General features: G+C 73.1%; 49 protein-coding genes and 1 pseudogene (2 of these 50 running past the window's edge). 28 read left to right on the top strand and 22 right to left on the bottom strand.

All coding sequences use genetic code 11. The features are described from left to right. The 11 genes from QQK22_RS17065 to QQK22_RS17020 form a co-directional block, all read left to right on the top strand. On the top strand, positions 1 to 623 hold the 3' portion of the coding sequence (locus QQK22_RS17065) for a hypothetical protein (protein ID WP_284252349.1). It extends 292 nt beyond the left edge of the window; the window shows 623 of its 915 coding nt (coding positions 293-915); its start codon lies beyond the left edge, outside the window; the stop codon is at positions 621 to 623. Further along, entirely contained in the window at positions 620 to 2,236 is a 1,617-nt protein-coding gene (locus QQK22_RS17060) for a hypothetical protein (protein ID WP_284252347.1), read from the top strand. Before QQK22_RS17065 ends, QQK22_RS17060 begins: the two co-directional genes overlap by 4 nt. Before the next feature lie 16 nt (positions 2,237 to 2,252). Then, complete coding sequence (locus tag QQK22_RS17055; RefSeq protein WP_284252345.1) at positions 2,253 to 5,048, top strand: hypothetical protein; 2,796 nt, start codon at positions 2,253 to 2,255, stop codon at positions 5,046 to 5,048. Further along, positions 5,048 to 5,851: a hypothetical protein gene (locus QQK22_RS17050; protein ID WP_284252343.1), complete on the top strand. Its 804-nt coding sequence runs from the start codon at positions 5,048 to 5,050 to the stop codon at positions 5,849 to 5,851. Before QQK22_RS17055 ends, QQK22_RS17050 begins: the two co-directional genes overlap by 1 nt. Before the next feature lie 6 nt (positions 5,852 to 5,857). Continuing rightward, positions 5,858 to 6,160 carry a hypothetical protein gene (locus QQK22_RS17045; RefSeq protein ID WP_284252341.1) on the top strand — a complete coding sequence of 101 codons (303 nt, stop codon included), beginning with the start codon at positions 5,858 to 5,860 and terminating at the stop codon, positions 6,158 to 6,160. An 825-nt stretch (positions 6,161 to 6,985) separates the two neighbouring features. Continuing rightward, positions 6,986 to 7,252, top strand: coding sequence for a hypothetical protein (locus tag QQK22_RS17040; RefSeq protein WP_284252339.1), 267 nt, complete (start codon positions 6,986 to 6,988; stop codon positions 7,250 to 7,252). A gap of 102 nt (positions 7,253 to 7,354) precedes the next feature. Next, positions 7,355 to 8,395 carry a M23 family metallopeptidase gene (locus QQK22_RS17035; RefSeq protein ID WP_284252337.1) on the top strand — a complete coding sequence of 347 codons (1,041 nt, stop codon included), beginning with the start codon at positions 7,355 to 7,357 and terminating at the stop codon, positions 8,393 to 8,395. A 683-nt stretch (positions 8,396 to 9,078) separates the two neighbouring features. Next, positions 9,079 to 9,396 carry a type II toxin-antitoxin system RelE/ParE family toxin gene (locus tag QQK22_RS17030; protein WP_284252335.1) on the top strand — a complete coding sequence of 106 codons (318 nt, stop codon included), beginning with the start codon at positions 9,079 to 9,081 and terminating at the stop codon, positions 9,394 to 9,396. Positions 9,397 to 9,410: 14 nt separating this feature from the next. Beyond that, positions 9,411 to 10,121 (top strand): helix-turn-helix transcriptional regulator, encoded by a 711-nt coding sequence (locus QQK22_RS17025; protein WP_284252332.1) that lies wholly within the window; start codon positions 9,411 to 9,413, stop codon positions 10,119 to 10,121. Beyond that, complete coding sequence (locus QQK22_RS19465) at positions 10,031 to 10,504, top strand: ImmA/IrrE family metallo-endopeptidase (protein ID WP_431310200.1); 474 nt, start codon at positions 10,031 to 10,033, stop codon at positions 10,502 to 10,504. Before QQK22_RS17025 ends, QQK22_RS19465 begins: the two co-directional genes overlap by 91 nt. A 465-nt stretch (positions 10,505 to 10,969) precedes the next feature. Beyond that, a complete protein-coding gene (locus tag QQK22_RS17020) occupies positions 10,970 to 11,668 on the top strand; it encodes a helix-turn-helix domain-containing protein (RefSeq protein WP_284252329.1) in 699 nt (232 codons plus the stop codon). On the opposite strand, the gene QQK22_RS17015 is transcribed toward QQK22_RS17020, so the two are convergent. Further along, complete coding sequence (locus tag QQK22_RS17015) at positions 11,631 to 12,962, bottom strand: tyrosine-type recombinase/integrase (RefSeq protein WP_284252327.1); 1,332 nt, start codon at positions 12,960 to 12,962, stop codon at positions 11,631 to 11,633. The two genes, QQK22_RS17020 and QQK22_RS17015, sit on opposite strands and share 38 nt — an antisense overlap. An 861-nt stretch (positions 12,963 to 13,823) precedes the next feature. Between QQK22_RS17015 and QQK22_RS17010 the strand changes: the two genes are divergently transcribed. From QQK22_RS17010 to QQK22_RS16995, 5 genes and pseudogenes are all read left to right on the top strand, one after another. Next, entirely contained in the window at positions 13,824 to 16,298 is a 2,475-nt protein-coding gene (locus QQK22_RS17010; protein ID WP_284248464.1) for a DUF7927 domain-containing protein, read from the top strand. Then, entirely contained in the window at positions 16,181 to 17,572 is a 1,392-nt protein-coding gene (locus QQK22_RS17005) for a DUF7927 domain-containing protein (RefSeq protein WP_431310174.1), read from the top strand. The genes QQK22_RS17010 and QQK22_RS17005 overlap by 118 nt, the downstream gene beginning before the upstream one ends. Further along, positions 17,512 to 17,736 (top strand): annotated as a pseudogene (locus QQK22_RS19460) (DUF7927 domain-containing protein); the annotation flags it as partial. The gene QQK22_RS17005 and the pseudogene QQK22_RS19460, both read left to right, overlap by 61 nt. A 133-nt stretch (positions 17,737 to 17,869) precedes the next feature. Continuing rightward, a complete protein-coding gene (locus QQK22_RS17000; protein ID WP_284248462.1) occupies positions 17,870 to 18,412 on the top strand; it encodes an isopeptide-forming domain-containing fimbrial protein in 543 nt (180 codons plus the stop codon). After that, complete coding sequence (locus tag QQK22_RS16995; protein WP_284252438.1) at positions 18,337 to 19,809, top strand: isopeptide-forming domain-containing fimbrial protein; 1,473 nt, start codon at positions 18,337 to 18,339, stop codon at positions 19,807 to 19,809. Before QQK22_RS17000 ends, QQK22_RS16995 begins: the two co-directional genes overlap by 76 nt. A 78-nt stretch (positions 19,810 to 19,887) precedes the next feature. On the opposite strand, the gene QQK22_RS16990 is transcribed toward QQK22_RS16995, so the two are convergent. Next, the gene (locus QQK22_RS16990) at positions 19,888 to 20,283 is read right to left on the bottom strand and encodes an SRPBCC family protein (RefSeq protein ID WP_284248460.1); all 396 of its coding nucleotides are present in this window, start codon (positions 20,281 to 20,283) and stop codon (positions 19,888 to 19,890) included. Positions 20,284 to 20,398: 115 nt separating this feature from the next. On the opposite strand from QQK22_RS16990, the gene QQK22_RS16985 reads away from it, so the two are divergent. Both QQK22_RS16985 and QQK22_RS16980 read left to right on the top strand, forming a co-directional pair. Next, positions 20,399 to 21,376: an LLM class F420-dependent oxidoreductase gene (locus QQK22_RS16985; protein WP_284252436.1), complete on the top strand. Its 978-nt coding sequence runs from the start codon at positions 20,399 to 20,401 to the stop codon at positions 21,374 to 21,376. Positions 21,377 to 21,432: 56 nt separating this feature from the next. Continuing rightward, positions 21,433 to 21,939, top strand: a complete 507-nt coding sequence (locus QQK22_RS16980) for a LapA family protein (RefSeq protein ID WP_284248458.1) — start codon at positions 21,433 to 21,435, stop codon at positions 21,937 to 21,939. A gap of 19 nt (positions 21,940 to 21,958) precedes the next feature. Here the strand turns inward: QQK22_RS16980 and QQK22_RS16975 are convergent, their stop codons facing one another. From QQK22_RS16975 to QQK22_RS16925, 11 genes are all read right to left on the bottom strand, one after another. After that, positions 21,959 to 22,780, bottom strand: a complete 822-nt coding sequence (locus QQK22_RS16975; protein WP_284252324.1) for a carbohydrate ABC transporter permease — start codon at positions 22,778 to 22,780, stop codon at positions 21,959 to 21,961. Continuing rightward, positions 22,777 to 23,730 (bottom strand): carbohydrate ABC transporter permease, encoded by a 954-nt coding sequence (locus tag QQK22_RS16970; RefSeq protein ID WP_284248452.1) that lies wholly within the window; start codon positions 23,728 to 23,730, stop codon positions 22,777 to 22,779. The genes QQK22_RS16975 and QQK22_RS16970 overlap by 4 nt, the downstream gene beginning before the upstream one ends. After that, on the bottom strand, positions 23,723 to 25,027 hold the full coding sequence (locus QQK22_RS16965; protein ID WP_284248450.1) for an ABC transporter substrate-binding protein: 1,305 nt from the start codon (positions 25,025 to 25,027) through the stop codon (positions 23,723 to 23,725). Before QQK22_RS16965 ends, QQK22_RS16970 begins: the two co-directional genes overlap by 8 nt. A gap of 118 nt (positions 25,028 to 25,145) precedes the next feature. Further along, entirely contained in the window at positions 25,146 to 28,598 is a 3,453-nt protein-coding gene (locus tag QQK22_RS16960) for a GH92 family glycosyl hydrolase (protein ID WP_284248449.1), read from the bottom strand. Continuing rightward, positions 28,595 to 29,800 carry an S-layer homology domain-containing protein gene (locus tag QQK22_RS16955; RefSeq protein ID WP_284248448.1) on the bottom strand — a complete coding sequence of 402 codons (1,206 nt, stop codon included), beginning with the start codon at positions 29,798 to 29,800 and terminating at the stop codon, positions 28,595 to 28,597. The genes QQK22_RS16960 and QQK22_RS16955 overlap by 4 nt, the downstream gene beginning before the upstream one ends. Next, on the bottom strand, positions 29,755 to 32,013 hold the full coding sequence (locus QQK22_RS16950) for a GH92 family glycosyl hydrolase (protein WP_284248447.1): 2,259 nt from the start codon (positions 32,011 to 32,013) through the stop codon (positions 29,755 to 29,757). Before QQK22_RS16950 ends, QQK22_RS16955 begins: the two co-directional genes overlap by 46 nt. A gap of 85 nt (positions 32,014 to 32,098) precedes the next feature. Continuing rightward, the gene (locus QQK22_RS16945) at positions 32,099 to 33,115 is read right to left on the bottom strand and encodes a LacI family DNA-binding transcriptional regulator (RefSeq protein ID WP_284248445.1); all 1,017 of its coding nucleotides are present in this window, start codon (positions 33,113 to 33,115) and stop codon (positions 32,099 to 32,101) included. A gap of 4 nt (positions 33,116 to 33,119) precedes the next feature. Further along, positions 33,120 to 34,445 carry an AI-2E family transporter gene (locus QQK22_RS16940; RefSeq protein WP_284248443.1) on the bottom strand — a complete coding sequence of 442 codons (1,326 nt, stop codon included), beginning with the start codon at positions 34,443 to 34,445 and terminating at the stop codon, positions 33,120 to 33,122. Between the two features lie 124 nt (positions 34,446 to 34,569). Next, the gene (locus QQK22_RS16935) at positions 34,570 to 35,025 is read right to left on the bottom strand and encodes an arsenate-mycothiol transferase ArsC (RefSeq protein ID WP_284248441.1); all 456 of its coding nucleotides are present in this window, start codon (positions 35,023 to 35,025) and stop codon (positions 34,570 to 34,572) included. Then, positions 35,022 to 35,375 carry an Hpt domain-containing protein gene (locus QQK22_RS16930; protein ID WP_284252322.1) on the bottom strand — a complete coding sequence of 118 codons (354 nt, stop codon included), beginning with the start codon at positions 35,373 to 35,375 and terminating at the stop codon, positions 35,022 to 35,024. The genes QQK22_RS16935 and QQK22_RS16930 overlap by 4 nt, the downstream gene beginning before the upstream one ends. A 20-nt stretch (positions 35,376 to 35,395) precedes the next feature. Further along, complete coding sequence (locus QQK22_RS16925) at positions 35,396 to 35,791, bottom strand: response regulator (RefSeq protein ID WP_284248438.1); 396 nt, start codon at positions 35,789 to 35,791, stop codon at positions 35,396 to 35,398. A gap of 156 nt (positions 35,792 to 35,947) precedes the next feature. On the opposite strand from QQK22_RS16925, the gene QQK22_RS16920 reads away from it, so the two are divergent. The 7 genes from QQK22_RS16920 (at position 35,948) to QQK22_RS16890 (ending at position 44,461) form a co-directional block, all read left to right on the top strand. Beyond that, positions 35,948 to 38,068: a sensor histidine kinase gene (locus QQK22_RS16920; RefSeq protein WP_284252319.1), complete on the top strand. Its 2,121-nt coding sequence runs from the start codon at positions 35,948 to 35,950 to the stop codon at positions 38,066 to 38,068. Between the two features lie 73 nt (positions 38,069 to 38,141). Next, the gene (locus QQK22_RS16915; protein ID WP_284248431.1) at positions 38,142 to 38,615 is read left to right on the top strand and encodes a pyruvoyl-dependent arginine decarboxylase; all 474 of its coding nucleotides are present in this window, start codon (positions 38,142 to 38,144) and stop codon (positions 38,613 to 38,615) included. Beyond that, positions 38,612 to 39,169: a hypothetical protein gene (locus QQK22_RS16910; RefSeq protein WP_284252317.1), complete on the top strand. Its 558-nt coding sequence runs from the start codon at positions 38,612 to 38,614 to the stop codon at positions 39,167 to 39,169. Before QQK22_RS16915 ends, QQK22_RS16910 begins: the two co-directional genes overlap by 4 nt. Before the next feature lie 109 nt (positions 39,170 to 39,278). Further along, the gene (locus tag QQK22_RS16905) at positions 39,279 to 39,980 is read left to right on the top strand and encodes an ABC transporter ATP-binding protein (protein WP_284248427.1); all 702 of its coding nucleotides are present in this window, start codon (positions 39,279 to 39,281) and stop codon (positions 39,978 to 39,980) included. Continuing rightward, complete coding sequence (locus tag QQK22_RS16900; protein ID WP_284252315.1) at positions 39,977 to 41,323, top strand: hypothetical protein; 1,347 nt, start codon at positions 39,977 to 39,979, stop codon at positions 41,321 to 41,323. The genes QQK22_RS16905 and QQK22_RS16900 overlap by 4 nt, the downstream gene beginning before the upstream one ends. A gap of 602 nt (positions 41,324 to 41,925) precedes the next feature. Beyond that, positions 41,926 to 43,023 (top strand): hypothetical protein, encoded by a 1,098-nt coding sequence (locus QQK22_RS16895; RefSeq protein WP_284248422.1) that lies wholly within the window; start codon positions 41,926 to 41,928, stop codon positions 43,021 to 43,023. 46 nt (positions 43,024 to 43,069) lie between these two features. Next, positions 43,070 to 44,461, top strand: a complete 1,392-nt coding sequence (locus QQK22_RS16890) for an MFS transporter (RefSeq protein WP_284248420.1) — start codon at positions 43,070 to 43,072, stop codon at positions 44,459 to 44,461. Between the two features lie 12 nt (positions 44,462 to 44,473). Here QQK22_RS16890 and QQK22_RS16885 read toward each other — a convergent pair whose 3' ends face one another. Both QQK22_RS16885 and QQK22_RS16880 read right to left on the bottom strand, forming a co-directional pair. Further along, entirely contained in the window at positions 44,474 to 44,872 is a 399-nt protein-coding gene (locus QQK22_RS16885; RefSeq protein WP_284248418.1) for a DUF418 domain-containing protein, read from the bottom strand. After that, a complete protein-coding gene (locus QQK22_RS16880; RefSeq protein ID WP_284248415.1) occupies positions 44,842 to 45,807 on the bottom strand; it encodes a DUF418 domain-containing protein in 966 nt (321 codons plus the stop codon). The genes QQK22_RS16885 and QQK22_RS16880 overlap by 31 nt, the downstream gene beginning before the upstream one ends. A gap of 97 nt (positions 45,808 to 45,904) precedes the next feature. On the opposite strand from QQK22_RS16880, the gene QQK22_RS16875 reads away from it, so the two are divergent. After that, the gene (locus tag QQK22_RS16875) at positions 45,905 to 46,375 is read left to right on the top strand and encodes a magnetosome magnetite crystal formation protein family (protein ID WP_284248413.1); all 471 of its coding nucleotides are present in this window, start codon (positions 45,905 to 45,907) and stop codon (positions 46,373 to 46,375) included. 85 nt (positions 46,376 to 46,460) lie between these two features. After that, the gene (locus tag QQK22_RS16870) at positions 46,461 to 47,489 is read left to right on the top strand and encodes a resuscitation-promoting factor (protein WP_284248411.1); all 1,029 of its coding nucleotides are present in this window, start codon (positions 46,461 to 46,463) and stop codon (positions 47,487 to 47,489) included. A gap of 12 nt (positions 47,490 to 47,501) precedes the next feature. On the opposite strand, the gene QQK22_RS19015 is transcribed toward QQK22_RS16870, so the two are convergent. The 6 genes from QQK22_RS19015 to QQK22_RS16835 all read right to left on the bottom strand — a co-directional run bounded on the left by QQK22_RS19015 (position 47,502) and on the right by QQK22_RS16835 (position 56,664). Continuing rightward, entirely contained in the window at positions 47,502 to 49,061 is a 1,560-nt protein-coding gene (locus tag QQK22_RS19015; protein ID WP_348525621.1) for a phosphotransferase, read from the bottom strand. A gap of 877 nt (positions 49,062 to 49,938) precedes the next feature. Next, positions 49,939 to 51,747 carry an ABC transporter ATP-binding protein gene (locus tag QQK22_RS16855; RefSeq protein ID WP_284252311.1) on the bottom strand — a complete coding sequence of 603 codons (1,809 nt, stop codon included), beginning with the start codon at positions 51,745 to 51,747 and terminating at the stop codon, positions 49,939 to 49,941. Next, on the bottom strand, positions 51,744 to 52,958 hold the full coding sequence (locus QQK22_RS16850; RefSeq protein WP_284252308.1) for a glycosyltransferase family 4 protein: 1,215 nt from the start codon (positions 52,956 to 52,958) through the stop codon (positions 51,744 to 51,746). The genes QQK22_RS16855 and QQK22_RS16850 overlap by 4 nt, the downstream gene beginning before the upstream one ends. A 146-nt stretch (positions 52,959 to 53,104) precedes the next feature. Continuing rightward, positions 53,105 to 54,349 (bottom strand): glycosyltransferase, encoded by a 1,245-nt coding sequence (locus QQK22_RS16845; protein ID WP_284252306.1) that lies wholly within the window; start codon positions 54,347 to 54,349, stop codon positions 53,105 to 53,107. Continuing rightward, positions 54,342 to 54,830, bottom strand: coding sequence for a glycosyltransferase (locus QQK22_RS19455; protein ID WP_431310199.1), 489 nt, complete (start codon positions 54,828 to 54,830; stop codon positions 54,342 to 54,344). The genes QQK22_RS16845 and QQK22_RS19455 overlap by 8 nt, the downstream gene beginning before the upstream one ends. A gap of 1,066 nt (positions 54,831 to 55,896) precedes the next feature. Next, positions 55,897 to 56,664 carry a hypothetical protein gene (locus QQK22_RS16835; RefSeq protein WP_284252302.1) on the bottom strand — a complete coding sequence of 256 codons (768 nt, stop codon included), beginning with the start codon at positions 56,662 to 56,664 and terminating at the stop codon, positions 55,897 to 55,899. Positions 56,665 to 56,825: 161 nt separating this feature from the next. Here QQK22_RS16835 and QQK22_RS16830 point away from each other — a divergent pair, with 161 nt between their 5' ends. Next, positions 56,826 to 57,350: a hypothetical protein gene (locus tag QQK22_RS16830; RefSeq protein WP_284252300.1), complete on the top strand. Its 525-nt coding sequence runs from the start codon at positions 56,826 to 56,828 to the stop codon at positions 57,348 to 57,350. A 6-nt stretch (positions 57,351 to 57,356) separates the two neighbouring features. On the opposite strand, the gene QQK22_RS16825 is transcribed toward QQK22_RS16830, so the two are convergent. After that, positions 57,357 to 57,671, bottom strand: the 3' end of a protein-coding gene (locus QQK22_RS16825; protein WP_284252298.1) for an ATP-binding protein. It continues 933 nt past the right edge of the window; only the last 315 of its 1,248 coding nucleotides appear in the window; its start codon lies beyond the right edge, outside the window; the stop codon is at positions 57,357 to 57,359.

The raw sequence follows: 57,671 nt of genomic DNA, 5'->3' as shown, positions 1-57,671 counted from the left end.
ACGACCCGACCAAGGGCGACCCGAACAACCAGGCGTTCTACGGCGTCGTCCAGGGCACCCCGAACAGCACCCCGACCGACCCGGCGCTGCCGGCCGGTGCGCTGCTGCTCGAGCGCATCCACGTCCCGGCGAACAGCACCCGGACCTCGTCGGCGTACCGGATCAACGACCGCCCGTACTCCATCCCCTACGGCGGGACGCTCGGCATCCTGCACCGCGCCGTCGACACCCACAACGGTCTCGCAGCGCGGCAGGACTGGCAGACGTGGGGCAACGGGGAGTTCTTCGTCCCCACGAACCGGCTGCTGGAGTTCTCGCTCCTCACGTGCGTCAGCACCGACGTCGGAGCGTCCCGCCGCGGCACGATGCGGTTCAACATCAACCTGGACGGCAACGGCGCGGGGAACGTGATCACGTCCTTCGAGCGGGCCTACGACCAGGACTGGACCGCGCACCACATGCCCCACGTCCAAGCCGTCAGCGCCGGCCGCCACACTGTCTCCTTCGGTCGCGCACGCGTGAACGGTGACCCGTTCTACCAGCGATATGGCGTCCGTGCCTCCGACGGTGGCCGTTACCCCGGCATCGTCCTCATGGTGCGTGATCTCGGGGTCGCGGGATGACGTGGTCGCTCCACGTCTTCGACGTCACCACGGGCGCGATCCTGCAGCAGCTCCCGCTCGTGCCGTTCACGTGGTCGCACAAGGTCCGCGACTCCTCGGCCGAGGGCCGCGAGACCGGGACCGGGGACGGGGAGTTCTCCTCGCTGTCCTTCCCGTGGGCCGCGCTCCCGACCCGGGTCGAGGACGTCAACGACCTCCTCATGCCCGGCAAGCGCGGCATCCTCGCCGCATTCCAGGAACGTGCCGTCGTGGCCGGGATCATCGGCCCCCGCGCCGACACCTACGCCGGCACGACGTTCCCGCTGCGCCCCCTGTCCTCGCTGCTCGAGCGCCGGTTCGCGGTCGCCGAGACCGACAGCCTGTCGACGTCGTGGTTCGGGTACTCGCGCCACTCGCTGGGGACCTACGCCAAGCGGCTGGTCGAGCACGCGATGAGCAAGCCCGGCGGCGCGCTCCCGATCCTCCTGCCGCCGGAGGAGCCGCTGCCGATGATGGTCGATGACCCGTCCTTCCGTCGCACCTACCGCGGGTTCGACCTGGCCAACCTCGCCATCAGCGACCTGCTGGACGAGCTCGCGAACGTCGAGGGCGGACCCGACATCGCCTTCCGCCCCGAGCTGGTCAGCCCGGACCGGATGGTGTGGCGCATGAGCGTAGGGACCCTGGCCGACCCCTACATCGGGCAGGACCGCGACCACTCCTGGGCCACGACCGCTCCGGGTGGTCACGCCTCCGGGTTCCGGCAGCTCGTCTCGGCCGACTTCCGCGCCGACCGGGTCTACGGGGCCGGCGCGGGCCAGGACGAGGGCACCGTGACCGCGAAGGCGGAGAACCTGTCGCTGACGGCGCGCGGGTGGCCGCTGGTGGAGCGGGTCATCGCGAACGGGTCGTGGGACGGTGAGCGCACCCCCGCGTTCGCTGCCGCGGTCGACGCGACGAAGGCGGCCAAGGGCGCGCTCGAGCGGGCCAAGGCTGCGGTCTCGCAGGCTGAGCGGTTCCTGGCGACTGCCCGGTCGCAGAGCCGCTCGGCCGCGCAGAAGGTCGCCTCGGCCACGAAGACGACCGGCGGCGCGGACTGGGTCATGGTCCAGTCCTCCCCGCCCCCGGTGAAGGACCAGAACGACGGCGTCACGTGGGTGGACACCTCCACCTCGCCAGCCGTCGCGAAGGTCTGGAAGGACGGGGCCTGGCGCGCGTCCGAGGCCGAGGGGATCGCCGACCTCGTCGCCACGCTCATGGGCTCGCTCGCCGTCATCCAGAACGGCGTGGACACCCTCGCGGCCCGTCAGGCCGACGTCGGCCCGGCCGAGACCGCCGTCGCGAACGCCGAGGCGCACGAGGACGCCGTCGCGGCCCGGGAGGGCAAGGCGATCGTGCAAGCGCACGTGAACGCCGCCGTGGCACCCGAGCCGATGGCGCAGTGGGAGCTCACGGTCCGCGCGGACGGCGACCCGCCCCTGGGGACGTTCTGGCCCGGCGACCTAGCCGAGGTCGCGATCAGCGACTTCCCCACCATCCCGGACGGGACCTACCCCGTCCGCATCCTGTCGATGAGCGGCTCGGAAGGGCTGGGCGTGACGTTGAAGTTCGACGTCGTCGACGCACGCTACTGACGAAGGGCGGTCCCCGGTGGTTCGCAGACTCGACCTGACCCGCACCCTCCCGGAGACCCTGCGCGGCCTGCAGCGCGCCGCGACGGCGTCCCTGACCCGTCCCGCGGGCACGATCGTGGCGCGGGGCGACGACGGTACCCGGACCGTGATCGGCGCGGACGGGGTGGCGCAGTGGGTCGGGGACACGACCCCGCCCCCGGTCCCGTCCGCGCCCTCGGTGACGGCGGGGCTGGGGTCGGTGACGGTCACGTGGGATGGGCTGTGGGCCGGTCCCGGTGAGGTGACGCCGTCGGACTTCTCTCACGTCGAGGTTCTGGTCGACGGGGCCACCCAGGGTCGCCTCGCGGGGCCTGGCGAGGCGGCCGTGGTGGCCGGCCTGGGCCTCGACGTCGTCGTGGCGGTCGCACTGGTGTCCGTCGACTCCGCTCGTGACCAGCGCGGCTTCCCGGCACCGAACCGGTCGCTGCCGTCGGCGACGGTGACGGCCCGGACCCTCGAGGGAGTCGATGCCGCCGAGGTGGGCCGGGTCCTGACCGCGGTGCGTGGCGAGATCGAGGAGACCGGTCGCGAGCTCGACCAGCGGTTCGCGGAGGCGATGACCGCTGCCGGTGACGCACTGTTCGCGGCGAACGGGAAGAACCGTATCCAGCGGTCGTTGTTCGAGCCGTCCGGTGTGGGCGGCCAGGTGGGCGACCTGTGGTGGCAGTACGCCGACGACACGTTCCGCGTGGTGATCGGCCAGTGGGTGTGGTCGGGGGCTGCCTGGACTCAGATGGCGCTCGGTCATCCGGCGATCGCGTCGGTCGACGTCGGTTCCCTCACGGTCGCCGGCCAGGCGGTACTGGCACAGGCTGTCGTCGACGCGCTGTGGGTGCAGGTCGTGCGCGCGCGGAAGATCACGACCGACATGCTGCTGGTCGGAGGCGGGCTCAACCTTGTCGAGGACAGCTCGCTCCAGGACCCGTCGAAGTGGAACGTCCCCGCGGGCTCGACCTGGGGGTCCCCGGGAACAGTCACCATCCCGAACTCCTCCGGGGCCCGAGGCATTTCGCCGCGGAACCGGTTCTACCTCGACACCTCTACGCGCGTGCGGGTCCGCATCGGCGTCGTGCCGTCGGTCGCGACCCCCGCGAACCGGCTGAAGGTCGTGACGTGGACAGGGCCCGCGACCCCGCCCCCGAGTGGGAACCCGACGATCGAGTTGGGGAACGAGCAGACGGACGTCACCCACGCAGCGATCGCCGCGAACGCGACCGGCTACCTCGAGGGCGTCATCACCCTGCAGCCGGGCCGGACCTCCGTCGAGCTGACCATCCCTGCCGCGCAGAACGGGACCCTCCGTGTCATCTCCTACGAGGTCGTCGAGGACATTCCCTCGCTGATCGTCGACGGCGGGATCACCGCTCGCCACATCCTCGCGTCGTCGGTCACTGCCGACAAGATCGCGGCGAACGCCATCACCACGGTGAAGATCGCGGCGGAGGCGATCACCGCAGGGAAGATTGCCGCGGACGCCGTGACGGCGTCGAAGATCGCTGCTGACGCGATCACGACGCGGGCGCTGGCGGCGAACTCGGTGACGGCCTCGGTGCTCTCGGGGACCGCTGTCGACGGCAAGACGGTGACCGGCGCGACCATCCAGTCCTCGGCCACCTGGAACCGTGGCGTCAAGGTCAACGACAACGGCATCCTCGCCTACAACGCCAACGGCGACCGGATGTTCTGGCTCGACTCCGCGACCGGGTTCACCGAGATGGTCGGCGGCTTCCGGACCGCGAACGACGGGCCGCGGCTGCGGGCCTACAACGGCGAGTGGGGCGGCTACATCCGCTTCTACACCGACCCCGTCGGCGCAGCGAACTACGACCTGAACTGGGCGCACATCTACGCCCAGCGCGGGTCGCAGTCCTCCTCCGGCCAGCGCGAGATGCGCATGGCCCTCGCTGGCTACAACCAGGGCTTCAACCACGGGTCGGTCGGGATCACCGAGGACGGCGCGGACATCGCCGCGAACCGTCCCGCCTCGAACTTCCACAACGCCCGGATGCGGGTGCGCCAGAACTCCTCCTGGGACATCTCCACCTGGAACAACAACGGCCTCGCGCTCACGAACACCTACGTGAACGCGGACGGCTCGTGGAACTTCGGCGGCACCGGGAACGGCCGGATCACCTACGAGGCGAACTCCGGCAACTCCGGGTACGGCTCGGTCGTGATCCGCAAGGACGGCGGCCACTTCATCCACCTCGACGCGAACGGGTGGACCTACCTGCGCGGCAACGCGAACGTGTCCGGCGCGTTCACGGTGAACGGGTCGAAGAACTTCGTCATGGACCACCCCGTCAAGAAGGGATGGTCGCTCAAGCACGCATCGACGGAGTCGCCGCACAACGGCGTGGAGTACTGGTCGGACGAGCCCGCCGTCGTCGGCCCCGACGGGACCGTGACGGTGGAGCTGCCGGACTACTTCGGGCCGCTGACTTCGATCGTCGGCCGCGCCGTCTTCCTCACCCCGCACGGGCCCGACGGTGGCCTGTGGTCGGAGGAGGTCGAGTCGGCCGGGTTCGTCGTGCACGGCACGCCCGGGACCCGGTTTTCGTGGCTGGTCAAGGCCCGCCGCGTGCAGTTCGACAGCCGAGGCCGCGACCGTCTCGCGTTCGAGGTCGAGTACCAGGGCACCCCCACCCCGACGCCGTCCTCCATCACGGAGCCGCCGCCACCGCCAGCCGCACCGGCGAAGGAAGTCCCCGCGATGGGCGGCGAGTTCGCCGGCCCCCAGCGCCCACGCAACGAAGAACAGGAGACCCCCTGATGGCCTGGTACCTGTCCCCGGCGCTGCAGCAACTGCGCGCGCAGATCAACGCGCTGTGTCCGGGACGTGACCGGCGGTCCGACGGCGCGGTGGGTGACACCTCCCACCAGGCCCGCCCGTCCGACCACAACCCCGCCCGGGACTCGACACCGCCGGGCATGGTCCGAGCGATCGACATCGACGAGGACCTCACCGGACCCGGCGGCCCGACCGACGGCCCCGCGGCGGCGCTCGTCGCGGCGATCATCACCGACCCGCGCGTGGCCTACGTGATCTACGAGGGCCGCATCTGGCAGAACCCCGCCGTGTTCAGCAACGGCGGCTGGCGCAGGTACTCGGGCGTCAACGCCCACCTGTCCCACGTGCACGTGTCCGTGCGCCGTGGTCGCCAGTGGGACTCCGACACGCGCCCGTGGCCCATGCCCGGCTCGAGCACCACCACTCCCACCCCGTCCGAGGAGGACACGATGACCCCTGCACAGATGGCCGAGCTCAAGGATCACCAGACCGAGCAGACCGAGCGCATGGCCCGGTTCCTGACCGGCGTCGACACGGGTAAGCCGCTCGTAGACAAGGACGGCAACCCGGCCACGCTGACGGGCCTACGGGAATCGCAGAGCGTCCTGTGGCGTCAGGGCAACGACTCGCACGCCCAGGTGGAGCGCTTCTACCGCCGGCAGGAGCAGATCCACGCGTGGGAGAAGGCGACCGCGTCCAAGGACCCGGCGGCGATCGCGGCGCTCATCCCGGCCGACCTCGCCAAGCAGGTCGTGGACCTCCTCGCCGCCCGCATCAAGGGCTGAGCCGCAGTGGCTGACGACGTCACTCTCGGCGAGCTCGGGAGGCGGATCAACGATGTCGGCGGTGACGTCAAGGAGCTGCGGAAAGAGGTCGTCGGCCGCCGTGAGTACGAGGAGTCCCAGCGGGGCACGAACCTGCGCCTGACGACGGTCGAGGCGAAGGTGATCGCGCTCGAGGCGGACGTGGAGACCGAGCGCAAGGAACGGGCCGCGGCCCGGGCGCAGAGGGGGATGCAGGTGGCGCTGATGATCGCTGGTCCGATCGTGGCGACGGTGGTCGCGTTCATCGTGGGTGGGGGGCTGATCCGATGAGGCGCATCTCGGGATGGACGTGGGCGACGATCGCGATCGGTGTCCTGACGGTGGCCGCGGTGGTGTTCGTGATCGCGGAACAGGCAGCGACGGTGCAGCGCAACCGTGCCCTGTACGACGACCTCATGGTCCGGTACACGGAGCTGTACGACGAGGCTGTCCGGAGTGGTGTGGAGCCGGTGGCCCCGGAGCCGAACGAGGTGGAGTCGACGTCGCCTGCCGGGTTGCCGGGGACGCAGGGTCCGCCGGGGCCTCAGGGCGCGCAGGGTTCCCCCGGTGCGCGCGGTGTGCCTGGTGAGGCCGGTGCGGATGGTTCGCCGGGTGAGCGGGGCGTGGATGGCCTGAACGGGTCGACGGGTCCTGCTGGCGGCGTCGGCCCGCCTGGTCCTGCTGGCGCGAACGGGGTGCCGGGTCTGCCTGGTCCTGCCGGTGAGGCGGGCGTCGAGGGCGGCCCAGGTCCTACTGGTGTGGCAGGTCAGGACGGCGCGACGGGTGCTGCTGGTCCTGCGGGCGCGACCGGTGCGGCGGGATCGACCGGTGCTGCTGGACCTGCTGGCCCGGCTGGTGCTGATGGCTCTCCCGGCGCTCCTGGCTCTCCCGGTGTGGATGGCCGCGGCCTCGCTTCCCTCACGTGCCAGGACGACGGGTCCTGGCTCATCACGTACACGGACGGTGCGACGTCGACCACGGCTGGCCCGTGCCGCGTCCCTGACCTTCCCCCACCTCCGGCTCCTGAGCCGCCCCCTATCGAGGAGACACCATGACCACTCCCCCATCCATTCTCTGCCGCTGTGGCGGCGTGTCCTCGCTCTCGAGCCCGCCGTGGTGCGCGGTGTGATCGGTGCGGTGGTCGCGCTCGGCCTGATCTGGGGCGTCGACCTGACCCCGTGGGGTGACCGCCTCACGCAGACGGCTGATGTCGTAGGGACGCTGGTCCTGCTGCTGACGCCGCTGTGGGTCCGACAGGGCGTCACCCCGGCTGCCGCGGTGGTCGCGAAGGTCGACCCGGACAGTGGCGCGGTCGTCGCCGGCCCTGCGAACCCCGATGACCGGACGAGGCGCGAGTACCGCGCGCAGCAGCACGGTCGCTAAAAGCGCCGTACTCAAGAGGCGATGGCAGTCGCGCGGATCACAGTTGCGTAACTCTTTCCTAACTTACCTTTGGGTCTCCTGAGAATCTGGCAGCCTGCTCCTGTGATCAAGAAACTCCGGTGGGCGCTGATCCCACTAGTCCTCGTCCTCTCCTCCCTCGTCGCTCCCGCCAACGCGGCGACGGTGACCTACGCGAAGTACACCTGGTCTGACACCGTCTACCGAGTCACCGACGGCCAGGCCCAAGCCATCGACTACAACACCTGGGTCGCAGCCGGCCGCCCCACCCCCACCACCAACAGCGTCATCCCGGGCTCCTACCTCTACAAGTGGGGCACGCATCAGAACATCGGCCTCATCGACCCCACCGGTGCCTACCACTGGCTCTCCAGCGCTGAATGGAACGCCCTCGGCACCCCCGGATACGCCAACCGGAGCAACGAGGGCTTCGTCAAGCTGTCCTGGGACAGCAACATCGCCCGCATGACCGACCTGAACGCCGGTCAGGGCTACCCCATCAACCTCGCCACATGGCGCGCCGAGAACTCCCCTGAGCCCCGGGTGGCCAACCGCTTCACGGGCGACCAGTTCTACAAGTACGAGGGCTCCGACGACATCTGGTACGCCGGCCCCACGGTCAACCGCGTCATTACCTTCGCGGAGTGGCAGGCAGCTGGATCCCCTGCTCCTCGGGTCATCGCCGCGCAGTGGGCGAACCCGATCACCGGGAGGGTCCAAGGCAACTACGGGCAGGACCGTGGCAGTTACACGCACTACGGCGAAGACATCGCGGCCCCGCGAGGGACCGCCGTCCGCGCTACCGGATCCGGCACAGTCGTGAGGACCAAGACGGGCGTCGCCGAAGGCAGCACCGCTTCCAACGGCGTGCTCTCCGGGCGCACCGGTAACGCGATCATGGTCCACCACGACGACGGCACGGCCAGCTACTACGGCCACCTGCAGAACGTGAACGTCAGCATCGGTCAGCGCGTCACCGCCAACCAGCAGATCGCGACGTCCGGCAACACCGGCAACTCGACCGGGCCCCACCTGCACTTCGAGATCCATCTCCGCCAGGACGGCAACTCGCCCACCAACCCGAGGACCTTCCTCCTCAACCGCGGGGTCACGCTCGGCTCCTAGCGGAGCCACCTAGCAGGTCAGCACGCGGCCAGCCGGTTCAACCGCCCGGGCCACTGGGCCCGTCGCTCCTCTACCCGGTCAGGTCGCGCTCCCCTACGCTCATCCGTGTCGCCGCAAGTCCGTCCCCTCGGTACGACGGCGATAGAGCCCGAAGCGCCCCGCTCACCCTTCACGGGTGGGCGGGGCGCTTTGGCGTCTAGGTGCCGTCGCAGGCCTAGGGGGGACAATGCCTACGACGGCACTTGCGAGCGTAGGTCCGCTCTTACCCGCGCGCCACCGGAATCGCTCCGCAAGCTCGGTGCCCGACGGGTGGTGGATGCTCTGGACCAGGGGCGAGCCCCGACATCGACCTTCGAACCATGACTGACGAGACGATCACACGCGCGAGTTCGGCACCGAGCTCCACCGCTGGCCGAAGACGATCCGGGCCTGGCTCCGCGCCACCTATCCCCGCAGCGGGGACTACCACCAGCAGCCCTAGCACCTCAGCCGCGAGCAGGCCGACGCCGTCCGCGCGTACTTCGGCACGCGATAGACCGTGCAGCGTCGCTGGGGCGTCGCTCGCACCTGGGCGGGCCTCCAGGTCGGCATGTGACTCGGGCAACGTTTAGATTGTTCACTGACGTGGAAGACAACGAGGTTCGAGTACGTTACCCTGTAACGAGATCGGTGACAGCGCCCAGATGCACGTGGAGTACGACAGCAACGATCTCGAGCGTCTGTGTACCGACGAGAAGGAGATGAAGCGCGAGCGCTCAGACCTAGTTAAGAAGCTGCCGCTACGCATCAAGGCGCTGGAGGAGGCGCAGTCAGTCTCCCACCTGAAGGAACACGACCCGCTCGGGCACTGGCATCAGCTAACCGGGGACTGGGAAGGGCACTGGGCAGGGAGTGTGTCCAAAAACCATCGAATCATCATTCGCCCCGAGGGTGTCGCACGCGACGCACTCGGGGAAGCAGTGTTTGTAACCGTCGTCGAAGCCGGCTATGACTATCATTAAGGGAGGGCCTAGCGATGAGTACTACTAACTACGCCGTTGCCCCTGGCGCTTACCTCGAAGAATGGCTCGAAGACGAGGGCCTCTCGCAGGGCCAGGCTGCCGCAATGCTTGGGTACAGCCGCAAGCAGGTCAACGAAATTGTGAATGGTCGTGCCCCGATTACCCCTGACGCGGCAACTCGACTCGGACGTGTAACTCCAATCCCGGCCGAGTCCTGGCTTCTCCACGAGGCGAAGTATCGCTCCGATCGAGCCCGAATTCTCGATGAAGAGCGCCTAGCGGAGCATGCGGGCGAGATTCACGCCAACGCTGCAGCATACTTGCGTGAAATTGGTTTCACGCAAGCTACAAAGCGCAGCCCTGGCAATCTGGTCTCCGATTTTCTCGCTTTTCACCGATTCGGCACGTGGGAGGCGTATCAGGAGTCACACGAGGTCGAGACCACGGGTGAGTGGGCCCTGGCCGCCCTGAAGGAGAGCAAGTCCCTGGTCGACCAGACACTACTCACTACCTGGCTGCGCGCCGGTGAGATGACCGAAGCATTCGAGCTCGGTCAGACTTGCACGTACGACTCCGAAAAGCTGGAATCCATGCTCCCGGAACTTCGGGAACGAGCGGCGCGTCCTGACGACACATTACTCAAAGACTTGAACTCGATGCTCTTGCAAGCCGGCGTCATCTATCTGATGGTGAAGCCACCGCAGCGCTTCCCCTTTATGGTGTAACGCGCTGGATCAATGGGCGGATCCCGGTCATTCAGCAAACCGGTCGTAGATGCGGTGACGGATTCGTAATCTGGACTTTCTTCCACGAAATCGGCCACCTCTTGCACGACCCGCGAGGTGAATTGCATCTAGAGTTTCAGAAGGAGTCTCAGCGAAACAGCGCGGCCGAGAAGCGCGCCAATGCGTTCGCCTTCGAGACTCTCTTTGGAGACGAAGGCCTTGCCCCCTTCAAGGGGCTCACGTACAGCAGCCAGATTGCGCGCGTGGCAAAGCAGGTAGGAGTTTCGCCTGGTACGGCAGTGCACCAGCTTCACCGCAAGCGACTTCTTCACTACACCTACTGCAACGACCTGACCGTGAATCTGGAAGGCACCTTCTCCTGAGGGTTATCTCGAACGATGTCGTACTCGCGTGACAGCCTCACCTCATGCCCGGCATCTTCATGGACGTCCCCACCTGGGACCACGAGCGGCAGCGCCTCCGCAACCGGGGCCGCCCTTCGCGGGCACACTGGGTTCATGGTGAGAGCACGCAAACCGACCCAGTTCTTGCATGAAGCGGAGCCGAACACAGTCTTCCGCCTCCCTGTCGTGGCGTACGACCTTCAAGGAGCGAGCGAGGCGAGCGGGCTGTCGAGGACCACCCTCCAGACCGCGATCCAGCGAGGCGATCTCGTTGCTCGCTACTACAACACGAAGCCGCTGATTCTCGCTGACGAGCTCTACTCGTTCGTCGCTCATCTGCCGACGGAGTCGTCTCGGCACCGTCCTACATCGATCTACGCCCGCGAGTACGACTAGCCGACTGGCCCCGGCGGTCTCTACCGTCGGCGTCATGAGCCGGCACCCTTGGCGATCGCACTGGAGCGCCACACCTACTCCCCGAGCGGTGAGCGACGCAGCAACGAGGTGACCATGGTCCGCGTCCCGATCAACGACGAACCTCGCATGCTGAGTGCGAAGGAGGTCGCCGATCGTCTCCAGGTCGAGACGACCTGGGTCACCAGGCAGGCATCCGACGGGCTCCTGCCGGGGTTCCGGCTGGGCAAGCGCTGGCGGTTCGATCCGATCGAGATCGCCGACTGGCTGGTTGCGCGGCAGAACCGTCTCGTCCCCGAAGCCCCGCCCATGCGTCGGCGCTTCGCCGACTACCCCATGAGGCCGGTCGACCTCGACCCACCAGCATCGATCGACCTGCGAGACCACCTCACATCGGACCAGGTCGCCGACGCCATCCGCGTCCCGGTCGGCGCAGTGCGCGGATGGATCCAGTCCGGTCTCCTGCCCGGATACCACGTCAGCCGCAAGTGGTTCGTAGCGCCAGCGGTGTACGACGAGATGGTCGAGATCCTGCGCGACGGAGAACGGCTTGCCCTACTAGCAGTTGGCGGCGCGCGCACGGGATGGGCCCGCGACTGCCTCGAGAGCGAGATGCTCGACCGCCGCAACGGCTTCCTGCACCTCACCCCCGAGAGTCACCGACGCGGCGGTGGACCCCCGATTCGGTGGGTCAACCGGCGTTCCCAGCGATCGCGGCCGTCCGAGTAGGAAGCGCGGCACCCCACGCCTTGGCGACAGCGTTCGCCGCAGCCGCGCGCTCCTCCTCGCGCACGTGGCGGTAGATCGCGGTGACCTCGGCGGACGAGTGCCCGACGATCTCACCCACGAGTTGCGCGTCGCCGTGGGTCGCCTCCATGAGGACCGTGACGGCGGTGTGCCGGGCCCAGTGGCCCGTCATGGTGGTCCCGCCGGGCACGGCGTGCTCCGCGGAGATGAGGCCCGCCGCGACCAGCAGTTCGCGCCACTCCTGACCATCGACCTTTGGGCTGATCGGCCGACCGTTGCCGTCGTGCCACACGAGGCCGTGGGGGTTCGGCTGGTCGGCGGTAAGCGCGAGGTGTGCCCGGATCATCTCGGCGAGCTGCGGGATCAGGGGCGTCACGCGTCCGGTCTTCGACTTCGGTCGCGTCAGGTGCCAGCGCCCGTCGACCTGGCGCATCTCGAAGTCGTCGGGGATGACCCACTGTGCGCTCGGGCAGAGGGCTGCTCGCACGCGCCCGCACATCCCGCCGCAGCCGTGACGGCGGGAGAGTTCCTCGAGCTTCCAGTTGACCGCGTAGTAGCCCATCAACGCCTCGTCGCCCGCAACCCCGAGGTCGAGGTCGGCGATCGAGGCTCCGAGCACCTCGGTCTGGCGCGCCCCGGTGAGCATCTTGAACCACCAGCGGGCACCTCTACCGTCGGGCAGCTCGGCGGCGACCTCGAGGAGGCGGATCGCTTGGGCGGTCGTGAACGCGCCGCGCTTCGCAGCGACGGCGGTCGACCGTCGAGCCTTGGGCGCGGGAGCGTCATCGGCGACGTTCGTCCGGCAGAGGCGATCCTTCCGCGCGGCGTCGAGCATGAGGCGAATGACGACGTGCGATTGCCGCGCGGTAGAGGTCGCGAGCCCCTTATCCATGATCGCCGTGCGCACCGCGGCGACGTCGGAAGGCTTGAGGGCCGCGACCTTGATCGAGCCGATTGCGGGGAGCACGTGTCGGCGCACGAGGCTGGCGTAGGTCGAATACGTCTTCGGGTCGATGTCGCGCTGCGCCAGGGCTAGCCAGCGTGGGGCCCACTGCTCGACCGTCACCTTCTTGTCGATCGGTGCGCCGTACTCCGCGATCTCCTCGCGGGCGGCGTCCATCTTGTCGCGAGCGCCCTTCTGCGTCCGTGACGTGGCGGACCAGACGAGCGGCTTGCCCGTCTCGGGGTCACGTCCGTAGGTGACGGTGGCTCGCCAGAGCTTGCCGTCGCGGATCCGGTACAGGCCGCCGTCGCCGTGGCTACGCTTCTTCGGCATCGCGTCTCCCCGCGTCTCCCTGAGTGCGGTGCACACAACGGTGCACACATGTTCGTGCGGGTGCGAGTCCCGACTATGCGGACACCCTACCGTCGCTAGGCCCGGAATACCGCCGATCTGACGGGCGTCTTGCGGGACGCCGACACTCTCATCCTACCTCGAGCATCTGACTACGGATCAGAAGGTTGGGGGTTCGAGTCCCTCCGGGCGCGCTCGTTGAGACAGCGACGCGGAAGCCCCGCCAGCCCACGGCTGGCGGGGCTTCTGCGTTCCCTGCACACGACCGGGCGAGGCACCCGTGAGGGGGATCACACGATCCTTAGGCGGAACCTCAGAGAACCCTGAGTGTCTCCGTCGGCGGCCGAACGCTCGATCGCCCGACACCACGCCCAACAGCGCTACCACGATCGCCGAGACGCTTCATCAGCTCATCGCGCCCTGTGCTGGAACAAGCGCGAGCCTGATATTCCCTTACGTTTAAACTCACGTCGATTCGAGATTAGCTCAGGAAGTGAACGCTCACTTCCACAGCACCTGCATGAATTCTTGAGGTTCGGTCGATCACCCGATTCCCTACCCGAGCGGGGTGCGAAAACCAGGCACTACTGTGCTGCCAACGCCGGGCTCGCACCCGGCGTCCGGCAGGGGGATCCACCGAGCCACGACCAGGCTCACGTCTCGACGCCATCGGCGGCGAGGCGGTGTTCCGACGCGCGGGTGCCGTCCCGCGCGACTGCTGTCGACGACGATGCGTCGGGCTCGGGGGCCCGGTCGGAAATGGTGGTGGGGAACGTGGGACGAGCAGTACGCCCGGTGCGCGACGACATTGTCAGGACGAGGAGGCGTCGCCTCGGCGGTGCGTTGTCCGCAGCGCTGATCGCATTCCCGCTCCTCGCGGGAGTGGCCCCCGCCGTCGCCGAGCCGCAGGTCGCCGGCACCACCACGGCACCGGCCGCCGCACCGACGGACGGTTCCTCGCCGACGCCCGCGTCGGCGTCCTCCCCGGACGCGGCCACCGCCCCCGGTGACGGCTCCACGGGTGCGCCCGCGGACGCACCGGCCACCGGCACCACATCGTCCGGCGCCGCCACGTCCGACACCGGCTCGGACGACACCGGCTCGGACGCCGTCGCGCCCGACGCGGCCGCGCCGTCGACGGATGCCGCCCGCTCCGGCGCGCCGACGCCCGCGGACGTTCCGGCCGCCACGAGCGCACCGTCCGACACCGACGGCGCGGTGAGCCCGATGTCCGTCCCGGTTCCGCCTGCCGGGAGCGCGGTCATCTCCGTCCGTGTGGGCGGCGACCGCCAGCCCGACACCTCGGTGGCCGGCCTACCCGGGGTGACGCTGGCTCTGTTCGGAGCCGGGACCCCCAACGCCGGCTCGCTGACGGCACCGACGCAGGGGACCCCCGGCCCGGCGTACGACCCGAGCTGGGCGTGGAGCCGCTGCACCTCGGACGCCGACGGTGACTGCAACTTCGTCATCCCGATCCGCCCCGGGGCACCGTCTGCCACCGGCGTGCCCCAGGACACGCGGTTCTGGGTGCAGCAGGTCGGGGCCTCGCCCGCGAACTACTACAGCAACCCGACCGTCCGTCTCGGCGGATTCCTCGCAACCCCGGAGTTCGCGTGGGGCTACCGCTTCCGGACCGGGACGGAGCTGCGTGCCGGTGCCACCTACCGCTCGACCGACCCTCTCCTGCCGGACGCGTCGTGGACCGACGCGAACGAGGGCGATCGCGGCTTCATGCGGAACCGGACCGATGCGAGCGCGGAGGGCCAGGAGCGCTCGAACATCGGCCGTACCACCGGCGTGTGGAGCCAGTCGCGCGTCAACCCGACGCCTGCGCGCCAGTGCGGCATCGACGTCGCCGTCGTGACCGACACCTCGGGCTCGCTCGGCCCGGGCGGGATCGCCGATGCGAAGGCCGCGATGGACGCCTTCGTCGACGGGTTCCGCGGGACGCCCACGCGGATGTCCTTCTTCTCCTTCTCGACCACCAGCCCGGGAACCCTCGCGAGCAACCACCCCGCCCCGCTCCGCGTCACCACCGAGGCGGAGGCCGCGACTGCCAAGGCCCAGTACGCGGGATGGCAGTCGCAGGGCGGGACGAACTGGGGACGTGGCTTCTTCGAGGCGGCGTCCGCGGCGACGGACTACGACCTGGTCGTGCTGCTGACGGACGGTAACCCGACCATGGTCGGACCCAACCCGCCCTCGAGCTCGAGCACGTACAACAGCTACCAGGACATCGACGGCGGCATCGCGTCCGCCAACGCGGTGAAGGCCACCGGCGCCATGGTGCTGGCCGTCGGCGTCGGGCCGGGTCTCACCGCCAACAGCGAGCTCAACCTGCGTGCCATCTCGGGCACGACCCGCGGCACCGACTACCTGCGTTTCTCGGACTTCGACCAGGCGGCCGCCGCGCTCGAGGCGCTCGCGCAGGGCGACTGCCAGGGCAGCATCGAGGTGCGCAAGATGATCGTCCCGCAGGGCGGCACGATCGACCAGGCGACCCCCGCCCCCGCCGGCTGGGAGTTCACGGGCTCCTCGACGGCGCCCGGTACGCAGGTCACCGACCCCACGACCGTGACGACGCAGGAGGGCGGTGACGGTCGCGTCACGTTCGGCCTCAACTTCGTCAGCCCGGCCGACTCCGGTGCCGTGCAGATCCTCGAGACCCAGCAGCCGGGCTACGAGCTCGTGCCGGTGGACGGGGCCAACGCCGTCTGCCTCGACGAGTCCGGTGCGCAGGTGCCGGTGACCAACGCCGGGACGGCGACCACCCCCGGCTTCTCGGTGGTCGGCGCCCGTGACGTGCAGGTGAGCTGCACGGTCTACAACCTCCTGACGCCCGCCCCGGGCTTCGAGGTCACCAAGACCGCCGACCCCGCCTCCGGCACCAGCGTCCGCGGCGGCGACACCATCACCTACACGGTGACGGGCAGCAACACGGGCAACACGACGCTCGACCCCGTCTCGCTCACGGACGACCTCTCGGGCGTGCTCGAGCACGCCACGATCACCGCCGGACCCACCGCGTCCGCCGGGGCCGCGCCCGTCCTCACGGGGACGTCCCTGGCCTGGAACGGCACGCTCGCCCCCGGCACGTCGGTCTCGCTCACCTACACCGTGACGCTGGACGACGACGTCGCCCCCGGCACGGTGGTCGCCAACGTGGCGCAGGGCTCCGGCACACCGCCGGTCGGCCCCCGATCACGCCGCCACCGGTCACGACCGAGCACCCGGTCCCCGGCTTCGAGCTCGCGAAGACCGCGAGCCCGCCGTCCGGCTCGACCGTCCAGGCGGGCGACACCATCACCTACACCGTGACCGGCACCAACACCGGCGCCACCGCGCTCGACCCGGTCACGATCACCGACGACCTGTCCGACGTGCTGGTCGGCGCGACGCCGACCGGCACCCCCGCCGCGACCGTCGGTGACGCACCGACCCTGGACGGGACGACCCTCAACTGGACGGGTGCGCTCGCCGTCGGCCAGTCCGTCACCCTGACGTACACGGTCACGGTGGACGACGACGTCGCGGCCGCCACGATCCTGACCAACACCGTCAACGGTTCGGCGCAGCCGCCGGGACCCGTCCCGCCGCTCACGCCGCCCCCGGTCTCGACGCAGCACCCCGTGCCCGGCTTCGAGCTGACGAAGACGGCCGACCCCGCCTCGGGGTCCACGGTGAACGGTGGCGACACGATCACGTACACCGTGACGGGCACCAACACCGGGGCGACCGTGCTCGACCCGGTCACCATCACGGACGACCTCTCCGCGGTGCTGTCCGACGCCGAGCTCACGGGTACCCCGACGGCGACGGTGGGCGACGCCCCCACGCTCGCGGGCACGACGCTGACCTGGACGGGCGCTCTCGCCGTCGGCGGGTCCGTCACGCTCACCTACACGGTCACGGTGGACGACGACGTCGCCGCCGGGACCGTCCTGACCAACACGGTCACCGGCTCCGCGCAGCCGCCGGTCGACCCGGAGGACCCGGACCGACCGGTTCCGCCCCTCACACCGCCGCCGGTCTCGACCGAGCACCCCGTGCCGGGCTTCGAGGTCACCAAGTCCTCGGACCCCACCACCGGTTCCACGGTCCGGGCGGGCGACACGATCACGTACACCGTGACCGGCACGAACACCGGCGCCACGGTCCTGGACCCGGTCACCCTCACCGACGACCTCTCCGCCGTGCTGACGGGTGCCACCCTCACGGGCGCACCGACCGCCTCGCTCGGCGACGCCCCGGTCCTGGCCGGGACGACGCTGACCTGGACCGGATCGCTCGCCGTCGACGAGTCCGTCACCCTGACCTACACGGTCACGGTGGACGACGACGTCGCGGCCGGCACGATCCTGACCAACACGGTCACCGGTGTGGCGCAGCCCCGGGGGACCCGGAGGACCCGGACAACCCGGTGCCCCCGATCACCCCGCCCCCGGTCTCGACCGAGCACCCGGTGCCCGGTTTCACCGTCGCGAAGGCGTCCGACCCCGCCTCCGGCACCCTCGTCGAGGGCGGTGACACGATCACCTACACCGTCACCGGCACCAACACCGGCGCCACGATCCTGGACCCGGTCACGCTGACCGACGACCTCTCCGACGTGCTCGACGCCGCCGCGTACAACGGCGACGTCGTCGCCCTCGTCGGCGACACCGAGGCCGGAACCGTCGAGCTCGACGGGACCACGCTGAGCTGGACCGGGTCGCTCGCGGTCGGCGAGTCCGTCACCCTGACCTACACGGTCACCGTGAACGAGGACGTCGCGGCCGGCACGATCCTGACCAACACGGTCACCGGTGTGGCGCAGCCCCGGGGGACCCGGAGGACCCGGACAACCCGGTGCCCCCGATCACCCCGCCCCCGTCACCACCGAGCACCCCGTGCCCGGCTTCGAGATCACCAAGGCCTCCAGCCCGGTCTCCGGCTCGACCGTCGACGCCGGCGACACCATCACGTACACGGTGACCGGCACCAACACCGGCGCCACCGCGCTCGACCCGGTCGTGATCACGGACGACCTGTCCGACGTGCTCACCGGCGCGACCCTCACGGGCGCACCGACGGCCTCGACCGGCGACGCCCCGGAGCTCACCGGCACCACGCTCACGTGGACCGGCGCCCTCGCCGTCGGCGAGTCCGTCACCCTGACCTACACGGTCACCGTGAACGAGGACGTCGCGGCCGGCACGATCCTGACCAACACGGTCCAGGGCTCCGCGCAGCCCCCGGCGACCCGGAGGACCCGGACAACCCGGTCCCGCCGATCACCCCGCCCCCCGTCACCACGCAGCACCCCGTGCCCGGCTTCGAGATCACCAAGACCTCGAACCCGACCACCGGCTCCACGGTGCAGGGTGGCGACACCATCACGTACACCGTCACCGGCACCAACACCGGCGCCACCGAGCTCGACCCGGTCGTGATCACGGACGACCTGTCCGACGTGCTCACCGGCGCGACCCTCACGGGCGCACCGACGGCCTCGACCGGCGACGCCCCGGAGCTCACCGGCACCACGCTCACGTGGACCGGCGCCCTCGCCGTCGGCGAGTCCGTCACCCTGACCTACACGGTCACCGTGAACGAGGACGTCGCGGCCGGCACGATCCTGGTGAACGCGGTCGAGGGCTCGGCCCAGCCCCCGGGTGACCCGGAGGACCCGGACAACCCGGTCCCGCCGATCACCCCGCCCCCGGTCAGCACCGAGCACCCCGTGCCCGGCTTCGAGATCACCAAGACCTCCAGCCCGGCCTCCGGCTCGACCGTCAACGGCGGCGACACCATCACCTACACCGTCACCGGCACCAACACCGGCGCCACGGTCCTGGACCCGGTCACGCTGACCGACGACATGGCCGCCGTGCTGGACGCCGCCGCCTACAACGGCGACGCCGTCGCCCTCGTCGGTGACACCGAGACCGGAACCGTCGCCCTCGACGGGACCACCCTCACCTGGACCGGCGCCCTCGCCGTCGACCAGAGCGTCACCCTGACCTACTCGGTCACCGTGAACGACGACGTCGCCGCCGGCACCGTCCTGACCAACAGCGTCACGGGAGAGGCGCAGCCCCCGGGCGACCCGGAGGACCCGGACAACCCGGTGCCGCCGATCACCCCGCCCCCGGTCACCACCGAGCACCCCGTGCCCGGCTTCGAGATCACCAAGACCTCCGACCCGGCCAGCGGCTCCACCGTCCGAGCCGGTGACACGATCACCTACACCGTCACGGGCACCAACACCGGCGCCACCGTGCTCGACCCGGTCACCCTGACCGACGACATGGCCGCCGTCCTGAACGCCGCCACCTACGACGGCGACGCCGTCGCCACCATCGGCGGCGCGGAGGCGGGCACCGTCACCCTCGACGGGACCACGCTCACCTGGACCGGCGCGCTCGCCGTCGACCAGGAGGTCACCCTGACCTACTCGGTCACCGTGAACGCGGACGTCGCCGCCGCCACCGTCCTGACCAACACGGTCACGGGCGTGGCCCAGCCCCCGATCGATCCGGAGAACCCGGACCGGCCGGTCCCGCCGCTCACCCCGCCCCCGGTCTCGACCGAGCACGAGGTGCCGCCGGCACCCGACGCTCCCCCGAGCCCGACGCCCACCCCCACCCCGACGCCGACGCCGACGCCGACGCCCACCCCGCCGTCGCCGTCGTCCCCGCCGGTGGCGCCCGCTCCCCCGCGACCGCCGCTCGCGATCACGGGTGCGGACGTGATGTGGGGCCTCGCCGCCGCGGCGCTCCTCGTGGCCGCGGGCACCGGCGTCGTCGTCACGCGACGCCGCCGGGCGGAGCAGTCGCAGGGCGACTGAGCACCACCCGCACGCGAGAGGCCCCGCCGGCAGCTAGCCGGCGGGGCCTCTCGCCGTCGCGCTCCGGTGGGGCGTCGCTCAGGCGCGCCGCTCCACGAGCGCGGCGAGCCGCTCGAGGTCCGCCGCGACGACTCCCGCGTCCCGCTCGAGCTCGGCGTCGGACATCGCGAGCTGGCGCACCGTGAACAGGACCTCGGCGCCGTCGGGGTGCGCCACGACCCGCATCGGGTTCGTGACGACCGTGCCGTCCGGCAGCGTCACGTCGTGGTCGAGCACCCCCAGGTCGTTGCGTGAAACGAAGCGCACCGTGACCTTTCCCATCGGGGAGGCCACATGCAGAAGGTCGCCCTCGCGCACGACGTCGGCGCTCGCCAGGCCCGACGCCCATGCCGGGAGGCGGTCCGGATCGGACGCGACCGCGTAGACCTCCTCGGCCGAGGCGGCGACGACCCTGCTGACGTGGATGCTGCGCATGCCCCAGTCTCTCCCCGCCCACGCGCTCCTGACCATCGCCGTCCTGGACATCCCCGCCGCCCCGCCGGAGGGTGGAGAATCAGGCCAGCCGGCACCACGACGTCAGGAGACGACGATGTCCGCACGATTCGGCTACACCCTCATGACCGAGCAGAGCGGTCCGCTCGACCTGGTCCGCTACGCCACCGCCGCCGAGCGGATCGGCTTCGACTTCGAGGTCTCCAGCGACCACTACTCCCCCTGGCTCACGAGCCAGGGCCACGCGCCCTACGCGTGGACGGTGCTCGGCGCCGTCGCGCAGGCGACCGAGCGCGTCGAGCTCATGACGTACGTGACGTGCCCGACGATCCGGTACCACCCCGCCGTCGTGGCGCAGAAGGCCGCGACCCTGCAGCTGCTGAGCGAGGGCCGCTTCACCCTCGGTCTCGGTTCGGGCGAGAGCCTGAACGAGCACGTGGTCGGCGACGGGTGGCCCTCGGTGCACGAGCGCCAGGACATGCTCGAGGAGGCCGTGACGATCATCCGCGAGCTGCACACCGGCGAGCTCGTGACCTGGGAGGGCGACCACTTCCGCGTCGACTCGGCCCGGGTCTGGGACGTGCCCGACGGCGGTGTCCCGATCGCCCTGGCGGTCTCGGGCGAGCAGTCCGTGGAGCGCTTCGCGCCCCTGGGCGACCACCTCGTGGCCGTCGAGCCCGACGCCGAGCTCGTCGCCGACTGGGACGCGCGCCACCCCGGCGGCGCCTCCCGCAAGATCGGCCAGGTGCCGATCAGCTGGGACCCCGACCGCGACGTCGCGATCGAGCGCGCGCACGAGCAGTTCCGCTGGTTCGCGGGCGGCTGGAGCGTGAACGCCGACCTGCCGACGCCGGCGGGCTTCGCGGGGGCGACCCAGTTCGTGCGACCCGAGGACGTCGCGCACAGCATCGCGTGCGGACCGGACCTCGACGAGCTCGCGGCGAGCGTGGTCCCGTTCCTCGAGGCGGGTTTCACCGACGTCGCGCTCGTCCAGATCGGCGACGTCGCCCAGCAGCGCTTCCTGGACGAGGCGGCCGGGCCACTCCTGGAGAAGGTCCGCGCGCTGGCGGGCTGACGCGCCCGCGAGCAGGAACCTGTACGGCGGTCGCGGGCAGGCGTAGGTTCGCCGGTATGACGACCCCCACCAGCCCGCAGCCGCAGCCCGACCGCACGCCGCTCCCGCCCACGGTCGCGGCACCCGACGTCGAACCGTCGCCGCGATCGACCGGGACCCCGGGCACCACGCCGTCGGGTACGACGTCCTCGCCCCGCACGGGCGCGGGCACGACCGCCCCGGGAGCCGGCAGCGACAAGACTTCGGCCAAGCCGACCGGCAAGGGCGGCCGGGACGGACGCCCCGCGGCCGGCAAGCGCACCGACGACGCCCTGCACACCCGGACCGCCTCGGTCTGGGTGGGCCTCATCGTCGGCGTGCTCGTGCTGATCGCCCTGGTGATCTTTCTGCTGCAGAACACCGAGATGGTCGAGGTCAACTTCCTGGGCGCGACCGGGACGGCGCCGCTCGCCGTCGTCTGCCTGATCGCCGGGATCGGCGTGGGTCTCGTGGTCCTCGTGGTCGGTGCGCTGCGGATCGGTCAGCTGCGCCGTCGGGTCAAGCACGACCGCCAGGGCCGCTGAGGCGCCCGCCGAACCATCCTCAGCGGATGCCGCTGCGCGCGAACCCCGCGATGAAGTAGCGCTGGAACAGCAGGAAGACCAGCGCGATCGGGACGATGTTGACCAGCGCGAACGCCATCGTGGCGCCGTAGTCGCTGTTCGCCTGCCCCTGCAGGTAGAGCAGTCCGATCGGCAGGGTGAACAGCCGGTTCTCGCGCAGCGCGATCAGCGGCCAGGCGAAGTCGTTCCACGAGGACAGCAGGCTCATGAACGCGAGCACCGCGATCAGCGGCCGGGCGAGCGGCAGCACGATCCGCACGAACGTCGTGAGGTGACCCGCGCCGTCGAGCCGCGCCGCCTCGATCAGCTCGCGCGGGATGCCCTGGAGGAACTGGCGGGCCAGGAACAGGCCGAACGCGTTCGCCGTCGTCGGCAGGATCACGGCCCAGTACGTGCCGTAGAGGTTCGTCTCGGTGATGATCCGGAACAGGCCGACCATGATCACCTGCACCGGGAGCACGATCGTGGCGAGCGCGACGAAGAACAGCGCCGTCGACCCGCGGAAGCGCAGGTGCGAGAACGCATACCCGGCGAGCAGGCTCGTGCTGACCGACAGCACCATCACCACGAGCGAGATCGCGACGGAGTTGCTGAACCAGGTCGCCACCGGGAACGAGGAGAAGACGCGCTCGAAGTTCTCCAGCGTCACCTCGCGCGGCCACAGCCGCAGCGCCCCGCCCCCCAGCAGCTCCGCCCGCGTGGAGAACGCGACCGCCAGCATCCAGTACAGCGGGGAGATCGTCACGAGTCCGACGACGGCGATCACCACCGTCCGCCACACGATCCCGCGCCGGGCGTTCACTCGGTCACCTCCCGGGTCCGGCTCGCGCGCCACTGCGCGGCGGCGAACATCATCGCGAACAGCAGCAGCACGAAGCCGATCGCCGCGGCGTAGCCCTGGTCGCGCGTGACGAACCCGGTCTCGTAGGCGTAGGTCACCAGGACCGACGTCGCCCCGGCCGGCCCGCCACCGGTGAGGACGAACACGATGTCGAACACCTGGAAGGAGTAGATGACGTTGAGGACGCCGAGGAAGAACGTGGTGGGCCCCAGCAGGGGAACGGTCACGTTGCGGAACCGCTGCACCGCGTTCGCGCCGTCGAGGCGCGCGGCCTCGTAAAGGTCGGGCCCGATGCCCTGCAGCCCCGCGAGGTAGATGAGCATGGTGAACCCCGTGCGCCACCACACGGTGGCCACCACGATCGTCACGAAGGCGGGCACGGCGTCGGACTGCCACGTGATCGGGTCGATCCCGACCGTGCCGAGCAGGCGGTTGAGGATGCCGGAGTTCTGGTCGAACACGAGGACCCCGATGAGGCCGGTCGCCACTCCCGAGACCGCCATCGGCAGGATGATGAGCGAGCGGAAGATCCCCCGTGCGGGCAGCGCCGTGTTGAGCAGCACCGCGATCAGCAGACCCAGCAGCATCGAGGCCGGGGTGACGATCGCGGTGAACAGCACGGTGTTGCCGAGCGAGCGCCAGAACAGCGCGTCCCCCAGCAGCCGCGAGTAGTTCGCGAGGCCGACGAACTCCCCCGTGCCGAACCCGTCGGTCCGCTGCAGGCTGACGAGCAGCGCACCGGCGAGCGGGAGCAGCACGAAGATGCCGAGCAGCACGTAGCTCGGCGTCAGGAAGCCGTAGGCCGCGAGCGCCTCGGCACGGGCGCCGGGGCGCCGGGCGCGGGATCGCACCGGCGCCGGTGCGGACGCGACGGCGGTGGTCGGCACGCCCGTCGCGGTCGCCTCAGGCACCGGTGGCGGCCGCGATCCCGCTGCTGAGGTTCGCCACCGTCGTCGCCGCGTCCTGCGACCCGGCGAAGGCGAGGTCGAGCTGCTCCTTGAGCACCGGGATGATGGCCGACATCGACGGGCTCGCGACCTGCGCCACGTCCTGCGCCTGCACGACCCCGGCCTGCGCCGCGAAGATCGGGGCGAGTTCACTGCGCACGTCGAACTCGAGATCGTCGTTGAGGAGATCGCCCCGCGTGGGCAGCAGCGACGCGGCGCGGCAGAAGTCGCGCATCGGGTCGGCGTCGGTGACGAACTCGAGGAACGCCGCGGCGAGCTCGGGCTGGGCGGTGTCCGCCGTCGCCACGAGCGCGTTGCCGCCGAAGTCGCCGCCGCCGCGCACGCCGCGGGGCGCGTAGGTGGCGGTCCAGTCGAACGAGGCGGTGTCCTGCGCGTCGGGCAGCTGGAACGCCCCCGACCAGACCATCGCGACCGACTGCGAGAACCACGACTCGCTCGCGTAGCTGGAGGAGGCGATCGTGTTGTTGGCGGGCACGTAGCCCGAGGAGAAGAACGAGGAGGAGAACTCGACGGCGGCGCGGCCGGCGTCGGAGTCGATCAGCGGCGTGACCTGGTCGGCGTCGAGGAACGCGCCGTCGGCCTGGAACAGCAGGCTGAGCCAGCGCGTGACGCCGTTGCCCTGCCAGTTGTAGGCCCACGGGCTCGTGCCGGCGGGCAGCCCCGCCTTCAGGCGGTCGCCGATGGCCGCCAGCTCCTCCCACGTCCACGCGTCCTCGATCCGCTCCGGGATCTCGGTGACGCCGGCGGCGGTCATGAGGTCGCGGTTGACGAGGATCGCGGAGGTGTCGGTGTGGTGCGGCAGACCGTAGGTGCCCTCCCCGTTCTGGACCGCCGCCCACGCCTGGGGCGTGAACGCGTCCTGGCGGCCGGAGGTGAGGTGCGGGGACAGGTCGAGCAGCTGACCGCGGCCGGCGTACGCGCCGAACGTGTAGTACGGCACGCGGAAGATGTCCGGCGGGTTCCCGGCCTGCAGCTGGGCGTCGATGTTGGTGAACATCTGCTCGTACGGGACGGCGTTGAGCTCGACGGTCGAGCCCGGGTTGGCCTCCTCGAACGCCGCGATCGCGGCGCGGAAGCCGGCGAGCTCGGCGTCGGTGCCCCAGGTGGTGAAGGTCAGGGTGTCGGTGCGGCCCGACGGCGAGGACTGCTGCGTGAACCCGCAGCCGGCCAGGACCACCGGGACGGCGACGGCGCCGAGCCCGAGGAGGAACCCGCGGCGCGAGGGGATGGTGAGGGACACGGTGGCTCCGATCGTCGAGCGGCACCGGGGCGGGCGGCGCCGTCGGAGCGGGGTCCCGATCCGGGACCCCGCTCCGAGCGCCACACTAGGTCGACAGTCCGACAAAACCTACGACGGGTCAGTCACGCTCCCGCTCGTCGAAACGGTGCAGGAACGCGGCCATCGCGTCGCGGGCGATCGGGCGCAGCGGCTCGTACCGCCGGGTGCCGTCGTTGCCCTCCCAGCCGGTCGCGATGCCGGTGTCGTGCAGCCAGATCATCTCGGTGGCGAACCGGTCCGTGACCGCGACGTCGACGAACGGCGAGACCCCTGCGGCGTCGCCCCCGCCGTCCCCGTCGTCCCCGCTCGAGCCGGCGAGCCGGTACAGGAACGCCGCCATCGCGTCGCGGGCGATCGGCTCGAGCGGCCGGAACTCGCGCGCGCCGTCGGCCCGCTCCCACCCGGTCGAGATCCCGCGCTCGGCGAGCCACGCGATCTCCCGGTAGAACTGGTCGGTCGTGGCGACGTCGACGAACGGCGACACCGCGGGCTCCACGTAGTCGCTCTCGTCCGCGAGGCGGAAGAGGAACGCGGCCATCACGTCGCGCGCGATCGGGGCGAGCGGCCGGTAGGTCGCCGTGCCGTCCGACTCCGCCCACCCGCGCGTGATGCCCCGGTCGTGCGCCCAGATGATGTCGCTCGCGAACTGGTCACCGGTGGCCACGTCGCTGAACGGCGAGACCAGCGAGACCGTGTACGCGAACGGTGTGCGAGCGATCTCACCGCCGTCGGCACGCGTCACCACGAGCTCGCCGCGCCGCTCCCCCGGCCCGGCGAGGACCGGCGTCGTGACCTCGAGCGGACGCGCGAGACCGTCGCCGATCGCGACGGCGGTGCTCGTCCCGTCCTCCCAGTCCAGCCGCGCCGTGGCATCGGCCGGCACGGCCGCCTCCGCACCGGTCAGGGTGCCGACCGCCCCGGTCAGCCCCTCGACGCCCACGACCCGGCCCTCGGCGGCCCGCAGCTGCGCCACGGTCGAGCAGCGAGACACGGGCGCGTCGCCCGGTCCCGTGCCCCACGGCGAGGTGGTCTCCGACGTGAGGTCGACGCGCACCTCACCGCCGGCGAGCACCTCCTCGATGGTCAGGTGGCTGCGCGTGACGGCGTCGCCCCCCAGCGAGACGCCGTCGACCATCTGCAGCTCGTCCCCCGAGGCGCCGTCGGCCACGATCACGAGGTCGGGGGCGTCCGGCAGCGTGATCTCGATGCGCTCGAACCGCGGGCTCGTCACGAGCAGCTCGCCCGTGCCGGGCAGCCCCGGGTAGAGGCCGAGCGACGTCAGCACGTACCAGGCCGACATCGTGCCGAGGTCGTCGTTGCCCGTGACCCCGGCCGGGCCGTTGGTGAACAGGCGCTGCGCGGTGCGCACCACGGCGGAGGCCTTCGCGGGCTCGCCGAGGTAGGAGTAGTACAGCGGCGCGTGCAGGTCGGGCTCGTTGTTGGGGTTGTACTTCGAGCCGGAGTAGTCCAGCGCCCCGGTCACCCAGCTCGAGCGCGCGTGCGTGAGCCAGCCGTCGCTGCCGTCGAGGATCCCGGGCGTCTCGAAGAACGTGTCGAGGCGCTCCAGCGCCTGCTCACGCCCGCCGACCTGCGCCGCGAACCCCTCGGGGTCCTGCATCGTGGAGAACTGGTACTGCCACGGCGTGCCCTCCTCGAAGCCGTTGGAGTCCGAGCCCGAGGCCTCCGGGGCGGACGGGCTCCACTGCGTCGGCGAGACCCGGGCGCGCGGGAAGCCGGTGAAGCCCCCGTGCGTGACGCTCGGGTCCCAGACGTTCCGCCAGTTCCCGGCCCGGTCGGCGTGCCGGCGCGCGTCCGCCTCGATCCCGAGGTCGTCGGCCACGACGGCGACGGCGCACTCGCCCACCGCGTACTCGAGGGTGGCCGACCCGGCGCGCTGCCGGTCGTCCGACATCCCCTTCTTGGCCACGCCCGGCTCGTGCCGGATGAACCCGTCGGCGATGAAGCTCGCGTTGCCCGAGCGGCCCGCGAACTGCGAGTCCGCCGGCGGCAGCTCGGTCGCGTTCCTCACCATCGCCGCGTAGGCGGTGGCGGCGTCGAGCGCCACGTCCTCACCGGCCAGCGTCTCGGCGGCGGGGAGCACGACGGCGCCCGGGTCGCCCTCGGCGTCGATCGCGCCGTAGCGCCACAGGTCCGCGAGGTAGGGCCCGGCCGGGTCACCCGTCATGGTGTTGGTCTCGTAGCTGGCGTAGGACCAGCGGGGCAGCCAGCCCGCCTGGGCGTCGATCGCCAGGACCGATCGCCCGAGGTCGCGCGCCCGCTCGGGCCAGAACGCCGCGAGCAGCTGGTTCTGCGTGCGGTAGGTGTCCCACAGCGAGAAGTACTGGTAGTACTCCCAGCCGTCGGCCACGTGCTCGCGACCGTCGAGGCCGACGTAACGGCCGTCGACGTCCGTGCCGATCGAGGGCTGCGTGAGCGCGTGGTAGAGCGCCGTGTAGAAGACGGTCCGGTCGTCGTCGGAGCCGCCGTGCACCCGGATGCGGCTCAGCTCCGCGTCCCAGTCGGCCTGCGTCCGCTCGCGGACCTCGTCGAACGGCACCAGCGCGCCGTCGGCGGTCTCACCCTCGGCCGCGAGGTTGCGCCGCGCCCCCTCGACCGAGGTGTAGGAGATCGCCGTCGAGACCTGGACCGTGCGGTCGGTCGTCGTGTCGAGCGTGAGCCAGGCGCCCGCCAGACCCTGCGCGTCGTTCGCGACGGCGGGGCGGCCGGCCTGTGCGCCCCGGGCGTCCCACGTGCCGGAGCCGGTGACGTCGCCGTCCACGCGCAGCGCGAAGTACTGCGTGTAGGTGTAGCCCTGGCCGGAGCAGAAGCCCTGCGCCTCCGCCTCGCCCGTGATCACGCCGTCGTCACCGATCTCGATGGAGGACGACCGGATCTTCATCTGCGCGTCGGCGCGGCCGGCGACGCCGTTGGCCTGCCCGACGTTGAGGAAGAGGTTCGCCTCGGGGGTGGCCGGGAACGTGTAGCGCTGCAGCCCGACGCGCGTCGTGGCGGTGGTCTCGACGTCGATCCCGCCGAACGAGGTCAGCATCGTCCGGTAGTACCCGGCCTCGCCGACCTCGCCCTCGTGCGTGTAGCCCGAGCCGTAGCTGCGGTAGTCGAAGGTCGCGGCGTCCCCGGTGTCGAACGTCGCGCCGGGGCCGACCGACCCGGTGGTCGGCTGGATCGGCAGCACGCCGCCCTGCTCCCAGCAGCCCGCGCCCGAGAGGTTCTGCGTGCTGAAGCCGTAGATCGTCGGGTCGTCGTAGGCGTAGCCGGAGAACCACGCCGTCGTCGGGCTGACCTGCGTCATCCCGAACGGGGCGGTCGCGCCCGGGAAGGTGTTGCCCTCCCCGCGGCTGCCGATGAAGGTGTTCACCAGCGCCGACGGGTTCTCGGGCGCCGGCTCCGCCGTCGCCGCCCCGGTCGGGACGAGCGCGAGCGTCGCCCCCACCGCGAGCGCCGCGATTGGGGCGACGGCGAGACGCGCCCGCCGCGCGCGCCGGACGGCTCGCGTCGCCACCGCCGCGCTCACCGCTGCTCCCGCTCGTCGAAGCGGTGCAGGAACGCCGCCATGGCGTCGCGGTTGATCGGCGACGTCGGACGGTACAGCGCGGTGCCGTCGTTGCCGACCCAGCCGGTCGCGATCTCCGTCCCGTGCAGCCACGTGATCTCCCGGTAGAACTGCGTCTGCGGCGTCACGTCCGTGAACGGTGAGACCGCCGGCGGCGTGGTGTCGGGCTCCTGCGCCATCCGGTACAGGAACGCCGCCATCGCGTCGCGGCCGATCGGCTCCAGCGGGCGGAACTCCGCCGTGCCGTCCCCGGATCCCCACCCGGTCGAGATGCCGGCCTGCGAGAGCCACACGATCTCCGTGTAGAACTGGTTCTCCGGCGTCACGTCGGTGAAGGGCGAGGCCGGGGGCAGCGCGACCTCCGGGCGCCCGGCGAGGCGGTACAGGAACGCCGCCATCGCGTCGCGCGCGATCGGTGTCAGCGGGCGGAACTCGCGGGTGCCGTCGGGGTTCTCCCACCCGGTGGTGATGCCACGCTCCGCGAGCCACGCGATGTCCGCGGCGAACTGCTGGTCGGGGGCGACGTCGACGAACTCGAGCGGCACCTGCCGCACCTGCACCGTCACCTCGGCGGTCACGGGCGCGAACGGCTCCGGCGCGAACCGGGGGCGCTCCCCGGCGGGTGCCACCGTCAGCGTCCCGGTGACGGTGCCGGTCTCCGGGAGATCGAGGACGGCGGCCAGCTCCCAGGCGGTGCCGTCGTCCGTCGCGGTCGCCTCGACCGGGACGGTGGCGCCGTCGATCTCGAGCGACGCCGAGACGGGGACGTCCCGCGCGAGCAGCTCGTCGACCGGCACGTCGCCCGGTGCGTCCGGGCGGTCGTCGGTCAGCGCGAGCGAGCCGAGGGTCACGGGGCTCGCGACGCCGGCGGTCGCGGCGACCTCCACCGTCGTGAGCTCGGGTGCGACGCGGTCCGGCCACGCCACGCTCGGCAGGCGGTCGGCCTCCGCCTTCCCCCAGGAGGTGGTGGTGCGGTCCTGCACGAGGTCGAAGGTCAGGTCGCCGGCCGCGCGCAGGTCCTCGACGTCGACCCAGGTGGCGGAGTGGTCCTCGCCGTCGAGCGCCACCGACGCGATGTAGCTCGGGGTCCGCTCCGTGGCACCCTCGGCCGCGATGGTCAGATGCCCGGAGTCGTCACCGAAGGAGACCACGGCCTCCTGCACGCGGGGGCGTTGAGCGCCATCATCCCGGAGCCCGGGACGACCGGCTGGACGCCGATCGCGGCCATGACGTACCAGGCCGAGAGCGTGCCGAGGTCGTCGTTGCCGACGCCGCCGCCCGGGGAGTCCGGGTAGAGGTTCATCGCGGCCGCCAGGACGTCGTTGACGTGCTCGGGCTCACCCGCGGCGCTGTAGAGCCAGGGGTTCATGATGGTCGGCTCGTTGCCCGGGTTGAAGCCGCGGCTCTGGTAGTACCGGCTGCCGCCGGGGTCCCACGACGACGGCCGGGCGCCCGGGCTGCTCTGCAGCGCGGGCAGGTTCACGTAGGTGTCGAGGCGGTCGAGGAAGGCCTCGGTGCCGCCCATCGCGCGCTGCAGGCCGGCGACGTCCTGGCCCGCCATCCACTGGTACTGCCACGGCACGGCCTCGTGGAAACCGGTCTGCTGGACGGGTGAGATCTCCGGCGTCGTGACGAAGGTGCCGTCGGGGCGCACGGCGTTGACCATGCCACGGAACCCACCCGTGAGCTCGACGTCGGGGTTCCACAGCCGCTGCCAGCTCTGGCCGCGGCGCAGGAACTCGCGGGCGGTCTCGTCCTCGCCCATCCGCTGCGCCGCCGCGCCGATCGCGGCGTCGGAGATGGCGAACTCCATGCTCGAGGAACCGCCGTGGCGGTACTCCTCGAACTGCTGCCCGAGACCTGGCTGCGTCTCCGGGTAGAAGGGGATGTGGCCGTTCTCGAGGTAGAACTCCGCACTCTGGCGCCCGACGCTCGCGACGCCCTCGGGCGGCGCGGTGGTCGCGTTCTCCACCAGGAAGTCCCACAGCTCGTCGTGGATGTCCTCGGGCACCGTGCCGAGCGTGAAGTTCTCGGCCAGCCACGCCGAGACGGGGTCGCCGGCCATGATGTTGGTCTCGACGTTCCCGAGGCTCCAGCGCGGCAGCCACCCGCCCTCGACGCGGTGGCGGTACATGGAGCGCACGACGTCCTGCGCCCGCTCGGGCTCGATCAGGGCGTGCAGCGTGGCCTGGGTGCGGTAGGTGTCCCAGAGCGAGAACGTCTGGTGGTAGGTCCAGCCGTCCGCGGTGTGGACCTCGCCGTCCATCCCCCGGTAGCGGCCGTCGACGTCGCTCCCGATGGTCGGGGACAGGAGCGTCTTGTAGAGCTGGGTGTAGAAGACCCGCTGCTCCTGCGGCGAGGCCGTGACGGCGATGCGGCCGAGCGCCTCGTTCCAGCGCTCGCGCGCGGCGTCGCGCACGACGTCGAAGGTGGTGCCGGCCGGGACCTCGGCCTCGCGGTTGGCGCGCGCCCCCTCGACGTCGACGAACGAGACGCCGATGCTGACCTCGAGCGTGGCGTCCTCGCGGGTGTCGAGCACGACGGCGGCGCCGTTCTGGCCGCCCGCGACCTCACCCTGCGCGCGGTCGGCCTCGTAGGTCGCCGAACCGCTCCACCCGCCGCGCGAGGTCGGGTCGCGGTCGAGCTCGAGGCTGAAGAAGTAGCGCTGCATCGCGCCGCCGCCGCAGAACCCGGAGTTGTCGATCCAGCCCTCGAGCGTGCGCGCGTCGGTCCACGCGTAGGAGCTGGCGCCCGCGTCCCGCAGCGTCTGCCCCAGGTTGAAGGAGAGGTTGGCGGTCTGCGTCGCCGGGAAGGTGTAGCGGTGGACGGCGGTGCGCTCGGACGCCGTCAGCTCGGCGGTGACCTGGTTGCCGAGCCCGACCGAGTAGTAGCCGGCCTCCGCGCTCTCCTCGCCCGTGATCGGGATGAACTGCCGCGCGGTGACCGGCTGCGGCGTCGTCGTCGGGGTCACCAGGAGCTCGCCGGCCGCCGGGCAGCCCGCGCTGTTCACGTGCCGCTGGCTGAAGCCCCACGTGCGGCGCGCGTCGAAGGAGTACGACGTCGAGGCGTAGCTGTTGGTGTTGTCCGGGCTCGGCTGCACCATCCCGAAGGGGACGGTGGCGCCCGGGTAGGCGTTGCCCTCGCTCTCGGTGCCGACGAACGGGTTCACGAGGGCGGCGAGGTTCTCCGGGGCGGGCTGCGCGGCGGCGGCGTCGGCCGGTGCGGCCGCCTGCGCGGGCTCGGCGGACGCGGCGGCGGGCAGCCCGGCGAGCAGGGCGCCGCCGAGACCGACCGAGGTGAGGACCGCGACGGCGCGGCGCGGGACGGGTCCCCGCCGGCGGCCCTCGGCGTGACGGATGTGCGGACGTGGCTGCATGGGTCCCCCTCGACATGACTGCGGTGGCATGGCTTGGAATCGATTCCAGAGCCACCGTAGAGGTGATCCAGATCTCACACAAGGGTCAGCTGCGCACGACGAGCCGGGCGTCGATCAGCTCCGCGCGGGCCGGTCCGTCCCACCCGCCGACGCGGTCCAGCAGCATGCGCGCCGCGCTGCGTCCGATCGCCGCGGGGTCCTGCGCGACGACCGTCAGCGGCGGGTCGAGGAGGTCGGCGAGCTCGAGGTCGTCGAATCCGACGTGGTCGAGCCGGGACCCGAGCCGCCGCAGGGCGCGCAGCGTGGCGACCGTGGTGCGGCTGTTGCCCGAGAACACCGCGGTGGGCGGGTGGGGCGAGGCGAGCTCGCCGCGCAGCCGGTCGAGCACGACGGCGTCGTCCGCACCGTCGTGGTAGGCCAGCAGCGCCGCGTCGTCCGCGGCGTCGACCGCGTCCTGCGCCCCGCGCCGCCGCTCGCGGGCCGTGAAGTGGCGGTCGTCGTCGAGCATCGCCACGACGCGCCGATGCCCGCGCGCGAGGAGGTGGGCGACGGCGGCGCGCGCCCCGGACCGGCTGTCCGTCATCACGCTGTCGGCCTCGAAGGTCAGCGCCGGCCGGTCGACCAGGACGACGTGCACGCCCTCGCGGGCGAGCGCCGCGATGCCGGACTCGTCCGCGTCCAGCGGCATCGTGACGACGAGCCCCTCGATCCGGCGGGAGGCGAACTCCTCCAGCAGGCGACGGCGCCGAGTCGCGGAGCCGCCCGCGGACGCGGCGAGGAGGGCCCGGTCACCGCCCTCGAGCGCGTGCTCGAGCGCCCGCTGGAGGTGGGAGTAGAACGGGTCGGCGACGTTCTCGACGAGGAGGCCGACGGTGCGCGAGCGCCCCGCGCGCAGATCGCGCGCCGCGTGGTCGCGCACGTAGCCCAGCGCCTCGATCGCGGCCCGCACCCGGTCCCGCGCCGCGTCGGAGACCGCCGTGTCGTCGTTGAGCACGCGCGAGACGGTCCCGATCCCGACGCCGGCGGCGCGGGCGACGTCCTTGACGGTGGCGCGCCGCGGGCGGGACGTCCCGGCGGCGGGACCGGTCCCGATCGCGCTCACGTCGTCACGGTCGCGGCGGGGCCTCGTCGCGGGTGGACGTCGGCGCGGCGAGGTCCTCGTGCACGGGGGCGGCGGCAGCGGGGTGGGCACGGTCGCGACCGTCGTGATCGCCGTACGACTCGTGCGACTCGCCGTCGTGCGCCTCGCCCTCGTGCGCCTCCTCGTCGGCGGCCGCGGCGCGCCGTCGCCGTCGCACCGGCACCACCTCCTCGCGCTTCTTCCGCGCGAACCGCGCCGGTGTCCCGGGCCCGTCCCAGACGGTGACGGCGCCCCAGATCGCGGCGGCGATCGGCACCGCGAGCACGGCACCGGTGATGCCGGCGGTCACGGTGCCCGCGGTCAGGGCCACGAGGATCACGAGCGGGTGCAGGCGCAGCGAGCGCGCCATGATGATCGGCTGCAGGAGGTTCCCCTCGAGCTGATTCACGCCGACCACGATGGCGACGACGATGATCGCCGCGCCCAGCCCGTCGGTGACGAGCGCGACCAGCGCCGCCAGCACCCCCGCGAGCGTCGCCCCGACGAGCGGGATGAACGCGAGCAGGAACGTGAGCACGGCCAGCGGGATCGCCAGCGGCACGCCGAGGATGGCGAGACCGATGCCGATGCCGATCGCGTCGACGGCGGCGACGGTCGCGGTCCCCCGCACGTAGCCGCCGAGGGTCTGCACCGTCTTGTCCCCGACGCGGCGGCCGCGCTCGTAGGCCTCACCCTCGAACGGGCGCAGCAGGAACTCCCAGATGCGCGGGCCGTCCTTGAGGAAGAAGAACAGCACGACAATCACGAGCACGAGGCCGGTGACGAAGTTGGCGGTGGCCGAGACGCCGGCCACGACGCCGGAGGAGAAGCCGCTCGAGGACAGCAGACCGGTGACGGTTGACTGAGCCTCCTGGATCTGCTGATCGGTGATCTCGAACGGGAGGCCGGAGAACTGGTCCTGGAGCTTCCCGATGCCCTCGACGGCGGAGTCCTGGAGGTCGCTCCACTGGCGCGCGACCGTCTCGACCACGCCCCAGACGATCCCGGCGAGCAGCGCGACCAGACCGAGCAGCGCGGTCCACGTCGCGAGGATCGAGGGCCAGCCGTGGTCGCGGAGCCACCGCACGACCGGTGAGATCGCGGACGCGAGCACCAGCGCGACCAGCACGGGGATGGCCACCAGGGTCAGCTGCGTCACGAGCAGGCCGAACACCGCGACGACCGCGAGGATCGCGAGCCACTGCAGCGCGCGCGTCCCGATCGTGCCCACGCCGTCGGACCACAGGCGCGCCACGCCCTCGCGCGGCGTCTCGGCCGTGGTGGGGCGTCGGCGGGTGGACGGGTTCGGCATCGCTACCTCCGGGACGTCTCCCGCTCGTCGGACGACGGCGGGCGGCGCCGCGGGGCGGCGCCGTCACACCTTCCCACGGAACGCGCGCACGACGGCGGATGCGCCGCCGTCCCGACGGCCGGAGTCAGCGCGGCGCGACGTCCGCCAGGAGGGCCTCGACGCGCGCGGCGATGTCGTCGCGCAGGAGCACGAGCCGCTCCAGCCCCTCGACGCCGCGCTCGGAGGGCTCGTCGAGCTCCCACCGCTCCACGGCCGGGCGCGACGCACCGGAGCGGTCGAGCTCCTCGAGGAGGGGCTCGACGTCGACCTCGCCGCCGAGCAGCACCACACGGCCGGCCTCGCCGAGGTCGGCCGCGAGCAGCTCCTTGGGGTACTCCCCGCGGCAGGTGGCGCCGACCTGCTCGACGACGGCCGCGGCCTCGGCGCTCACGTCGGGCGCCGGCGCCGTGCCCGCCGAGCGGATCTCGACGGCGGCGGGGGCGTCCCGGCGCGCCAGGGCGGCCGCGATCTGCGACTTCCCGCTGTTGCGCACGCACACGAACAGCACGACGGTGCGGTCCTGGTCACGGATGGTGGTCACGTCGCTCCTGGGGTCGGGGTGTCGTCGTCCTCGGTCGAGTCCGGGCCGAGGGTGAGGAGCTCGACGACGCGCAGCGCGGCGGGACGCACCGTGGCGGCAGCGCCCCCCGCCGCCAGGCCGTCCATGACGGTCCGGGCGAGAGCGGAGGCGGCCTCGTAGCCGAAGGTCCCCGCCGATCCCGCGATCTGATGGGCGAGGGTGGTGGCGTCCTCCCGCACCGCGTCGGCCAGGGGGTCGGCACCCGCGGCGAGGAGCGTCACGAGGCGGTCGGCGCGCTCCTGGTTGCGCTCGAGGGCGCGGGAGGCGATCGCCGCCAGGAGGGCGTCCCCGTCGGGACCGAGCTCGCTCACCCCTCCAAACTAGTGCAGCCTCAGCGGTCGGCACCCCGCGCGTCGAGGAGCTCCGCGACGCGGGCCGCCAGGGTCATCGGGTCGAACGGCTTGGCGATGACGCCCAGGATGTCGAGCCCCTGCCACTCGGGCTCCTCGCCCGTCGCGGCCTTCGCCGTCATGAGCACGACGGGGACCTCCGCCGCACCCGGCACCTCGCGCAGCCGCGCGAGCGTCGTGATCCCGTCCATCCCGGGCATCATCACGTCGAGGAGGACGACGTCGGGGCGCGCGTCGCGGACGGCGTCGATCGCCGCCGGGCCGTCGCCCGCCGTCGTGACGCGCCACCCACCCACGAGCTCGAGCGCGAGCGTGGCGACCTCGCGGATGGAGTCGTCGTCGTCCACGACCATGACGTGACCGCGGGTGTCGGTCATGTCGTCCTCCGTCACGGAGAATCGGGCGAGGGGCCGGCCCGTACCGGTCGGACCCGGGGTGGCCCGACGAGGGCAACGGTAGTGGGCACGCCACGGCGGCGCATCAACGACGTCGGTCACCGCTGCTGGAGCGCACCGAACATTAGGCTCGTGCTCGTGATCACCACACGCGGACTCAGGGAACCGCAGACGATCGCGACGATCGTCACCGTCGCATGGACGCTGGGCCTCCTCGCCGTCACGCTGTCGGGCCTCGACCGCGAGACCCGCTCCGCGATCTCCCAGGTGGCGATCATCGTCACCGCTCTCGTGTCCACCGTGCTGTGCTGCCTGCGCGCGAGGCGCAGCTCCGGGCGTCGCGCGCGCGCGTGGCTCCTGCTCGGAGCCGCGGGTTTCACAGGGCTGACCGGGAACGTGCTGGCGGCGTTCACGGGTGCGGAGAACGTCTCGGAGCTGGCCCTCCTGCTGGCGCTGGTCATCGGCGTGGCCGCCCTGCGGTCGTTCCCCGACCGGGAGCTGAAGCGACCGCAGGTGCTGCGCATGCTGCTCGACGGCGTGGTGGTCGGCGGGTCGGTGCTCTTCGTCTCGGCCCTGGTCATCTTCCCCGCACTGACCACCAGCAACGGCGGCTGGGACCTGACGCGGGTCATCACGATCGCCCTGCCCGTGATGGACGCCGTCCTGGCGACGTTCGCCGTGCTGCTCATCATGCGCAGCACCGGGACGGACCGCGTACCGCTCGCGCTCGTGGGTCTGAGCTTCACGATGTACGCCGTCGCCGACCTCACCTACGCCGTCGTCGACTCCTCCGTCGGCTTCCAGTTCGGCACGGTCGCGGACCTGGGGTGGGTGGTCGGGTACGCGCTCGGTGGCATCGCGGCGTGCCACCCCGCGGGAGCCGGTCCGGCGCAGGACGCCCCCGCCACCGACGGCACCGAGCGGGAGGGTTCGGCGGTGGCGGGCACCGTCGTCACGTTCTGCCTGTTCATCGCTGCCGCTGTCGTGCAGATCCAGGAGAGCCTCGGGGCGATCTCCGGGCTCGCCGTCGCGCTCTGGTTCATCGTGATCGGCGCGGTCGCGCTCCGCCAGATCTCCCTCGTCGTCACGAACGAGCGCCTGCGACGGCGGCTCGAGATCCGCGTGCAGGAGCGCACCCAGGAGCTCGCCGACCTCACGCGCACGACGCAGCTCACGCTGACCTCCGTCGGCGAGGGCATCTACGGCGTCGATCCCGACGGCATCGTGACCTTCGTGAACCCGGCGGGCGCCCGCACCCTGGGGATGCGCTCCGAGTCGCTCGTCGGGCGGCACGCCCACGACGAGCTGCACGCCGCCCGCGAGGACGGCACACCCTTCCCGTACTCGGGCTGCTACATCCACGAGGCCGTCACCCAGGGCGTGACGATCAACTCCGAGGAGGACTTCTACCGCCGGGCGGACGGGGCGCTGGTTCCCGTCGAGGTCACGGCCAGCCCCGTGATCGACGACGGTCACGTCACCGGGGCCGTGGTCGTCTTCCGCGACGTCACGCAGCGCCGCGAGATCGATCGCATGAAGAGCGAGTTTCTCTCGGTCATCAGCCACGAGCTGCGGACCCCGCTGACCTCGATCAAGGGGGCGATCGGCCTGGTGGCCGGCGGCGCCACGGGCGAGGTCGCCCCGGAGTCCGCACGACTGCTCGGCATCGCGGGCGGCAGCGTGGACCGGTTGACGCGCCTCATCAACGACATCCTCGAGGTCGAGCGTCTGGGGTCCGGTGCCGACCCCCTCGAGCTGGTCGACGTCCCCCTCGAGCAGGTCGTCCGGGCCGCGGTCGACCAGACCGAGGCGCTCGCGACCCAGTCCGGGATCGCACTCGTGGTCGGTGACGTCCCCGGCACCGTGAACGCCGACGTCGACCGGATCGTGCAGACGCTCGTGAACCTGCTCGGGAACGCCGTCAAGTTCACGGGCACCGGTGGGCGCGTGGACGTGTCCGCGAGACCCGCGGGGATGTTCTTCGAGGTCGCCGTCCGGGACACGGGGCGCGGCATCCCCGCCGACCGGCTCGAGTCGATCTTCGGGCGCTTCGAGCAGGTCGACTCCTCCGATGCGCGCGAGAAGGGTGGAACCGGACTCGGTCTCGCGATATCGCGCGGCATCGTCTCGCGGCACGGCGGGAGGATCTGGGCCGAGTCGGAACCGGGGGTGGGCTCCACGTTCCTCTTCACGCTCCGCAGCGCCGACGCGGGTGCGGACACCGCCGACAAGCCCCCGTCGTCGACCCGCGTGGGATGACGGCCCACCTCCCGGCGGGCCCTACGATCGCAGGGTGCCGAACGAAGATTTGACGACACCTTCACCTTTCCCTGTGATCCGTGTGAGCGCCGGTGCAGGGTCGGGTCGGACGCCGCTGTCGGCCTTCGACGCCGCGCTGCGCGAGGCGGGTGTCGCTGACTTCAACCTGGTGCGGCTCAGCTCGGTCATCCCCCCGAACTCGCTCGTGGAGACCGTCGCGGGGACCGACCAGATCGTCGGGGACCACGGCGACCTCCTCTTCTGCGTGTACGCGGAGGCCCACGCCGAGCTGCCCTCCCACGAGGCCTGGGCCGGTGTGGCCTGGGCACTGGCGGACGACGGTTCGGGCGGGGGCCTCTTCGTCGAGCACGAGGGCCCCTCGCGCGAGCAGGTGGAGCGCGACCTGCAGTCCAGCCTCGACGACCTGATCGTCGGGCGCGGGGGCGGCTACCACCCGGCGGGCACGCTGATGACCAGCGCCGTCTGCGAGACCGAGCCGGTCTGCGCCCTGGTGGTGGCCACCTACCGTGCGCAGGGCTGGTCGTGACGGGCCGCACCGCCGTCAGCACCGTCCGACACCTCGGGCCCGACGACGTCGAGGCGTGGTGGCCCGTGTACGAGGCAGCGTTCGCGCCGATGGCGACGCGGGCGGCGGCTCGCCACCTCCTCACCCGGGACGAGTTCGCCGAGGAGATGGGCGACGACCGCATCCTCAAGCTCCTCGCGCGGGACGACGAGGGGCGCGCCGTCGCCATGACCACGATCGCCACGGACGTCTCGGCCGTCCCGTGGATCAGCCCGGACTACTACCGTGCCAAGCATCCCGAGGCGCTCGCGAGGAACGCTCTCTGGTACGTCGGGTACACCCTCGCGCACCCGTCGGAACGTCGGACGACCGCGTTCGTCGACATGCTCGACGCACTCATCGACATGCTCGCGGACGGACGCGTCACGGTCGGGTACGACGTGTCCCGGTTCAACGACCTCTCGCACCACTTCGCCGACCACCTGTTCCGGCGGGCGCGGCGCGTGAGCGACCTCACCGCCGACGAGGTCGACGTGCAGACCTACTACACCGCCACGTTCTCCCGCCGTCGCTGAGGGTCCGACCCCGGGAGGAGGGGCCCGCCCGTCCGCGGGCGCACGCCGTCGCGCGGGACGCCGACCGTGGCCCGACGCGGCGGGGCCCCCGGGCGCGCAGGCTCGAGGCATGACCACTCCACGCACGCTCGAGGCGCGCGCCCTGCACCGGACCTACGGCACGCGCGAGTCCACCACCACCGCCCTCGCGGGCGTCGACCTGACGCTCGCGGCCGGGTCGTCGCTCGCCGTCACCGGCCCCTCCGGATCCGGCAAGACCACGCTGCTCCACCTGCTGGCCGGCGTCCTCGCGCCGACGTCGGGCGAGGTCGTCTGGGACGGCCGCCCGCTCAGCACGATGCGCGACCGCGAGCGCACGGCGCTGCGCCGCACCGCGTTCGGCTTCGTCTTCCAGCAGGGACAGCTGCTCCCGGAGCTCCCCGCGCAGGAGAACGTGGCGCTCCCGCTGCTGCTCGCGGGCCGCAGCCGCTCCGAGGCGGTCGGTCGCGCCCGCCAGTGGCTCACGCACCTCGGGCTGGCGGGGATGGAGGCGCGCCGCCCGGGTGAGCTGTCCGGCGGCCAGGCGCAGCGCGTCGCGATCGCGCGGGCGCTGGTGGGGGCTCCCGGCGTGATCTTCGCCGACGAGCCGACCGGCGCGCTCGACCGCGGCACCGGCTGGGAGGTCATGCGGGCGCTCACGACGGCGGCGCGCGCCCAGGGTGCGGCGCTCGTCGTCGTGACCCACGACCCCGAGGTGGCGCGGTGGTGCAGCCGCACGGTGGAGATGCGCGACGGCCGCATCGTGCGCGAGCTCGCTCAGGTGGCGTCGTGACCACGCTGCGGCTCTGGCTCCTCCTGCGCCGGCGGACGGCGTCGGGCCCGCGCGACCCCGCGCGCCTGACCAGCGCGCTCGCCGTCGTCGCGTTCGGCGTGACGACGGCGGTCGCGCTCGTCGTCGTCGGCGGCCTGACCGCGTTCGTGCAGCGGCAGCTGACCGGCACGGGCGGGGACGAGAGCGGTGCCTACGTCGTGCTCGCCGCGTTCGCCACCCTGCTGCTGCTCGTGCCGCTGTCGACCCTCGGCGGCGCCGCGGCACGACTGGCGGTCGCGCGGCGCGACGCCCGCCTGGCCACCCTGCGCCTCGTCGGTGCGAGCACCGGGCGGGTCGCCACGCTGACGGTGCTGGACGCGGCCGTCCAGGCGCTGACCGGTGCGCTGGCGGGGGTCGCGGGCTACCTCGCGCTGCTGCCGCTCGTCGCCCGCCTGCGGTTCCAGGGCCGCGCGTTCGAGGTGGGCGAGCTGTGGGTGGGGGTGCCCGGGCTGGCCGCGGCGATCGTCGCCGTCGTCCTCGTCGCACTCGCCTCGGCGACCTCGAGCCTCGGGCGCGTCGCGATCTCGCCGCTCGGGGTGGCCGCGCGCACCACCCCGCCGGGGATGCGCGCCGCCCGGCTGATCGCCCTCGTCCTCGCCGCCGTCGGTGCGGCATCGGTGAGCTCGGCGCTGGCGGGGGCGCCGGCCGCCGTCGGGATCGCCGTCACGATGCTCCTCGTGGCCGGCGGCATGGCGACGCTGAACCTCGTGGGTCCGTTCGTGCTCGGCCTCGTCGGGCGGGTGACGGCGGCGCGCGCCCGCAGCGCCGCGACGCTCCTGGCGGGGCGGCGGATCGCGGACGACCCCCGGACCGCGTGGCGCAGCGTCGGCGGCGTCGCGCTCGCGACGTTCATCGCGGGGATCACGGCCGTCGCGGCGCTGCTGACGCCCACCGACGGGGGCGATCCGGCGGCGGACGCGCTGGCGCACGACGTCGGGACCGGCGGCCTCCTCACGCTCGCGATCGCGGGCCTGCTCGCCGCCGTCTCGACCGGGGTGCTGCAGGCCGGGCGGGTCATCGACCAGCGGCGCACGTACCGCGACCTCGCGCTCGTGGGGACCGACGCCCGCACGCTCGACGCCGCGCGGTTCCGCGAGACGCTCGTGCCGCTGCTGGTCGCGACCGGGACGGCCGCCGGGTCGATGCTGCTGATCCTCGGGCCGCTGGTGGGGGTGGGGACGTTCGCGGACCCGACCGTGCTCGTGCGGTACGTCCTGAGCGTGGCGGCGGCCGCCGGGCTGGTGCTGCTGGGGGCCGCGGCGAGCACGCCGGTGGCGCGGGCGGTGGTGGCGGGGGCGCGCTGAGCACCGGCGCGGCGCACCGTCGGGACACCGGCGGACCCGGGGACCGGACAGCTCACCCGTCCCGGGTTGGCGACCGATAGCCTCGGACCACACCTCGACCAGGGACCAGACATGAGCAACGACGGCCGCACGCCGCACCCCCGAACGACGACGCGCAGCACGACCCCGCGTCCGGCGCGACCCCGGCACCCGGGACCGATGGCGGATCGCAGGGTCCCGGCACCGCCTACGACGGGTGGGGTGCGCCCGCGGGATCGTCGGGCGCGACACCACCCGCGGCTCCGGCGGGGTCGTGGGGTGCCCCGGCCGACCAGGGTGGCTGGTCGCAGGGCTCCGCACCGCAGCACGGTCAGCCCTCCGGCCAGGCCCGGCCCGGCGGTGAGCAGTGGGGCCAGGCGCAGGGCGGTCAGCAGTACGGCGGTCAGCAGCACGGGGGCCAGCAGTACGGCCAGTCGCAGCCCGGTCAGTACGGATCCCAGCCGCAGGCGGGTCAGTACGGCGGTCAGCCGACCTACGACCAGCAGCCCGCCACCCAGCAGTACGGCCAGCCCGCCTACGGCGCTGCGCAGCCGGGCGGGGACCCGGCCCAGCCGTACCGGACCTTGCCCTTCGGCGGACCCGGCGGCCCCGGTGGCCCGAACGGCCCCGGCGGGTCCGGCGGCTCCCGGAAGCTCCCGCTCGCGGCGATCATCGGCATCGTCGTCGGGGTCGTGGCGCTGATCGTCGTGGTCTCTCTGCTCCTCGTGCTCGGCGGAGGCTCGGACGACGACGACGCCGAGCCGACCTCGACCGGCACGGGCACGGAGGCCGAGGCCGCGGGTGACGTCCCCGAGGAGATCGTCCAGACCTTCCTCGACGCCATCGCCGCGGGCGACGCCCAGACGGCCCTCGATCTCGTCGACTCCTCCACCGGCCTCGACGAGACCCTGCTGACCGACGAGGTGCTCGCCGCGTCGGCCGCGATCGCGCCGATCACCGACATCGTCGTGACCCCGCCGACGGACGACAACCCCTACGGCGTGGAGGTGGAGGTCGCCTACCAGCTCGGCGACACCCCCGTCAGCACGACCGTGCGACTCACGGGCGACGGCGACGGCGCCTACACCCTCACCTCGGCGGGCGGGTCGGTGTACGTGCCCGGCAGCGTCTCCGGCGTCGACGTCACCGTGAACGGCGTGCCCGTGACCGCGGGCGAGGACTACGACGCCTTCATCGGCACCTACGAGATCGCCACGACCTCGACCGTCTTCGGCATCACCGGCGAGACGCAGGCCGCGATCACCGAGCGGTTCGAGTCCGCATCCTTCAGCGGTCTCACCGTGGACCTGACCGAGGAGTCCGTCGCGGCCTTCCACGAGTCGGTGCGCGCCGCCGTCGACGAGTGCCTCGCCTCGACCACGCTCGAGGCCGGGTGCGGCCTGGCGGTCCCGGCCACCCTCAGCGACGGCACCCAGCTCACCGACGGCACCCTGACCCGCACGCTCTCGGGCGACGCCGAGCTGCGGATCGGCGACCTCGACCCCACGGCCGGCTACGACAACCCGAACTTCGTGCGCGGCCGCTCGATCGGCGGGGTCTCGACGACCGCCGAGTGCACGAAGGACGGCCAGGTCGGGACGTGCGACGTCCTGTTCGGCCCGAGCCTCGGCGCCCCGACCGTCGACTTCTCCACGGAACCGAGGACCGTCGTCTGGAACTGACGCACCCGAGCACCCCCGCCGCGCCCCCGGCGGGGGTGGGGGCACGATGACGTCGCTGGTCCGCCGGATCGACGACGCCGCGCGGCGCAACCCGTGGGCCGTCTGGCTCGCTGGCTGCTCGGTGTACTTCCTCGCCCTCCTGCACCGCTCCTCGCTCGGGGTGGCCGGACCGGCCGCCGTCGAGCGCCTGGACATCTCCGCGGCGCAGCTCGGCACGTTCGTCACCGTCCAGCTCGGCATCTACGCCGCGATGCAGGTGCCGGCCGGCCTGCTCATCGACCGCCTCGGCCCGCGCCGCGTGCTGCTCGTCGCCGCTCTGGTGATGGCGAGCGGTCAGGTCGCGTTCGCCTTCGCCGACTCCTACGGCCTCGCGCTCGGGGCGAGGGCGCTGCTCGGCCTCGGGGACTCCGCCGTCTACCTCTCGTGCCTGCGGCTGGTCGCGGAGTGGTTCCCGCAGCGGCGCTACGCCGTCCTGACGATGTGGACCGGCCTGTTCGGGATGGCCGGCAACCTCGTGGCGACCGTGCCCCTGACCTGGGCCCTGGGCGAGCTCGGCTGGGTGCGGACGTTCCTCCTCACCGGCCTGACCTCGCTCGCCGCGACGGTGCTGCTGCTGCGCCCGGCCGTCACCGCGCCGTTCCGCAGCGCGGAGGCGCACCGCGCCGAGGTGGCCGACGACGTCGCGCACCACCGGCCGCGCCGCTTCGCCGGCGTGGTCGACGACGTGCGCTCCGCGTGGCGCGGCACCGAGCTCGGCCGCGGCACCCAGGTGGGGTTCTGGACGCACCAGGCGACGATGGCGGGCGGGACCGTCCTCGCGATGGTGTGGGGCTTCCCGTACCTCACCGACGCGCTCGGCTACACCCCCGACGCCGCCGCCGGCACCCTGTCGCTGTTCATCGTCGCCACCCTCGCCTTCAGCTTCCTCATCGGACCGCTCGCCGGGCGGCGCCGCGGCTGGCGCATGCCCATCGCGATCGTCACGTCGAGCGCGGGCATCGCGGCCCTGCTGACGCTGGTGGCCTGGCCGGGCGGGCCGCCGCGGTGGGCGGTGACCCTCGCGTTCCTCGTCCTGGCGGCCGGCGGTCCCGCCTCGCAGGTCGGTTTCCACCTGGCACGCGACTACAACCCGCGCCGCCGGATCTCGACGGCGACCGGCCTCGTCAACATCGGCGGGTTCTCCGCGGCGATGGTGGGCGCGGTCGTCGTCGGGCTGATCCTGGACGTGCTGGCGCCGGACGGCTCGCCGTCGCCGACGGACTACCGCTGGGCGCTGAGCGCGATCGTGGTCATCTCGACCTTCTCGACGTGCGCGATGGTGCTCTCGCTGCTGCGCCTGCGGCGGCTCGCCCTCGGGCGGATCGCCGCGGGCGAGGAGGTGGCGCTGCCCGTCGTCGCCCACTGGTGGGACGTGCGCGAGCGCCGCTCCCGGGGGTGACGACGGCGCGCGTCAGGCGGTAGCGCCCACCCGGGCGCGGGGGTAGGACAGGCGACGCAGCAGCACCTCCGCCGGACCGCGCCGACCGGCGCGCTCGAGCGCGCACGCGCCGACGAGGATGACGAGCCAGACGGCGACGGCGATCGCCGCCGCACCCGCCGACCCGAGGTGCGCGCCGAGCCCCAGACCCCACGCGCTGAGCAGCGGCGCGACGAGCACGGACTGCGCGAGGTAGCAGCTCAGGGATCGCTTGCCGACGGCCTGCAGCGCCCACACGACCCGCCCGGGCGCGCGACCCCTCCGTTGGATGCGCACGGTGAGCAGGCCGAACAGGGCGACGTACCCGAGCCCCGCGCACATGCCCGTGACCGTCTGCAGCATCACGAAGCCCAGGTCCGCCGTCTCGGGCACACCCCACAGGTCGAGGTGCTGCGCGGCGGTGGCGGCGCCCCCGTCCAGCCGATCGCGAGCCCGACCACGGCCGTGCGGCGCAGCAGCGGCAGGTGCCGCTCGGGCTCCTCGAGCACGCGGTGGCGCGCCGCCAGGATGCCGACCAGGATCACGACCGGGATGACGCCGGACAGGAACACCTGCGAGGGCACGGCGACCACCCACATGAGGGAGCGGTCGACGATCGAGGCGAGGTAGCCGGGTTCGGCGACCCCGGTCTCGATGGGGTCCTCGACGGATCCACCGGCCGCGAAGAGGTCGGTGTCGGCGAGGGCGATCGAGACGGCGAGCGTCAGCGCCGACACCACCGTCAGCAGGCCGGCGATCACGATCGCCCAGATGCGGAGCACGGCGCTCGCGCGGTCGATGAACAGGGCCACGAGGATGACGCCGGCCAGCCCGTAGGCACCCAGCACGTCGCCGGACCACAGCAGCACGGCGTGCACCGCCCCGAACGCCACGAGCCACCAGTTCCGGCGTCGTAGGAGTCGGCGGGCGGCGCGGTGCTCGGTGCCGGCCGCCGCCTGGCGCGTGTAGAGCTGCCAGATGCCGTAGCCGAACAGCGCGGCGAACATCGGGTAGGAGCGCGCGTCGACGGCCACCAGCATCACGGTCTGGACCACGCGGTCGATCACGGAACCGTCGACCGGGTGCTCCGAGATGTCGCGCTTCGTGGCCGCGTACAGGTACCAGGGGATGTTCGCCAGCACGATCAGCAGCAGCATCGTGCCGCGGGCGAGGTCGGGTGCCAGGCTCCGGCCCGTCATGGCGGTCGGGCCTGCGGCCCCGGTCGGGGGTGCGGCGGCCGGGGCGGCGACCGGCGGGGCGACCGGCGGCGTCGCCATCGGTGGCATCCGCGGCATCGGGGGCGTCTGCGGTGGCTGCGCGCTCGTCATTGCCACCACCCTAGGGAGGTTCGACCGCGCGTGGGGCCCGGGGACCGCCCAGCGACCTGACACCGCACCGCCCCGCGCGGCCTGGCAGGCTGTGGCCGTGACGCCCCACGACCCCGACCGTCCCGCCGAGCCGTTCGCCTCGCCGTACGGCCCGCCGCCCTCGTGGCAGCCGCCGCCCGCGCCGCCGAGCGGCGCCCCGTGGGCGCTCGGCGTCCTCGCGCTCGTGCCGATCCCGTTCCTCGCGCAGGTGGGTTCCGGGATCGTGATGGCCGGGGTCGGCCGGAGCCGGCGCCGCTACGGCGGCGTCGACGCGGTCAACGGCCGGCACGCCGCCAACTGGGGACTGACCTACGCGCTCCTGACCGTGCTGCTCGTGGCGGGGCACTTCGTGCTGCTGTTCCTCGCCACGCGCGAGGGACCCGTCGACGGCTTCTTCCCGCTCGGCATCCTCATGACGCTGTGGCTGCTGATCAGCCTGGCGCACGTCGTCGTCTGCATCGTCGGTGGCGTCCGCGCCGGGGCCGGCCGGGAGTTCCGCGTCCCCGCGCTGCCGTTCTTCCGGGACTGACGTCGCCCCCGAGGAGCGAACGACGGCGTGCGTGGCCGTCCTCACGCGCCCTCGCCCCGGGCCCGCGGCCTCGGCTACCGTTCGGGTGACCCCTCCCGAGACGGACGCCACCATGCCCTCGCCCTCCCCCACGCCTGACGCCGTGACACCGCTGCCGGCCGCACCGGACGTGCCCCGCCGTCGTCCCGTGCTGCGCGCGGTCGCGGGCGCGGGCGTGCTGGCCGTCCTCGTGGGCGGGACCGGCGCCGTCGTCGTGAGCGAGCTGGGCCGCACCCCGGCCGTGGCGGCAGCCGACACGGCCACCCACGTCGCGAGCGCCGACGTCCCCCTCGTGAACCTCGACCTCGCCGCCACCGACCTCGTGCACGTCACCCCGGCCTCGCGCAGCCAGGCCCGTGCGGCGCTGAGCGACGCGCCCGGGGTGAGCCTCGCCGTCGTGGTGGACGGCGGGACGCGCGAGATCACGACGGCGGCCCCCACCCTCGCCGACGCCCTCGCCGAGGCGGGGGTCGAGCTCGGGTGGGACGACACCGTCTCCGCCGACCTCGCGGCGGCACCCGAGGCGGGTGCCGTGGTCACCGTCGAGCGCGGCACCACGCGCTACGAGACGCGGGACGAGGCGGTCCCGCACGCCGTCGAGCAGCGCGAGACCGACGAGCTGCCGCTCGGCGAGACCCGGGTGGTCACCGAGGGTGTCGACGGCGTCGCCCGCACCACGAGCGAGGTCACGCTCGCGGGCGAGACCGAGGTCGCGCGGGCCACGCTGCTGTCCACGCAGGTCACCGCGCCCGTGACGGAGGTCGTGGAGGTCGGGACGAACGAGCTGCCGACCTCGGTGAAGCTGTACACGCTGCGCCAGTTCATGAGCGCCGGCGTCGTGAACTGGGGCGGCTACCGGTTCACGTACTACTCGCAAGCGGTGCTGCCGGGCGGGGGCCTGAGCATCCCCGGCCGGCACGTGAACGCGGACGGCTACGTGGCCGACGCCGACGGCTACATCGTGCTGGCGAACGACTCCCCTCGCGGCTCGGTCATCGACACGCCCTTCGGCCACCAGGGCAAGGTCTACGACCGGGGCACGAACGGCAACCACTACGACGTCTACACGCAGTAGGGGCGCCGCCGGCTACGCGCTCGCGAGCGCCGCGCGCAGCAGACCCACCGCCGTCGTGCGCCACCGCGGCCGCATCGCGTAGACGCCCGCGAGCCGCAGACGGGCCGCCACGAGGTGCGCCGGCACCCGTGCGAGCGTGCCGGGAGCCGGAGCCGCGGCGCCGAGCAGCGCCTCCTCCGCGCGGGCCCGACGACGCGGGGTCAGCAGTCCCTGGCGCTCGCGCAGGTCGAGGTGCGCGAGCAGGTTCGCGAGGTCGAGCGCGCTCTCGCCGCGCGCAAGGGTGTCGAGGTCGAGGAGGCCGAGCCCGCCGTCGGGGGCGACGAGCACCTGCGCCTCGTGCAGGTCGCGGTGCAGCACGCCACGCGGGCCGGGCGGGTCCGTCAGGAGCGGCGCGAGCGCGTCGCGGACGACGTCGTCGCCGACGGCGGGCAGCAGCCCCCAGGCACGCACCGGGTCGAGCCAGGCGAGGGTCGTGGCGTGCTCGGCTGCGGCGTCGTGGCCGGGAAGCTCGAGGAGCGCAGGGGTGCCGGGGTGCGGCGCCGGGCCGGTGCCGTCGGTGCCCTCGGCCTCGCCGCCCACGGTCCCGTGCGCCGCCAGCGTCGCAAGCACGCGCCCGACGCCGGACCACGCCGCCGCGAGCGCCTCCTCGTCGGCGGTCTCGTCCCGACCGAGTGCCAGCAGGGTCAGACCGGGCAGCGGCGCGGTGGCGAGCGCGTCGTCGGTCGACCACAGCAGTCGCGGGGTGCGCGCGGCGCCGTCGAGGAGGCCGGCGAGCGCGTGGTGCCGTCGCGCGGCGTCGGCGGCGCGACCGCGCCGCGTCACCTTGACGAACGGTGCGTCGGGACCGCTGCCGCGCAGCACGGCGCGGCGGCCTGGCCGGTGCACCACGACCTTCTCGCCGAGCGCCAGCCGGTCCGCGAGGGCAGGCAGGCGCGCGTCGACGCCGCGAGGGTGGACGGTGACACGGGCGGCGCCGTCGTCGAGCTGCACCTCGGCGCCCCGGCGCGAGCCGTCGGCGGCCGCGAGCTCGAGCAGGGCTCGACCCGGGCCGCGCGGCCAGCCGCGCAGCACCTCGTGCGCGACGCCGTCGACGACGACGTGGTCGGGGGGCACGCCGCACGTGGACGACGACGACGGCGACGACGACGGCGACGGTGGCAGCGGCGCCGGCCGCGCGGCGTGCGCGGGCGGCCGCGCCGCGGTCCGCGAGGGCGGCCCGAGGAGCAGCGCCGGCAGCAGCCGGGCGAGCGTGCGGCGCGCGCGGGCGTGCGCGGCGGCGTCGGGCACGCGGTGTCGCCACGGCTCCGCGATCCGGGTGGCGAGCGCGCGGGCGGCGGCCGTCACGACGTCGTCCTCCGCGACGACGCCCCCGGCGGACCGGTACCCCGCGAGCAGGGGGCGGAGGAGCCGCCACGCGCGGGGGGCGAGCTCGGCCGGATCCGCCGCGACGTCGGCGGCCGACAGCCGCGCGAGGACGTCCCCCGCGAAGCTGCCGAGGTCGCGCGCGGGCGGGGCGACCGTGAGCCGGTCGAGGTCGAGCAGCGCGAGCTCGCCGTCCGGGCGCCGGAGCACCTGGTCCGGCGAGAAGTCTCCGTGGGCGAGGACGCACCCCCGGGCGCGGGGATCGGAGCGTCGTCGCGGTCGAGCGCCGCGACGGGGATCGCGTGCAGCCGCGCCACGAGTCGTCCGCACATCTCCAGGTCCGGCTCGACGAGGCGTCCCTCGAGGGTGGTTCCCGGCCAGAAGTCCAGGCGCAGCAGGCCGCCGCCCGACTCGAGCACGGGCGGTGTCGGCACGCCGTGCGCGGCCAGGACCCGGGCACCGTGCGCCGCCGTCGCCTCGCGGCCCGGGGCGCTGACCTTCACCAGCTCGCCCGTGGCCGACCGGCCCACCCAGCGCCGGCCGGGGTTGTGGCGCAGCGTGACTACCCCGGTCCGCAGCACGGGTGCGAGCGCGGGCAGCGCGCGGTCCGCGGCGTGCCCGACGGCGATCGCGCGCGTCCCGTCCGCGCCCGCGGCCCGGGCGTCGTCGGTCCGGGCGGCCTCGGCACGGGCGTCGTCCGCCACGGCGTCCTCAATCCGGGCGTCGTCCGCCCCCGACACCGCCCAGGTCCCCCGCCGCGCGGCCGATCGCGCGAGCTTGGACCGCTTCGCGCCGCCGCCCGCGGCGGTGCCGAGCACGATCGCGTGGCGCACCGGGCCGCCGTCGGGTGCCGCGACCTCCACCCACGCCTGCACCGAGGTGCCCGGCTTGTGCCGGAGGTAGCGCACGCGCGCGCCGTCGCCCGCACCGCCGACATCCACACCGCCGTCGCCCGCACCGCCGTCACCCACCTCGAGCCCGGCTTCCCGCAGCCAGCGCGCGGTGGCCGCGTCGTCGAGCAGCATCGCGAGCGCCGGGACCCGCGGGTCGTGCGTCGGGGCGTCGCGCTCGCCGTCGCCCGCCGCGCTCACCGCTCGCCCCCGCCCGCGGGTGCGGCGTGCCGCGCGAGGATCTCCTGCGGCGTGCCGCGGTCCGCGATCCGGCCGCCCTCGATCCACAGCACCAGGTCACAGGTGGCGACGTCGTCGGGCTCGTGCGTGATGACGAAGGTGGTGCGGCCCGCGGTGAGGCGCAGGAGCGCCTCGCGCACGCCGTCGGCCGTGGCGCGGTCCAGCCCGGTGGTCGCCTCGTCGAGCACCACCACGGGGGCGTCGCGCAGGATGGCGCGCGCGACGGCGATGCGCTGGCGCTGCCCGCCGGACAGCGTGCCGCCGCGCTCCCCCACGACCGTGTCGTACCCCTGCGGCATCGAGACGACGAAGTCGTGCGCGCCGGCGTCGCGCGCCGCCCGCTCGATCTCCTCACGCGTGGCGCCGGGGCGGCCGTAGGAGATGTTCTCGGCGATGCTCGTGGCGAACAGGACGGAGTCCTGCAGCACGATCGCGACCTGGTCGCGCACGCCGTCGAGCGTGAGGTCGCGCAGGTCGACGCCGTCCAGGCGCACGCAGCCGGCCACGGGGTCCTGCAGCCGCGGCAGGAGCGAGACGAGCGTCGACTTCCCGGCGCCGGAGGGCCCGAGCAGCCCGACGCGGCGCCCCGCGGGCACGTGCACGCTGACGTCGCGCAGCGCGTACCGGCCGTCGCCGTAGGACGTCGAGACGCCCTCGAGCGTGACGGCCCCCTGCACGCGGCGCGGCTGCCGCGCCCACGAGGTGTCGCGCACGTCGACCTCGGCCTCCAGCAGGTCGCTGATCCGCTCGCCCGACGCCGCGGCCTTCGCGATCCGGCCCGTGTACTTGGCGAGGTCGCGCATGGGCTTGAACGCGCTCTTGAGGTAGGAGACGAACACGGTGAGCTCCCCCGGGGTGAGCGAGCCCGCGACCACCTGGCGCGCCCCGATGAGCAGCACGGCCCCGGCCGCGACGCCGACGAGCACGTCGGTGCCGCGCTCGAGCGCGGCCGACATCCGCGACGCCTTCACACCGTCGCGCAGCGCACCGTCGTTGGAGGAGGCGAAGCGGCCCGAGAGGTGGTCGCGCAGCCCGTACGCCTGCACGAGCACCATCGCCCCGAGCGTCTCGTTGGCGGCGCCGGCGAGGTCGCCCTCGCGGCTGCGCTGGCGGCGTGCGGCGCGCGTGATGCGCGGCCCCTGCCGGGCGACGCCGACGGCGAACAGCACCAGCGCGACCACCACGACGATCGCCAGCGTCGCGTCCAGCACCAGCATCACCACGAGCATCCCCACGAGCGTGACGACGTTGCCGAGGAGCGGCAGGCCGGCCGTCACGGCCACCTCCTGCACGCGCCCGACGTCGCCCACCAGCCGGTTCAGCAGGTCGCCCGAGCGCGTGCCGCGGTGGAAGCGCAGCGAGAGCCGCTGCAGGTGGTCGAACAGCGTGGCGCGCACCCCGGTCATCGCGCGGCTGCCGGCCAGCGAGAAGCACACCGTCATCGCGTAGGCCGCGAGCGCCCGCAGGCCCGCCAGGGCCACGACGGCGAGCGAGGCGATCAGCACCACGCGCAGCACGTCGGCGGTCGAGTCCCCCGAGGGCTCCATGTTCGTCACGGCGGCCACGGCGCCGGCGGCGATCACGGCGTCGAGCACCACCTTCAGCGGCCACGGCTCCAGCAGCCGGAACGCGACCTCGGCGAACAGCGCGGCGAACCCGCCGACCACGAGGCGGCGCTGCGGGCGCAGGTGCGGGCGCACGTGGCCCAGCGTGCGGCGCAGCCCGGGCAGCGCCCCGGCGAGCTGACCGGTCGGTGACGCGCTCACGCGGACTCCTCGGCGGTCAGCAGGTCGAGCACGGTGGGCGGCAGGGCCTCGATCGCGGTGGCGACCGTGCGCTCCCAGCCGTGGTGCTCGACGGCGTCCGCGCGTGCGGCGCGCCCCATCCGCTCCCGCGTGGGGGCGTGGGCGCACAGCAGCTCCAGCGCGTCGCGCAGCGCCACGACGTCGGAGGGCGGGAGCAGGACGCCGGTCACGCCGTCGCGCACCACCGCCGGGATCTGCCCGACGGCGCTCGCCACGACCGGGAGCCCGGCCGCGAGGTACTCGTAGACCTTGAGCGGGGAGAAGTACTCCTCAGCGACCGCGGGGTAGGGCGCGACGGCGACGTCGGTGCGCCGCAGCAGCGCCGGCACGTCGGCGGGGTCGGTGGCCCCGGTGCGCTCCACGCCGGCGGTGATCCCGAGCTCGACGGCGCGCGCGTCGAGGTCGGCCGCGAGCGGGCCGTCGCCCACGATCAGGAGGCGCGCGACCCCGTCGCGCACCAGAGGTGCCGCCGCCTCGAGCAGGACCTCGACGCCGTGCCACGGCTTGAGCGTGCCCACGAAGCCGATGGTGGGCACGTCGGGCGTCTCGCGGGGCTCGTGCGCCTCGCGCGGGCGGATCCGCTCGGTGTTGACGCCGTTGGCGGCCACGACGGTCCGGGCGCCCGGCACGTGCTCGCGCACCCAGGCGGCCACGGGCTCGGACACGCACGTGACGACGTCGGCCGCCGTGACCGCGCGCCGCAGCGACTCCCACGCCGCGTCCGCGTGCACGAGGCCGCGGTGGGCGGCCTGCTCGTCGACCAGGGGTGCGTTGACCTCGAGGACCGTGGGGATCCCGGCGGCGCGGGCGCGCTCCAGCGCGGCGGCGGAGAACAGCGAGTAGCGCTCGTAGAGGAGGTCGGTGCCGGCGAGGTCGACCGCGTCGGCGATCGCGTCGTCCTGCGCGATCAGCCACGCCTCGCGCTCGCGCACGTCGCCGCCGCGCGGGCGGGTCGGCAGGAGCTGGACGACGACGTCGGCCAGGTCGGCGGGCGGCTCACCGCCGGTCCGGGTCGCGTGGAGCACGACGTCGGCGCCCGCGGCGCGCAGCACGCGCACCACCTCCTGCACGTGGACCGAGGCCCCCTTGGTGCCGAACACCCCGATGCCGGGATCGGCGCAGACGTACGCGACGCGCGCCCCGCCGACCCGCCGCCGCAGCCCCTCCCCCACCTCCGCGAGAGACTTCTGGGCACTCGCGAGAGACTTCTGGGCGTCCGCGAGGGGTTTCCGGGCGTCGCCGAGAGACTTTGGGGCGTCCGCGAGGGGTTTCTGGGCGTCGCCGAGAGACTTCGGGGACTCGTGCCGGCTCGTGGCGCTCACGCGACGGCCTCCTTCTCGAACGGTTCGGACGGCAGCAGGGCCTGCAGCGCGGCGGCCTGACGGCGTGCGTCGAACCGCTCCTCGACCAACCGCCGCGCCTCGGCACGCAGCCGCCGCGCGAGGGCGGGATCGCGGTGCAGCCGCTCGAGCGCCGCGGCGAGGCCGGCGGCGTCGTGCTGCCCGACCACGAGCCCCGTCCGCTCGTGCGCGATCGCTTCGCCGAGCCCGGTGACGGCGGTCGTGACGCACGGCGTCCCCAGCGCCATCGCCTCGAGCACCACGGTCGGCAGCCCGTCGGCGTTGCCGTCCGCACCCACCACGCACGGTGCGGCGAGCACGTCGGCCCCGGCGACGACGTCGCGCACCGCCGCCTGCGGCAACGGCCCCGTGAAGGTCACGGCGTCGCCCAGCCCCAGGCCTGCCGCGCGCGCCCGCAGCTCGCCGTCGAGCTCGCCCCCACCCACGAGCGTCAGCCGCGCCGCGACGCCGTGCCCGCGCCGCAGGAGCGCGACGGCGTCGAGCAGGTGGGTGAACCCCTTCTTCTCCACGAGGCGCCCGACGGCGACGACGTGCAGCTCGCCGTCGCCCTCCCGCCCCGCATCCTCCCGCGGCGTGAACGCGTCGAGGTCGAGCCCGTTGTAGACGAGGTGCAGCCGCGAGGCGTCCACGCCGAGCCCGCGCAGGTGCGCCACGTTGTACTCGCTGATCGTGACCACGTGGTGGGCGTCGGCCGCCTTGCGGAGGACGTCGGCGTCGTCGACCTGCTCGTGGAACAGGTCCTTCGCGTGCGCCGTGAACGAGTAGGTGAGGCCGGCGGCCGCGGCGGCCAGGCGCGCCACGGTCGTGGCGAGCGAGGCGAAGTGCGCGTGCAGGTGCGTCAGCCCGCTGCGGCGCGCGGCGACGGCGACGGCGAGCGCCTGCGCCGCGTCCTCGGCCTCCGCGGCGAGCAGGTCGCGCACGAGCGCGTCGGGCAGCGGTCCGAGCACCTCGCGCGCCTCGGCGAGCGCGGACCAGAGGTCGTCGGCCCGCCGCACCCGCGGCACGTACCGCACGGGTGCCTGCACGCGCGCCAGCGAGTCGTGGAAGCGCGGGTCGACCGGCGCGCGCAGCGAGAAGATCTCGATGGCGGCGCCCGCGGCCTCGCGCGCCAGGATCTCGGTGACCACGAAGGTCTCCGAGAAGCGCGGGTACATCTTCAGGACGTAGCCGATCCGGGGCCGCGCCGTCGTCGCGTCACGCACCGATGGCCTCCGGGGTGACGGCGGAGGCCGCGACGGCGGGCGTCGCCCCGTGCAGCAGGGCCGCCACGAGCGCGGGGATGCGCGCCAGCCCGTCGAGGTCGATCCCGTCGCGCCGCGGCGCAGGCCCCGTGACCAGCCGCGCGAGGTCGGCACCGAGCACGGCCGGCGTGAGCTCCTCGGGGCGGCGGACCTCCAGCGCCCCCAGCTCCGCCATCGCCTCGGCGCGCACGAGCTGCTCGGCGCGCGGCGTGGTGCGCGGCACCACGAGGAGCGGCCGGTCGGTTGCCAGCACCTCGCACACGCTGTTGTACCCGCCCATCGCGACGACGGCCGCCGCCCCCGCGTACCAGCGCACCAGGTCGTCGCGCCAGGTGTGCACGCGCAGGTCGGAGCGGCGGGCGGCGCGGGCCTTGGCGGCGCGCCGCAGCGCGTCGGGCAGGTGCGGACCCGTGACGAGCACGCCCGTGTGCCCGGCCGGCATCGGGGCGCGCGTGAACGCCTCGGCGAGCTGCGCGCCGTCGGACCCGCCGCCGAGCACGCCCAGCACGTACGGCGTCGCGGGCGCACCGCTCGGCGGGACGCCCTGCCCGAGCGCCGGCACGCGCCCGTGCGCGAGGTAGCCCGTGCCGCGCACGGTGCCGGTCAGACCGAGGACGGCCGCGACGTCGTGCACGCGCCGGTCCCCGTAGACCCAGGTCTCGTCGAAGAGCTCGGCCACGGCGGCGGCCCCGCCGTCGCGCCGCCACTCCCGCCGCGCGACCGCGGGGGTGTCCATGACGTCGCGCAGGCCGAGCACCGTGCGGGTCCCGCGGGCGCGCGCCTCGCGCAGCGCCGGCTCGAGCTCGCCGCGGAAGCCGCGCGGGTGCTTGTCCACGATCAGCAGGTCGGGCCGGAAGCCGGCGACGGCGGCGCGAAGCACCTCTGCGCGCACCCGCAGCGTGTCCTCGAGGTCCAGTCCGAGGTGGCGGGCGCCGTAGCCGCCCTCGGCGTCCTTCGCCAACGCCGGGACGGCGACGATGTCGACGCCCGCGGGGCGGCGCGCCGCGGCGGCCTCGGGCGCGCCGGTCAGGAGCAGGACGTCGACGCCGAGCGGCGCCAGCGACGCCGCGATCGCGAGGTTGCGGCGGATGTGCCCGAGACCCTGGGCGTCGTGGGAGTACAGCGCGATCCGGGGGCGGTGGTGGGGATCGGCCGTGGTGATGGCAGAGACGGCGGGGGTGCGGGTGGGCATGGCACCAGACGATGCCGGGTGAACAGGAGACAACCATGAGGGCCCGGTGAGAGCGTTCTCATCTTCGTAGGGCCGGCAGCCGCGGTGACGGTGGCTGCCGGGGCCGGGGGCCGGGGCCGGGGCCGGGGCCGGGGCGGGGGGCCGGATCGGGCGGGCGGGGGGCCGGATCGGGCGGGCGGGCGGGCGGCGTTCGGTGCGCACGAATGCGGCCTTCAGGGGCGTCGATGGCCCGATTCGTGCGCAGCGAAGCGACGCCGCGGGGCCGGCGCCGGGGCCGGGGACCCGGGTCCGGGTCCGGGTCCCGGGCGCCGGGGTGTCAGCAGCCGGCGCTGTCGTAGCCGCACAGGCGCTGCCACGCGTCGTCCAGCAGCGCGGTCGTGTTCTCGCGTGCCGTGCCGACCTGGGCCTCGCCGCCCTCGTACCCCGTGAGCACGACGGCGTTGCCGCGCCGCGTGAGCGCGACGTAACTCCCGAGCGCCTCGTCGAGTGGGCCGGCGGTCGAGGCGCCGTAGTAGTCGGTCGCGAGGCCGGTGCCCTGCGCCCCGACCTCGAGCGGTTCGACGACGTACGCCGTCGCCTCCTGCGCCGTGCAGGACCCGAACGCGGCGGCCAGGGCGTCCGCAGCGGTCGCGGCGGCGTCGCTGTCGGCGAAGACCGCCACCTGCTGCAGGCCGACCGGCTCCTCGAACTCGCCGCTCCCCTGGGACACGGTCACCATGTCCGCGGCCTCCGGGGTCACCTGATCGCACGCCTCGGACAGGCGCCACGCCGTGACGCCGGCGGTCTCCTCGCGAGGCTGGTCGGCCGTGCCCAGCACGTCGGGCGGGAGCAGCGTGTCGGCGGTGACGGTGGTGGGCGGGGCCGGCGCGGGTGGGGCACTGGTGTCGGACTCCGTGGGCCCGGCCGGCTCGCTCGGCTCGGCCGGCTCCGACGTCGGTGTCGCCGTCGGGGACTCCGAGGGTGAGGTCGTGGCCGTCTCGGTCACGGTCTCGGTGGATTCGGCGTCGTCCCCGGAGGAGCACGCGGTCAGGGCGAGGGCGCCGGCCAGGAGGGCGGCGCCGGTGGCTGCAGCGGTGCGTCTCATCCCTCCACCCGACCGCACCTCGGCGCCGGGCGCAAGGGTGCCGGGCCGGGTGGTAGGTCGTCCGCTGCGCACGAATCGGGTCGTCAGCGCCCGCGAAGACCCGATTCGTGCGCACCGAACGAGACTCCCGGCGGCGGAAGGGCGGCGGCGATACTGGGGGCGTGAGCGACTCAGGTTCAGCCACCCCCGCCACCCCGCCGGCCCCGTCGCCGCAGGACGTCCTCGCCGACCTCACCTCGCGCGACGTCTCCCGGATCCTGCGCGCCTCCAGCACCATCAACTGGGGCTCCCGGGAGCTGGCCGAGGCCCTCGCCCCCCACGTGCGCCGGATCGACACCGAGACCGACAACCTGGACTACGCCGGCATGCTCCACTCGAACGCCAACCACGTGGTGCAGGCCGTCAGCGTCATCACCGCGGCCGCCGAGGGGCGGTGCGTCTGCACGACCTACCACGGCTGGATGTTCTACGAGCCGGAGAAGCTCGAGCAGCTGGGGCGGGTGGAGATCCTCAGCCACACCGAACCGGGCTGGAGCATGACCTTCGAGTGCCGGTGCACGCTGTGCGACGCGACCTACAGCGTCGAGCAGGGCGACTACCACTACATGTGGTGGCAGTGGAGCAAGCCGCCGAAGGCCGCCAAGCGTCCGAAGCTGCGCTACCGCACCGCCAAGAACGTCGGCTGAGCCCGGTCAGGGGGCCAGAGCCCCCAGGGGTAGGACGTGCACCCCCGACGGGAGGGTGTAGCCGTGCTCGGTGCCCGTGATCACCGCGAGGAACCGGGGGCGACCGGTGCGTCCGACGTCGACCCGTTCACGCAGCCTGAGGAGCGCCGCCTCCGCCGCCTCGACGCGTGAGGCACCGAGCTTCACCTCGCAGGCCGCCCACCCGCCGTCGTCGAGCTCGAGGATCGCGTCGACCTCCAGCCCCGTCGAGTCCCGGTAGTGGTGCACCTGGCCACCCCAGGACTCGATCGACGCCCGCAGATCCGCCACGGCCATGCTCTC

The organism is Litorihabitans aurantiacus (assembly GCF_030161595.1).
Classification (GTDB): Bacteria; Actinomycetota; Actinomycetes; order Actinomycetales; family Beutenbergiaceae; genus Litorihabitans; species Litorihabitans aurantiacus.
The sequence above is the reverse complement of the archived record's forward strand: the minus strand, read 5'-3'. Positions and strand labels throughout refer to the sequence as shown.

What these genes read in the sequence shown, in the direction of transcription:
- QQK22_RS17015 (WP_284252327.1), bottom strand. Translation starts at nt 12,962, where the DNA reads ATGCCGAAGAAGCGTAGCCACGGCGACGGCGGCCTGTACCGGATCCGC.
- QQK22_RS16835 (WP_284252302.1), bottom strand. Translation starts at nt 56,664, where the DNA reads ATGAGACGCACCGCTGCAGCCACCGGCGCCGCCCTCCTGGCCGGCGCC.
- QQK22_RS16990 (WP_284248460.1), bottom strand. Translation starts at nt 20,283, where the DNA reads ATGCGCAGCATCCACGTCAGCAGGGTCGTCGCCGCCTCGGCCGAGGAG.
- QQK22_RS16950 (WP_284248447.1), bottom strand. Translation starts at nt 32,013, where the DNA reads ATGCAGCCACGTCCGCACATCCGTCACGCCGAGGGCCGCCGGCGGGGA.
- QQK22_RS16940 (WP_284248443.1), bottom strand. Translation starts at nt 34,445, where the DNA reads ATGCCGAACCCGTCCACCCGCCGACGCCCCACCACGGCCGAGACGCCG.
- QQK22_RS16985 (WP_284252436.1), top strand. Translation starts at nt 20,399, where the DNA reads ATGTCCGCACGATTCGGCTACACCCTCATGACCGAGCAGAGCGGTCCG.
- QQK22_RS17050 (WP_284252343.1), top strand. Translation starts at nt 5,048, where the DNA reads ATGGCCTGGTACCTGTCCCCGGCGCTGCAGCAACTGCGCGCGCAGATC.
- QQK22_RS17030 (WP_284252335.1), top strand. Translation starts at nt 9,079, where the DNA reads ATGCACGTGGAGTACGACAGCAACGATCTCGAGCGTCTGTGTACCGAC.
- QQK22_RS17025 (WP_284252332.1), top strand. Translation starts at nt 9,411, where the DNA reads ATGAGTACTACTAACTACGCCGTTGCCCCTGGCGCTTACCTCGAAGAA.
- QQK22_RS16890 (WP_284248420.1), top strand. Translation starts at nt 43,070, where the DNA reads ATGACGTCGCTGGTCCGCCGGATCGACGACGCCGCGCGGCGCAACCCG.
- QQK22_RS16980 (WP_284248458.1), top strand. Translation starts at nt 21,433, where the DNA reads ATGACGACCCCCACCAGCCCGCAGCCGCAGCCCGACCGCACGCCGCTC.
- QQK22_RS16925 (WP_284248438.1), bottom strand. Translation starts at nt 35,791, where the DNA reads ATGACCGACACCCGCGGTCACGTCATGGTCGTGGACGACGACGACTCC.
- QQK22_RS16905 (WP_284248427.1), top strand. Translation starts at nt 39,279, where the DNA reads ATGACCACTCCACGCACGCTCGAGGCGCGCGCCCTGCACCGGACCTAC.
- QQK22_RS16880 (WP_284248415.1), bottom strand. Translation starts at nt 45,807, where the DNA reads ATGACGAGCGCGCAGCCACCGCAGACGCCCCCGATGCCGCGGATGCCA.
- QQK22_RS17060 (WP_284252347.1), top strand. Translation starts at nt 620, where the DNA reads ATGACGTGGTCGCTCCACGTCTTCGACGTCACCACGGGCGCGATCCTG.
- QQK22_RS19455 (WP_431310199.1), bottom strand. Translation starts at nt 54,830, where the DNA reads ATGCCGGCCGGGCACACGGGCGTGCTCGTCACGGGTCCGCACCTGCCC.